Origin of the sequence: Parabacteroides timonensis, assembly GCF_900128505.1 — a bacterium.
Classification (GTDB): Bacteria; Bacteroidota; Bacteroidia; order Bacteroidales; family Tannerellaceae; genus Parabacteroides; species Parabacteroides timonensis.
Map to the genome: position 1 here is coordinate 2,862,889 of NZ_LT669941.1, position 57,671 is coordinate 2,920,559.

General features: G+C 39.8%; 51 protein-coding genes (1 of these 51 running past the window's edge). 15 read left to right on the top strand and 36 right to left on the bottom strand.

Annotated elements, in window-relative coordinates:
* The 4 genes from recQ to tig all read right to left on the bottom strand — a co-directional run.
* Positions 1 to 906, bottom strand: partial view of a DNA helicase RecQ gene (recQ, locus tag BQ7394_RS19165; protein WP_075558858.1) — the 5' end (the start) only. It extends 1,275 nt beyond the left edge of the window; the window shows 906 of its 2,181 coding nt (coding positions 1-906); its start codon is at positions 904 to 906; its stop codon lies off the left edge, out of view.
* A 30-nt stretch (positions 907 to 936) separates the two neighbouring features.
* The gene (gene clpX / locus BQ7394_RS19170; RefSeq protein WP_075558859.1) at positions 937 to 2,166 is read right to left on the bottom strand and encodes an ATP-dependent Clp protease ATP-binding subunit ClpX; all 1,230 of its coding nucleotides are present in this window, start codon (positions 2,164 to 2,166) and stop codon (positions 937 to 939) included.
* A 63-nt stretch (positions 2,167 to 2,229) separates the two neighbouring features.
* A complete protein-coding gene (gene clpP / locus BQ7394_RS19175) occupies positions 2,230 to 2,901 on the bottom strand; it encodes an ATP-dependent Clp endopeptidase proteolytic subunit ClpP (RefSeq protein WP_075558860.1) in 672 nt (223 codons plus the stop codon).
* Positions 2,902 to 3,090: 189 nt separating this feature from the next.
* On the bottom strand, positions 3,091 to 4,443 hold the full coding sequence (gene tig / locus BQ7394_RS19180; RefSeq protein WP_075558861.1) for a trigger factor: 1,353 nt from the start codon (positions 4,441 to 4,443) through the stop codon (positions 3,091 to 3,093).
* A 325-nt stretch (positions 4,444 to 4,768) separates the two neighbouring features.
* On the opposite strand from tig, the gene BQ7394_RS19185 reads away from it, so the two are divergent.
* Both BQ7394_RS19185 and BQ7394_RS19190 read left to right on the top strand, forming a co-directional pair.
* Complete coding sequence (locus BQ7394_RS19185) at positions 4,769 to 5,014, top strand: RNA recognition motif domain-containing protein (protein ID WP_075558862.1); 246 nt, start codon at positions 4,769 to 4,771, stop codon at positions 5,012 to 5,014.
* Between the two features lie 69 nt (positions 5,015 to 5,083).
* Positions 5,084 to 5,971, top strand: a complete 888-nt coding sequence (locus BQ7394_RS19190; protein WP_075558863.1) for a CPBP family intramembrane glutamic endopeptidase — start codon at positions 5,084 to 5,086, stop codon at positions 5,969 to 5,971.
* Here the strand turns inward: BQ7394_RS19190 and lptB are convergent.
* The 17 genes from lptB to BQ7394_RS19270 form a co-directional block, all read right to left on the bottom strand.
* Entirely contained in the window at positions 5,968 to 6,720 is a 753-nt protein-coding gene (gene lptB / locus BQ7394_RS19195) for an LPS export ABC transporter ATP-binding protein (RefSeq protein ID WP_075558864.1), read from the bottom strand. The two genes, BQ7394_RS19190 and lptB, sit on opposite strands and share 4 nt — an antisense overlap.
* Before the next feature lie 96 nt (positions 6,721 to 6,816).
* The gene (locus BQ7394_RS19200) at positions 6,817 to 7,983 is read right to left on the bottom strand and encodes a 6-bladed beta-propeller (protein ID WP_075558865.1); all 1,167 of its coding nucleotides are present in this window, start codon (positions 7,981 to 7,983) and stop codon (positions 6,817 to 6,819) included.
* Between the two features lie 49 nt (positions 7,984 to 8,032).
* On the bottom strand, positions 8,033 to 9,211 hold the full coding sequence (locus tag BQ7394_RS19205; protein WP_075558866.1) for a 6-bladed beta-propeller: 1,179 nt from the start codon (positions 9,209 to 9,211) through the stop codon (positions 8,033 to 8,035).
* A gap of 148 nt (positions 9,212 to 9,359) precedes the next feature.
* Positions 9,360 to 9,809: a hypothetical protein gene (locus BQ7394_RS19210; protein WP_075558867.1), complete on the bottom strand. Its 450-nt coding sequence runs from the start codon at positions 9,807 to 9,809 to the stop codon at positions 9,360 to 9,362.
* Positions 9,806 to 10,285: a D-Ala-D-Ala carboxypeptidase family metallohydrolase gene (locus tag BQ7394_RS19215; protein ID WP_082212031.1), complete on the bottom strand. Its 480-nt coding sequence runs from the start codon at positions 10,283 to 10,285 to the stop codon at positions 9,806 to 9,808. Before BQ7394_RS19215 ends, BQ7394_RS19210 begins: the two co-directional genes overlap by 4 nt.
* Positions 10,275 to 10,481 (bottom strand): hypothetical protein, encoded by a 207-nt coding sequence (locus BQ7394_RS19220; RefSeq protein WP_075558868.1) that lies wholly within the window; start codon positions 10,479 to 10,481, stop codon positions 10,275 to 10,277. The genes BQ7394_RS19215 and BQ7394_RS19220 overlap by 11 nt, the downstream gene beginning before the upstream one ends.
* 12 nt (positions 10,482 to 10,493) lie before the next feature.
* Positions 10,494 to 10,940, bottom strand: a complete 447-nt coding sequence (locus tag BQ7394_RS19225; protein ID WP_075558869.1) for an HU family DNA-binding protein — start codon at positions 10,938 to 10,940, stop codon at positions 10,494 to 10,496.
* A 383-nt stretch (positions 10,941 to 11,323) separates the two neighbouring features.
* Positions 11,324 to 11,782, bottom strand: a complete 459-nt coding sequence (locus BQ7394_RS19230; protein ID WP_235848783.1) for a hypothetical protein — start codon at positions 11,780 to 11,782, stop codon at positions 11,324 to 11,326.
* A gap of 73 nt (positions 11,783 to 11,855) precedes the next feature.
* The gene (locus BQ7394_RS19235) at positions 11,856 to 13,148 is read right to left on the bottom strand and encodes an HlyD family secretion protein (RefSeq protein ID WP_082212033.1); all 1,293 of its coding nucleotides are present in this window, start codon (positions 13,146 to 13,148) and stop codon (positions 11,856 to 11,858) included.
* Positions 13,148 to 15,355, bottom strand: coding sequence for a peptidase domain-containing ABC transporter (locus BQ7394_RS19240; protein WP_075560130.1), 2,208 nt, complete (start codon positions 15,353 to 15,355; stop codon positions 13,148 to 13,150). Before BQ7394_RS19240 ends, BQ7394_RS19235 begins: the two co-directional genes overlap by 1 nt.
* A gap of 86 nt (positions 15,356 to 15,441) precedes the next feature.
* Positions 15,442 to 16,656, bottom strand: a complete 1,215-nt coding sequence (locus tag BQ7394_RS19245; protein ID WP_075558872.1) for a glycosyltransferase — start codon at positions 16,654 to 16,656, stop codon at positions 15,442 to 15,444.
* On the bottom strand, positions 16,653 to 17,327 hold the full coding sequence (locus tag BQ7394_RS19250; RefSeq protein WP_075558873.1) for a hypothetical protein: 675 nt from the start codon (positions 17,325 to 17,327) through the stop codon (positions 16,653 to 16,655). Before BQ7394_RS19250 ends, BQ7394_RS19245 begins: the two co-directional genes overlap by 4 nt.
* Before the next feature lie 65 nt (positions 17,328 to 17,392).
* Positions 17,393 to 18,520 (bottom strand): TlpA disulfide reductase family protein, encoded by a 1,128-nt coding sequence (locus BQ7394_RS19255; protein WP_075558874.1) that lies wholly within the window; start codon positions 18,518 to 18,520, stop codon positions 17,393 to 17,395.
* A gap of 127 nt (positions 18,521 to 18,647) precedes the next feature.
* Entirely contained in the window at positions 18,648 to 18,878 is a 231-nt protein-coding gene (locus BQ7394_RS25725; protein ID WP_139317728.1) for a hypothetical protein, read from the bottom strand.
* 52 nt (positions 18,879 to 18,930) lie between these two features.
* Positions 18,931 to 20,484 (bottom strand): vitamin K epoxide reductase family protein, encoded by a 1,554-nt coding sequence (locus BQ7394_RS19260; RefSeq protein ID WP_075558875.1) that lies wholly within the window; start codon positions 20,482 to 20,484, stop codon positions 18,931 to 18,933.
* A gap of 302 nt (positions 20,485 to 20,786) precedes the next feature.
* Positions 20,787 to 21,146, bottom strand: coding sequence for a DUF3244 domain-containing protein (locus BQ7394_RS19265; RefSeq protein WP_075558876.1), 360 nt, complete (start codon positions 21,144 to 21,146; stop codon positions 20,787 to 20,789).
* Between the two features lie 113 nt (positions 21,147 to 21,259).
* On the bottom strand, positions 21,260 to 22,978 hold the full coding sequence (locus BQ7394_RS19270) for a tetratricopeptide repeat protein (protein ID WP_075558877.1): 1,719 nt from the start codon (positions 22,976 to 22,978) through the stop codon (positions 21,260 to 21,262).
* Positions 22,979 to 23,259: 281 nt separating this feature from the next.
* On the opposite strand from BQ7394_RS19270, the gene BQ7394_RS19275 reads away from it, so the two are divergent.
* The 5 genes from BQ7394_RS19275 (at position 23,260) to BQ7394_RS19295 (ending at position 29,288) form a co-directional block, all read left to right on the top strand.
* Complete coding sequence (locus tag BQ7394_RS19275) at positions 23,260 to 23,853, top strand: HU family DNA-binding protein (RefSeq protein ID WP_075558878.1); 594 nt, start codon at positions 23,260 to 23,262, stop codon at positions 23,851 to 23,853.
* Positions 23,854 to 24,187: 334 nt separating this feature from the next.
* Complete coding sequence (locus BQ7394_RS19280; protein ID WP_075558879.1) at positions 24,188 to 25,498, top strand: ATP-binding protein; 1,311 nt, start codon at positions 24,188 to 24,190, stop codon at positions 25,496 to 25,498.
* Between the two features lie 54 nt (positions 25,499 to 25,552).
* The gene (locus BQ7394_RS19285) at positions 25,553 to 27,622 is read left to right on the top strand and encodes a cation:proton antiporter (RefSeq protein ID WP_075558880.1); all 2,070 of its coding nucleotides are present in this window, start codon (positions 25,553 to 25,555) and stop codon (positions 27,620 to 27,622) included.
* Between the two features lie 146 nt (positions 27,623 to 27,768).
* Positions 27,769 to 28,515: an MlaE family ABC transporter permease gene (locus BQ7394_RS19290; protein ID WP_028730620.1), complete on the top strand. Its 747-nt coding sequence runs from the start codon at positions 27,769 to 27,771 to the stop codon at positions 28,513 to 28,515.
* A 2-nt stretch (positions 28,516 to 28,517) separates the two neighbouring features.
* Positions 28,518 to 29,288 carry an ABC transporter ATP-binding protein gene (locus BQ7394_RS19295; protein ID WP_075558881.1) on the top strand — a complete coding sequence of 257 codons (771 nt, stop codon included), beginning with the start codon at positions 28,518 to 28,520 and terminating at the stop codon, positions 29,286 to 29,288.
* A gap of 110 nt (positions 29,289 to 29,398) precedes the next feature.
* Here the strand turns inward: BQ7394_RS19295 and BQ7394_RS19300 are convergent, their stop codons facing one another.
* The 10 genes from BQ7394_RS19300 to miaB form a co-directional block, all read right to left on the bottom strand.
* Positions 29,399 to 32,311, bottom strand: a complete 2,913-nt coding sequence (locus BQ7394_RS19300; protein ID WP_075558882.1) for a M16 family metallopeptidase — start codon at positions 32,309 to 32,311, stop codon at positions 29,399 to 29,401.
* A gap of 152 nt (positions 32,312 to 32,463) precedes the next feature.
* Positions 32,464 to 33,750, bottom strand: a complete 1,287-nt coding sequence (gene metK, locus BQ7394_RS19305) for a methionine adenosyltransferase (RefSeq protein ID WP_075558883.1) — start codon at positions 33,748 to 33,750, stop codon at positions 32,464 to 32,466.
* Positions 33,751 to 33,998: 248 nt separating this feature from the next.
* Positions 33,999 to 34,190, bottom strand: coding sequence for a hypothetical protein (locus tag BQ7394_RS19310; protein WP_075558884.1), 192 nt, complete (start codon positions 34,188 to 34,190; stop codon positions 33,999 to 34,001).
* 56 nt (positions 34,191 to 34,246) lie between these two features.
* Positions 34,247 to 34,696 carry a 2-amino-4-hydroxy-6-hydroxymethyldihydropteridine diphosphokinase gene (gene folK / locus BQ7394_RS19315; RefSeq protein WP_075558885.1) on the bottom strand — a complete coding sequence of 150 codons (450 nt, stop codon included), beginning with the start codon at positions 34,694 to 34,696 and terminating at the stop codon, positions 34,247 to 34,249.
* A 9-nt stretch (positions 34,697 to 34,705) separates the two neighbouring features.
* Positions 34,706 to 35,755 (bottom strand): tRNA preQ1(34) S-adenosylmethionine ribosyltransferase-isomerase QueA, encoded by a 1,050-nt coding sequence (queA, locus tag BQ7394_RS19320; RefSeq protein WP_028730614.1) that lies wholly within the window; start codon positions 35,753 to 35,755, stop codon positions 34,706 to 34,708.
* 33 nt (positions 35,756 to 35,788) lie between these two features.
* Entirely contained in the window at positions 35,789 to 36,520 is a 732-nt protein-coding gene (gene truB, locus BQ7394_RS19325; RefSeq protein WP_075558886.1) for a tRNA pseudouridine(55) synthase TruB, read from the bottom strand.
* A gap of 6 nt (positions 36,521 to 36,526) precedes the next feature.
* Entirely contained in the window at positions 36,527 to 37,327 is an 801-nt protein-coding gene (locus BQ7394_RS19330; RefSeq protein WP_075558887.1) for an undecaprenyl-diphosphate phosphatase, read from the bottom strand.
* Complete coding sequence (locus tag BQ7394_RS19335) at positions 37,324 to 37,566, bottom strand: DUF3098 domain-containing protein (RefSeq protein WP_075558888.1); 243 nt, start codon at positions 37,564 to 37,566, stop codon at positions 37,324 to 37,326. Before BQ7394_RS19335 ends, BQ7394_RS19330 begins: the two co-directional genes overlap by 4 nt.
* 15 nt (positions 37,567 to 37,581) lie before the next feature.
* The gene (locus BQ7394_RS19340; protein WP_075558889.1) at positions 37,582 to 38,460 is read right to left on the bottom strand and encodes a cell division protein FtsX; all 879 of its coding nucleotides are present in this window, start codon (positions 38,458 to 38,460) and stop codon (positions 37,582 to 37,584) included.
* Between the two features lie 149 nt (positions 38,461 to 38,609).
* Positions 38,610 to 39,980, bottom strand: coding sequence for a tRNA (N6-isopentenyl adenosine(37)-C2)-methylthiotransferase MiaB (gene miaB, locus BQ7394_RS19345; RefSeq protein ID WP_075558890.1), 1,371 nt, complete (start codon positions 39,978 to 39,980; stop codon positions 38,610 to 38,612).
* A gap of 251 nt (positions 39,981 to 40,231) precedes the next feature.
* Here miaB and BQ7394_RS19350 point away from each other — a divergent pair, with 251 nt between their 5' ends.
* The 4 genes from BQ7394_RS19350 to BQ7394_RS19365 all read left to right on the top strand — a co-directional run bounded on the left by BQ7394_RS19350 (position 40,232) and on the right by BQ7394_RS19365 (position 47,797).
* Positions 40,232 to 40,645: a hypothetical protein gene (locus tag BQ7394_RS19350; protein ID WP_075558891.1), complete on the top strand. Its 414-nt coding sequence runs from the start codon at positions 40,232 to 40,234 to the stop codon at positions 40,643 to 40,645.
* A gap of 73 nt (positions 40,646 to 40,718) precedes the next feature.
* Entirely contained in the window at positions 40,719 to 42,215 is a 1,497-nt protein-coding gene (locus BQ7394_RS19355; protein ID WP_075558892.1) for a butyryl-CoA:acetate CoA transferase, read from the top strand.
* Between the two features lie 968 nt (positions 42,216 to 43,183).
* The gene (locus tag BQ7394_RS19360) at positions 43,184 to 46,351 is read left to right on the top strand and encodes a SusC/RagA family TonB-linked outer membrane protein (RefSeq protein WP_075558893.1); all 3,168 of its coding nucleotides are present in this window, start codon (positions 43,184 to 43,186) and stop codon (positions 46,349 to 46,351) included.
* 15 nt (positions 46,352 to 46,366) lie between these two features.
* Entirely contained in the window at positions 46,367 to 47,797 is a 1,431-nt protein-coding gene (locus BQ7394_RS19365) for a RagB/SusD family nutrient uptake outer membrane protein (protein WP_075558894.1), read from the top strand.
* A 118-nt stretch (positions 47,798 to 47,915) separates the two neighbouring features.
* Here the strand turns inward: BQ7394_RS19365 and BQ7394_RS19370 are convergent, their stop codons facing one another.
* The 5 genes from BQ7394_RS19370 to BQ7394_RS19390 form a co-directional block, all read right to left on the bottom strand.
* Complete coding sequence (locus BQ7394_RS19370; protein ID WP_075558895.1) at positions 47,916 to 49,043, bottom strand: AAA family ATPase; 1,128 nt, start codon at positions 49,041 to 49,043, stop codon at positions 47,916 to 47,918.
* A 180-nt stretch (positions 49,044 to 49,223) separates the two neighbouring features.
* Entirely contained in the window at positions 49,224 to 50,015 is a 792-nt protein-coding gene (locus BQ7394_RS19375; RefSeq protein WP_075558896.1) for a gluconate 5-dehydrogenase, read from the bottom strand.
* A 13-nt stretch (positions 50,016 to 50,028) separates the two neighbouring features.
* On the bottom strand, positions 50,029 to 50,871 hold the full coding sequence (gene kduI / locus BQ7394_RS19380) for a 5-dehydro-4-deoxy-D-glucuronate isomerase (protein ID WP_075558897.1): 843 nt from the start codon (positions 50,869 to 50,871) through the stop codon (positions 50,029 to 50,031).
* A 47-nt stretch (positions 50,872 to 50,918) separates the two neighbouring features.
* Complete coding sequence (locus tag BQ7394_RS19385) at positions 50,919 to 52,139, bottom strand: DUF2264 domain-containing protein (RefSeq protein ID WP_075558898.1); 1,221 nt, start codon at positions 52,137 to 52,139, stop codon at positions 50,919 to 50,921.
* Positions 52,140 to 52,145: 6 nt separating this feature from the next.
* Positions 52,146 to 53,348, bottom strand: coding sequence for a glycoside hydrolase family 88 protein (locus BQ7394_RS19390; RefSeq protein WP_075558899.1), 1,203 nt, complete (start codon positions 53,346 to 53,348; stop codon positions 52,146 to 52,148).
* A 695-nt stretch (positions 53,349 to 54,043) separates the two neighbouring features.
* Here BQ7394_RS19390 and BQ7394_RS19395 point away from each other — a divergent pair.
* From BQ7394_RS19395 to BQ7394_RS19410, 4 genes are all read left to right on the top strand, one after another.
* Positions 54,044 to 55,333 carry a leucine-rich repeat protein gene (locus tag BQ7394_RS19395; RefSeq protein WP_082212039.1) on the top strand — a complete coding sequence of 430 codons (1,290 nt, stop codon included), beginning with the start codon at positions 54,044 to 54,046 and terminating at the stop codon, positions 55,331 to 55,333.
* 25 nt (positions 55,334 to 55,358) lie between these two features.
* A complete protein-coding gene (locus BQ7394_RS19400) occupies positions 55,359 to 56,093 on the top strand; it encodes a hypothetical protein (RefSeq protein WP_139317729.1) in 735 nt (244 codons plus the stop codon).
* An 11-nt stretch (positions 56,094 to 56,104) separates the two neighbouring features.
* Positions 56,105 to 56,812, top strand: a complete 708-nt coding sequence (locus BQ7394_RS19405; protein ID WP_075558902.1) for a hypothetical protein — start codon at positions 56,105 to 56,107, stop codon at positions 56,810 to 56,812.
* A 393-nt stretch (positions 56,813 to 57,205) separates the two neighbouring features.
* The gene (locus BQ7394_RS19410) at positions 57,206 to 57,646 is read left to right on the top strand and encodes an HU family DNA-binding protein (RefSeq protein ID WP_075560131.1); all 441 of its coding nucleotides are present in this window, start codon (positions 57,206 to 57,208) and stop codon (positions 57,644 to 57,646) included.
* The last annotated feature ends 25 nt before the right edge of the window (positions 57,647 to 57,671 follow it).

The following is a 57,671-nucleotide window of genomic DNA, read 5'->3' on the forward strand; positions in this document are numbered from 1 at the left end:
ATCCGGCTTATCAATACCCATACCGAATGCAATAGTGGCCACAATAACGTCTGCTTTCTCCATCAGGAACGCATCCTGATTTCCTGACCGTTGCCCTGAATCCATTCCGGCATGATAGGGAAGTGCCTTAATTCCGTTTGCTTTCAGAATATCGGCAAACTCTTCCACCTTCTTGCGACTTAAACAATAGACAATACCCGATTTGCCTTCGTTGGCTTTAATATACTTAATAATCTCGCGGTCAATATTCGGACCTTTCGGACGAATCTCGTAATATAAATTAGAACGGTTAAAGGAGGATTTGAAAACTGAAGCATCTATCATACCCAGGTTCTTCTGGATATCATGTTGTACTTTCGGAGTAGCAGTTGCCGTAAGCGCTATCAACGGACGTTTTCCTATTTCATTAATAATAGGACGTATCCGACGATATTCGGGACGGAAATCGTGTCCCCATTCAGAGATACAATGCGCTTCGTCTACTGCATAGAATGAAATATTCACATTGCGCAGGAAATCGACATTTTCTTCCTTCGTCAACGACTCGGGAGCGACGTACAATAATTTCGTGCGGCCTGCCATTATATCCGCTTTCACCTGGTCGATAGCCGACTTATTCAGTGAAGAGTTAATAAAATGAGCAACTCCATCTTCCTCACTGAAATTACGCATGGCATCCACCTGGTTTTTCATCAGGGCAATCAAAGGAGATATAACGATTGCCGTACCTTCCATCATAACAGAAGGCAACTGGTAACAGAGGGACTTACCTCCACCGGTCGGCATCAATACGAAAGTATCGTTTCCGGCCAGCACATTTTCAATAATAGCTTTCTGATTTCCCTTGAAGGTATCAAAACCAAAATGAGTCTTTAAATGCTCAGTTAAACTATCCTTCTTCGCCATACTTATTTATATTTTACAAACCGCCGGCATTTACGCTATCTGCAAACGGTTTACATCTGATTTTTCAAACTTCTCCTTCGCATACTCCAGTGTTACATGAAGTTTCTTTTTCTTTTCTGAAGGCATGCTGAACATAGCATCCATCATAATAGCTTCAACGATTGAACGCAAGCCACGTGCACCCAGCTTAAATTCCAAAGCCTTATCTACAATATACTCGTAGACATCCTCATCGAACGACAGCTTGATGGAATCCATTTCAAACAATTTTATATATTGTTTGATAATAGAATTCTTCGGTTCTGTCAGAATGCTGCGAAGCGTACTCCGGTCGAGCGGGTTCAGATAAGTCAGAATAGGCAGACGGCCAATAATCTCAGGTATCAGTCCGAACGACTTCAGATCGGTCGGCGTAATATACTTCAGGAAATTATTCCGGTCCACCTGAGCTGTATCTTTGCTGGCCGAATAACCGACAACGCGTGTATTCAGACGCTGTGCGATCTTCTTTTCGATACCGTCGAATGCTCCGCCACAGACAAAGAGGATATTTTTCGTATCTACCGCTATCATTTTCTGTTCAGGATGTTTTCTTCCGCCCTGGGGTGGTACGTTGACGATCGAACCTTCCAGTAATTTCAATAACCCCTGCTGTACTCCTTCTCCACTTACATCACGGGTTATGGACGGATTATCACTTTTCCGTGCAATCTTATCTATCTCATCAATAAAAACGATCCCTCTTTGGGCTGCGTCTACATCATAATCAGCAGCCTGTAACAGGCGGGTCAGGATACTTTCGATATCTTCTCCCACATAACCGGCTTCAGTCAGCACCGTCGCATCCACGATTGCAAACGGGACATGCAATAACTTTGCAATCGTCCGCGCCAGCAAGGTTTTACCTGTACCGGTGGCTCCGACCATAATTATATTAGACTTCTCGATCTCCACATCATCCGAGGTAACTTTCTGAAGCAACCGTTTGTAATGGTTATAAACCGAAACGGAAAGATAACGTTTTGCGTCATCCTGACCAATTACATATTGATCCAGAAAAGCTTTTATGTCCTCAGGTTTCGGTAGTTCTGTCTGCTCAAGTCCTAAAGCACTTTTCTTTGCAGGTTGTTGCTCTTTTACAATTTCGTACGCTTGCTGTGCACACTCATCACAGATAGCACCGGATATTCCATTAATCAGCATGTTAACGTCCCGACTGCTCCGTCCGCAAAACGTACAAAAGTCGCCTGTTTTGGCCATAGAATATTTGTTTTTTTGGATTGTCAAAAAAGACAAGGCATAAAAGCCTTGTCTATGTTTTTGTTATTTCTTCTTTTCACGGACCAGGATTTCATCTACCATACCATAAGCTTTCGCTTCTTCGGCAGTCATCCAGTAGTCGCGATCGCTATCACGCTCTACTTCTTCGTAAGGTTTACCCGAATGGTCAGAAATAATAGTGTACAGCTCCTTCTTCACTTTCAGGATTTCACGAGCTGTGATCTCGATATCCGAAGCCTGTCCCTGTACACCGCCCAGAGGTTGGTGAATCATCACACGTGAATGCGGAAGGGCCATACGTTTGCCTTTTGTACCGGCAACCAGCAATACCGCAGCAAAAGAAGCTGCCATACCTGTACAGATTGTAGACACATCGCATCCGATAAACTGCATGGTATCGTAAATACCATAACCTGCATAAACGGAGCCACCCGGTGAATTAATATATATAGATATATCTTTGCCGGGATCGCTTGAATCCAGATATAATAATTGCGCCTGGATCACATTGGCCGAATAGTCGTCGACCTGTGTTCCCAGGAAGATGATGCGGTCCATCATCAGACGGGAAAATACGTCCATCTGCGCAACATTCAGCTGACGTTCTTCGATAATTGTCGGAGAAATATAACTGCTGGTGATATTCATATAACTATCCAGCGCATTACCGTTCATCCGCAAATGTTTCGTTGCATACTTTCTAAAATCGTCCATAATCTATTATTTTTATATTACCGGAAGTCATAAAAAAAGGGATTCCCCTCTGACTTATCGGAATAACAAAGTTATAAATAAATTTCTGAAAGAAACAACTTATTTGCTATCCGGTAAGAGTTTTTTTAGAGAGAAAACCCTTTTTCTTGTTAAAACCTTAGTGTTTACTATGGTTTCGGAAGGATAATATTATTCAAAGAGTTTGTTGAATTCGTCAGCTGAAACTTCTTTTACATCCAGTTCCACCTGTCCTTTCAACCATGCAGCCAGTTTTTCTTCTACCGCGCGGTCGATGATATTCTGCAAAGTCTGCTTATTTTTCAACATATCTTTTGCATAGTTAGCCAATACGTCTTCAGGAACAGAAAGCATACCGTACTGTGCAAACTGAGCTTGTGCTACACGTTTTGCGAAGTTTTCGATGTCTGCATCTTCCACCTTCAGGTTGTTTGTCTTCACCAGATTTTCTTTGATCAACTGATATTTCAGGTCTTCGATGATCTTTGGGAAATCTTCTTCTACCTTTTCAGCTGTAGTATTTTCGTTTGCAGCTACCAACCAGCGTTTCAGCATATCGTCGGCAAACTTCAATTCGCCAGCTTTCTGAACCAAAACTTCGCGTGCATCCAACAGGAATTTATAGTCACTCTGAGGAGTGAACTGGTCTGCCAATGCTTCTTTGATCTTGTTCTTGAATTCTTCTTCGCTGTTCACAACGCCTTCACCAAATACTTTATCGAACAAATCCTGGTTCAGTTCAGCTTTCTTGTGACGGGTAATTTCTGTAATTTCAAAGCTGAAATCGCTAGTGATACCGGCAACAGCTTCTTTGTCGACTTTCAGGAATGAAGCGATTTCAGCTTCAGCACCTTCATAAGCCTTGTTCGGGTTGAATATGATTACAGAGTTAACTTTAGCACCTACGAATTTAGCTTTTTCAGCTTCATCCTTCATATATGCCGGCATCAGTACAGCGTCTTCAACAACGATACCGCCTTCTTTCGGAGAACCGTTTTCAAGTTCGGCAACAGTACCTTTAACCATATCTTTTTCTTCCACTTCGTCTACTTTGTCATAAGTACCGAAATTAGATGTATAAGCATCGACCTGCTGACCCATCATTTCTTCATCGATATCGACCTGATAGTAGGGAAGCTTGTCATTTTTGCTCAGTTCGATATTGATTTCGGGAGCAATAGCTACATCGAAACAGAATTCGAAATCTTCCTGTGTATCAAAATTAATAGGCTGTTGTTCTGATTCGTTAGGCATCGGTTCACCTAATATATTCAATTTGCTTTCGTGGATATAGTTGTACAGCTTATCAGAAACCAACTTGTTTACTTCTTCAGCCAGTACATGTTTTCCATACATCTTCTTTACCATACCCATCGGCACCATTCCCTTACGGAAACCCGGTACATTTGCTTTCTGACGGAAGTTGCGCAGGCTCTTTTCAACCTGTTCAGCGTAGTCAGCCTTCACTATTTCTAATTTCACAATACCGCTTACGGCATCAATGTTCTTAAGCGAAACGTTCATTCTGAATGATTTATTTAATTAATAGTCGTATCGAATTTTAGGCTGCAAAATTAGAGTTATTCTTTTAATCTCGCAAATTGTTTACCTAAATTGTTATAAGTAAGACTAATTTAGACACATATTATTTTTTTTATCGCAAAATGTTGTTTATCTAAAATTATTGTATTCCTTTGTAAAGTGAAAGGGGATTTACCTTGAACGTAAATAACATTGTTTTTTATTTCTTCATTTACATGTTACTTGTTGATTTATCTCTCACTGTTACGAAATTCCGGTTTACTACTTTCATAAGTAACAATTTTATTTTTTAATTATTTCTATTTTTATGAACATTTACATTGGTAACCTGAACTATCGTGTTCGGGAAGAAGATTTGAAACAAGTAATGGAAGAATACGGTGTTGTAGATTCTGTAAAGATCATCATCGACCGTGAAACCGGAAAATCTAAAGGTTTTGCATTCGTAGAAATGCCGGACGATGCCGCTGCGAAGAAGGCTATCGCCGAATTGAACGAAGCAGAATATGAAGGCCGCCAGATGGTAGTAAAAGAAGCCAGACCAAGAATGTAATCTGCAACTTCCTGGAAGAAATAAAAAACTTCTGCTATCTTTGGCAGAAGTTTTTTTATAACTGTATCTATGAAATTAAAAGGTATATATGCCGGAAAGCCGGCGACGTTTCAATTATTACTCCTGTTACTCTGTCTTTTACTCGGAGGAATCTTTTCATCTTTGATCGGAACGGGAGGTTTTTACCTGTTGTACGGCACGTACAGCAATCCCATGCAACATCCGGAAGCCATGCGGCTGATGCAATTGATCTCTGCCATTGGAACATTTTTATTTCCTCCACTCGCGGTAGCCTGGCTATGTAGCCTGGATCCGAAGGAATATCTGTGGATAAAAAAAAGTCCGTCTAACAAAATTCTGCTCCTGGTATTTGCCAGCATGTTCCTGATATCGCCGGCCATCTCCCTGACCGCTCTTTTGAATAAACAAATGGTTCTCCCCTCTTTTATGGCTCCGGTCGAAAACTGGATGAAAGCGCAGGAAGCACTTGCCGAACAACTGACCAATACACTTTTAGCTGGCGACGGCCTGATGAATATCTTAGCCAACCTGTTGGTTATCGCCGCCGTGGCCGGTATTACGGAAGAATTCCTATTCCGTGGTGCTCTGCAACGGATTATTGGAAAATGGACGTCGAACCATCACATTGTTATATGGACTGCCGCAATTATATTCAGTGCTTTCCATATGCAGTTCTATGGTTTCCTGCCCCGCATGTTGCTGGGGGCTTATTTTGGATACCTGTTATATTGGAGTAGAAATATATGGATTCCGGTTTTCGCACATTTTGTCAATAACGCTTTTGCCGTCATCAGCATGTCGGATGCGCGCCTGAAAGAGAACGAATTTATCACGGGCGAGATTTCAGATACAAACCTGTTGCCGTACTCAACACTGGCAGTCGTAACCTTATTGTTATTCTACCTTTGTATCCAACAAATCAGAAGAATGCTCTAAAGATCCTTCTTTCTTAATACGAAGTCTTTACCCAGGTACTTTTCACGTACGATCTCATTTTCAGCCAACTGTTCCGCTGTGCCCTGGAAAAGCACCTTTCCTTCGAACAAGAGATAAGCACGGTCGCAGATACTGAGGGTTTCGTATACGTTATGGTCGGTAATGAGGATACCGATATTCTTATGTTTCAGCTTGGCCACAATCGTCTGGATGTCCTGTACGGCAATCGGGTCTACACCGGCAAACGGTTCATCGAGCATGATAAACTTTGGGTCGATAGCCAGACAGCGGGCGATCTCAGCACGACGACGCTCACCTCCGGACAGCTGGTCCCCCAGGTTCTTCCTTACCTTATGTAAGCCGAATTCAGCGATCAGGCTCTCCAGCTTCTCCTTCTGGTATTCGGGAGTAGTATCCGTCATTTCCAATACGGAGCGGATATTATCCTCCACGGTCATCTTACGGAAGATGGAAGCTTCCTGAGCCAGATAACCGATACCGTTGCGGGCACGTTTATAGACGGGAAACTTCGTAATTTCCATATCATTCAAGAATATCTTCCCCTCATTAGGAGTTACCAGCCCTACAGTCATATAGAATGTAGTCGTTTTTCCCGCCCCGTTGGGACCGAGCAATCCTACAATCTCACCTTGCTTCACATTAATGGAAACATGGTTTACCACCGTACGTGTTCTATATTTCTTCACCAGGTCCTCCGTGCGGAGCACCATCTGTTGTTCGTCTGCCATATCCTAATTATTTACGGGTACAAAGAAACGCAATTAATTAGTTTTCCACAATACTATTATCATTTCTTAATCTCCACGACAATCATTACAGGGATTTCATTTCTTATGCTTTATCAACATGATTACCGGATTATCCTCCTCGCCCAATTTTGAGGCAATATCTTTTAGCTTACCTTTTAAGCGTCCTCCTTTATAATCCTTAATAAGCTCCCATGCCTCTAAATATTGACAAGATGGTATTTCTCCATTCAAAGGCTCTGATTTCAAGAAAGCTTCTTTATCATAGGTGTAATCACTATTATACACTTTATATCGGAATAGCGTATTTTCTTGTTTATCATATACTATATCAGTAGATGAGAATGGTAATACTTTCTCTACTACTTCCATAAAATAGTACCGATCTGTAAGCAAGCTCAACAATAGAAATTTTTCCGGATTCATAGATTGAACAGATGGAGTCCTTACAATAAAAGGCTTCATCGTATGGTTTGCGGAATACTTGTACAATGTATCTGCAGAAAGCTCTGTCAGTATATAATTATCAAAATAAGGTATTATAGGATAAACAGATGGAGGCATGTAAACAAAAAAGTTCCCATCTTTATCCCTCGGAGTCCTTACCACAATTGTTTTCTTCCCTTTAAATGGAATTTGGAGTTCTTGGGTAATAACACCATCCTGTTTCGAGATGAACATAAATGACTGACCAGTATAAGATTCAGTAAAATTATTCTCATTTAAGACATCATGACAAATGAAATTGTTTTGGTCAAAATTGTATATTTCACCAAACAAAAAATCTCCTTTTAGCGAGATCTTTCGTTTAAAGTTCCCTTTCAGATCATACACTAATATTTTTTTCGCATACATATCGTTAACAAACATTTCAGCCTTATCTTCATCTAAGATTATCTGTACAAAGCTTGTATATTCTTCACCACCCTGTCCTTTATGGTTTATCTTTTTCAATGCTTTTCCTTTCCGATCGAAGATAAAAATATTTCCATCACGTCCTCCTATCCTGTTTGTCGCAACTATAACATCCTTACCTACAGCTTGGATATTCCCTTGACAAAGAAATTCATCATTCGTCTCCAACGGAATATATTCCACATCCATAAAATCCTGAAGAATCAGTTTTTTCTGAGGATAATTTGCTGTGACATCAACCGTGATGCAATCATCTGTTGACTGCTTACTCTCTCCACATCCTGCCATTAACAGCAGGACAAAGAATAATATTGAATCTACACTTCTCATATTTAATTAGATTATAGTTTATACAAAGCCCCTCTTACGAATCAATAATTTACTTGAATTTAAGAATCCTGACCACCGGATTATCGTCCTCGACAAGTGTCTTCGCAATCTTCGGCCCATTTCCTTTCAATCGTTTTCCTTTATAAGCATCTATCACAGATGATGCCTGAATAAATTCGGCATACATATTCTTTGCGATAGCAGGAGATCCTTCCGGAGACCATCTTCCCTGACTCCAGGCTCTTGTATCGTATTCTGTATCCAAAATCGATACTTTATTTATTTCTCCGGTTTTAATATCATACATAAATGCAGGAATTTTTCCTCCTATCGAATTAAAATCTAAAAGAAATGTACCTATCAGCAGAAATTTATCAGTTGTTACAAGGGGGAACCATATATTCCGAGGTTCAGAGGCATGAATTGACGGTGTACGGAGCAATAGAGGGATTAATCCTTCGTTCGGAGATAGTTGGTATAGCGTATCAGACGATATATCCATAATCATTAAATCTGAACCGTAATGCATATTATGGGGATAAGAAATTCGTAAAGGTCTCCACATATTACCTTCTAATTTTTGAGCAATAGCATTTGAATACCTTTTTGGTAAATGGATACCCAATACAGAAATCAAACTCCCATCTTTTTTTGATACAAGACTGTAAGGATCTTTTTTAGTCCTACTTTCACGACCTGGTTCTATATTTACATCATCATATATAAGCAGAGATTCATCATCATAATTTAAAATTTTCATATAATGATCAAATCCATTTATTTTCAGTGTCCGTTTATATTCTCCCTGCAGCGAATAAACTTGAATGAATTGGGAACACACATATATTTCCGCATTCTTTTCATCCAAAATCGTACCATTTTCAATCCAGTTATATTCCATACCACCTTGTCCTTTATGGTTAAAATGAGAATATAACTTTCCTGTTTTACGATCGAAAACAAAGATATCTCCCCGTCGAACCTCATGTACAAGAATATATTTATCCGTAACAGCCGAGAGTTCCGATGATCCGCCTAATAAGACATCATCCGTCGTTTCCAACGGCACATATTCGATATCGGCCATATCCTGAAGACGTAACTTCTTTTGAGGATAGTTCTTAGAAAAATCAAACACCGGTAAATCACCTGCCTTTGATTGTGGGCTGATTACTTGACTACACATTAAAAAGGAAATGAACAACAAGATAAAATTTTTCTTCTTCATGGTATTTTATTATATTCAGTTAATATTATACTAGCGATAAGAACAAAGTCATTTACCTATTGTACAATCACCTCCTTACAAGCTATGACTCTTTTATTTCCGAAAGATACATACTATTCCGAACAATTCGTAAAACAAAGGGTAAAAATTACTTAATCCTCCATTTTTTCCATAACCAGTAAACAAAAGGAAGCAAAAGCAAAAACAAAACCAATATCCACTTAACATCAGACCTCGGTTCATATTTTACAATCGTATCTTCAGCCGATATCCCCATATTCATTACACTCTTCGTATCCGCAGTTATCCCTGCAGAAAGCACTTCTGCAGAATCCCTTACGCCCCATTCTTCCATAGCATACACAACACGTTCCACATGTTGTTTTCCCGAACTATCCGGTGAAGAAAAAGAAATCTCTTTCAACCGGGAACTACCTCGTAACTGTGTTCCCCGGTTATAAAGCAAACAGGATGTATCCAGCCGGGTATACACCATTGAATCCTTATACGCAGAGAACAGCTCTCTACTTCCGGAATTACGTGTTACACAGCCGGATAATCCCGCCATAGCCAAAAACAAATAAAGAACGGTTCTCATTTGATAATCACTTGACGACGGTTCTTTCCCTTTAGCTTCAAAGACAAATGGATGAAATTACGGCGACGATAATAAATCACCTGATCGAAATTCAACCCGCTTCTCTGTAAGGCATTAAACAGATAGCAATTATCCAACGTATAAATATCGACAGCCTCTCCAGTCAAATGTTGTGAATTTTTGATACCACTCACCAAACGGTTCAGTTCCTCGCAACGATACCCGCTATTAATGTGCATACCCTCAGAACAACCGGCATATCTTCGAAGTGGCTCTAATAAATTTTTAACCAGATTCCGGATGGCCTTTCGTGCCTCCGGTGTCGGCGTATTTTCCAATCCCCGTTCTACAGCCACTGCACTATATATAAACTCTCCCATATAAAAATGGTCACTGATCCAATCCGGATGCTTACTCCTCCAAGCCTGTTTCTGCGCACTCAAAGGACATTCAAATACCAACTCTTCATCTTTCATTTTCGTTCTTTTTAATTTTATAAGAATAATCTACTCCAAACAAAGCTCCGGCAAACGTACTGATCTCGCCAAAAGCCACTAATACACTATTATGAATTTCCCCTGCCGGAGCAATCCAGAAACCGGAAAAGACCAGAGTAAGACCGGCTGCACAAAGCAGCACGGCCATTACCAGTTGGATATTCATCCTTTTCATCGTTCGATAATGTTACTCGATTACAGGACGATCATCCTCTCCACCACCGGGATTTTCAGTCTTTTCCTTTTCCGGTGCAATCAATGAATAGCCCATCGTCTTTTTTGTCTCACGTAAATCAAACCCGGGATTGAAAACAATTCTCGGAGCACGGATCATTGAAGCATTGAACTTCTTCGCATCTTCCACCCCTTCACTTCCTACGGTGATATGAAAGTTTCCAAACTCACCCAGTTGAACGATACGCCCATCCTGCAGTTCCAGATCCAGAATATAATTCAGGTTATCCAGTACAGCTTTCACATCAGCACTCGAAACCGTGCTTCGTGCAGCAATCAACTTACACAAACGACGTAAATCCGTATACCCTGTACTCTTCGAAACCGCATAATACAATTTCTTCGAATCTTTGTTTCCCGGTTCCGACGGACGCAAAACCAATTTATACCCTTGTGCCATAATTAAAAATGTTTTAAATGAATAATTAAGTACACCGCAAAGGTATGACAGCAGAAAAAGGGCAAAAAGCACTAAAACATCCCTCTGAAAAGAGGTAAATCAACCGGCAGATAGCCTATAAGCAATAAAAAAAGCAGAGAAAAAGATTCTTACTGCTTTTCCAAAGAAATCACACAAACGAACAACTAAGGCTTTTCAGACAGAAAACTAAAAAATCATCCGACAACAATTTATATTCTTTAAAAGTTACAATGAAAGTATTAACAATGCTACAAAGCTTTTATCTGAATAGTATTTTGTTTTTCAGCAAGAAATACTATTTTTAAATTTACTAAGCAGCCGCTCAGTGAACAGCCGCTCAGTAAATTCCATAATACATAATATTACTCGATAGCTATCTTTTCAAATAGTTCATACAAGTCATCCGTATCAGCTCTTGCATATCGGATTTTATCCGATAGATACTTCACTTTCAGATCAACATTAAATCCGAGCTTAACAGCGAATGCCAAATTCGTATAAGATGTTTTACGTTTTTTATCCGGTCGTTCCAACAAATTCAAGATACGGATAAACAATGCTTCATCCTTCACATCGTAAAGAAACTCTCCTAAAACAGTGTCATTACGCACGAAATCGATAAAACGCTGACGTTCACTTTTAATCAGGCTAACAAAAAAATCACGATACCCCGGACTCAGATTTTTCCAATCTGAAAAAGCCAAAGCAAAGGAATCTTTATAAAAGACATCTTTTTCCTCCGGCAACAAATTATTCACATGTTTTTGATAAGTACAAACGGCTGGTTGGGCACCCAGCAATGCCATTAATAAATTTCTCATAATGTTCTGAGAAGGCTGATTACTCCTTCCAGCCCAAAGCCACTAAACAAGATAGCAAGGTCTATTAATAGAATTAGAACCCTTCTTTCAGAATCTTCTTCAGTGGTTGGAAGAAGCGTTCTATCAAACGTAAATCATCGGTTACAATTTCAGCAGTGGCTTTCATCTCATGAGAGACAGGCAAATTCTTTCCATAATTGGTGGTCAGTCCGTCCGGGAAGGCAATCTCCACCATATAATTGTCTTCCGTCGGCACCATCGAGATTGCCGAAACAATCCCGTTCACGATCCCGAATTCCTGATCCGGAAAATTGGCAAAACGTACGATCACCCGCTGGGTAAGTTCCACTTTTCCCGACCGCTGAACAGGCAGCGAAGCCCGTCCGATCAATCGTTCCTCCTCTTCAGGCACAACAGAGAAAACATCTTCCCCGGAAATAACAAACTGGTTTTCATTCCAATATTTTGTAAAAGTCACCCGTCCCTCTATAGGCGAACGCAAACAATAGTTCAACTCCCAACTTCCAATCACATTCAGCAATTCCTCCATAGCCGTCCGGTAATTATGCAGAAGCAAACTTTCTTTCTCCGCCTGTTGCAATTGCAGATCCAACACACTCTCCTCCAATTGCCCGATCTGAATCTTCATATTTTCCAGCGCAGCATTCGCCCCCACCAGGGAATACCGATTCTGCAACAATACATTCTTTGCCGTTTCATATTCAAAAGGAGAAATCACTTGCCGGGAAAAAAGCGAAGAATCCCGCTCATACTGTTTACAAGCTATTTCGTATTGCTCCTTTACGACCTGCCGTTGCCGCAGCTGATTCCTGTAATAGACACTGTACTTATCGATCTGATCCCGGACAGCAGCTATCTTTTTCGGATAATAATCCAATTCTCTATAATTCTTACACTCATGCAAACTAGTCAACAACCCAACATAAACCGACTGCATCTCCCCCAACACAAACTCTGCCTTTCCTGATAAAAGTTCGGATAGCCTATCCGGTTCCGCCTGATGTTCAAGTAATATATCCTTCAGGCGATACGTATCTTCCGTCGAAGCCGGATTCTGTACAATAGCCAGTAGTGCACCGGGTTTTACCTTTTCACCATCCGTCACATACAATTTACTGATCTTACCCGAAGTCCGTGCTACGATCTGTGCCACCGGATGCCGGCTTGTCAATGTCATTTCCGTTGTAATCACATCCGGATATTTAAAGAAATAGCTACCCACCAAAAGAGCCAATACCACGATAAACAATAACGTGATTCCCCACCGTACAATCCAGGCCGGGATCTGTCCCATCACCTCCTGCACTTCCTCACTGCGTAATTCTATTTCTTTCCCTTCTTTCATCAGGCTCCCAACTCCAACTGATTCTTCACTAGTTTATAATATATCCCTCGCTTCGCTGTCAATTCTTCATGAGTACCTTCCTCCACTACCTGTCCTTTATCCAATACCACTATATTGTCCGCATCTTTCACCGTACTCAATCGATGAGCCACGACAACCACCGTACGCCCCTGATAGAACTGGTGCAAATGCTCCATGATTTCCTTCTCATTATTCGCATCCAATGCATTCGTCGCTTCATCCAGAAAAATAAATTCCGGATTCTTGTATACAGCCCTAGCAATCAGTATCCGTTGTCGTTGTCCCTGGCTTACCCCGCTTCCTTCCATGCCGATCTTCGTATTGTAGCCCAGTGGCAACGAATCGATAAAATCTCTTATATTAGCCACCGTCACCGCGTGTAATAACCGTTCCTTGTCGATTACCTCCGCACCTACAGCTATATTCTTCGCTATTGAATCTGAAAAGATAAACCCATCCTGCATTACACAGCCAGTATGCGCTCGCCACACATGCGGATTAATATTTTTCAGCAACTGATCCCCGACTTTGATACTCCCCTTATTCGGATCATAAAACCCAAGCAGTAGCTTTATGAGAGTAGTCTTTCCGCTACCACTTGCCCCTACGATAGCCGTCACTTTATGATGGGGAATAGTCAAATTTATCTTATCCAGCACATAATCACGATCCGCCCCATCATAACTAAAGCTCAAATCCTCTATCTGCAACGTCCTGTTATTCGGCAACGTAGTAGCTTTCAATGCCAACGTCTGTTCCTCGTCTTCCCGTTGATGAATTTCACCTAAACGTTCCAGGCTAATCTTGGCATCCTGAAAAGAGCGGGCAAAACCAATGAACTGCTCGATAGGAGCAGTCAGTTGCCCTACGATATATGTAAGCGATACCATCATACCTAACGTCATATCACCGGAAACAACAGCTCGGGCGGCGAGAAAGGAGATAAGGATATTGGTAGTTTGGTTAAAAAACACCGACCCGAGCTGTTGATATTGTTCCAATGCAAGCCCTTTTATACTAATCTTAAAAAGCTTCACTTGTATACGCTCCCACTGCCAACGTTTTTCCGTTTCACAGTTATTCAATTTTATTTCCTGCATGCCGGTGATCAACTGAAACAGATTACTTTGTTCACCGGCCGCCTGTGCAAACCGTTTGATATCCAGTTCACGCCGATACTTCATAAACACCAGAATCCAAGCAACATACAATCCGTTCCCCAGCAGAAACAAGCCCAATATAGTCAGGTCATAATAAGCCAGAACAAAACCGAAAACGACAAAGTTTACAAATGAGAATAATGTACTGATAGAAGAACCAGTCATGAATGTCTCGATCCGTTTATGATCTCCAATACGCTGCATGATATCCCCTACCACCTTCGTATCAAAGAAATGGAGCGGTAAACGCATTAACTTTGCAAGAAAATCTGATATCAATAATATATTTATTCTAGTATTTACATGTAGCAGAATCCAACTGCGAATAAAATCAACAGATAATCTCGCAACAAAAATAACTAATTGAGCAACTAATATTAAAACAATGAAATTTTGATTACCATCACGAATACCTGTATCAACCAAACTTTGAGTAAGAAATGGCAATATCAATTGTAGAATACTTCCAGACAACATACTTAATAGTAGCTGGAACAAATTTTTCCTAAAGGCACTTAAATAACGAAAAAAAAACAAAAAACCTTGATTTGTACTTTTTTCTTTTTCTTTTTCAAAAAAATCGGACCTAGGCTCTAACAATAAAACAGCACCTACATCTTTTCCTTCTACGACGGTACTAAACCAGCAACGTTCCAATTCATCTTCATTATATATTAATCGTTTTCCTGCAGGATCTGCAATATAATATTTTCTATTATTTATCCCATAACAAACCACAAAATGCCGTTGATTCCAATAAAGTATACAAGGCAAAGCCACATCCTCTCGAAGTTGTTCAATCGTAATACGAGCGCCTAATGTACGAAAACCTATATTCTCTGCAGCATCACTAATTCCTAACATTGAAACTCCTCCATTAGTAATATAAGTAAGATCACGTAAATATTGCATCGAATAATTACGACCATAATATTTTGCTATCATTCGGAGACAAGTAGGCCCACAATCAGCATAATCCAATTGACTATAAAGTGGGAATTGTTTTATTAATGAATTACATTTCATGAAAACTTCAAATTCATTACAAAAATTCAAGACAAATTAGTTATATAGATATTCATGATACTTTTTAAATCAGAAGATAAAAATATTTATAGTGAATCATATAATTCCAGTATCCTATCTTTAAATAGCCGAAGGTTATAACATGTTTCAAATTTATTACGAGCCTTATCTCCAAGTTCTTTTCTCAAATCTGGATTCTCTATCAAAAAACATATTTTCTCAATCAAATTCCCCCAGGTCTTCTTCTGTGAATTAACAGAGACTTTAAATCCATTAATCCTATCATCCACTATTTCAGACAATCCTGTAGTATCATTAACAATTATTGGAATTTTAAAACTCATCATCTCAACTGCTACATATCCAAATTCTTCATGCAATGATGGTACTATTCCTATATCTGAAATAGTATACAAATCAAAAAGATTTTTTTTAGAAAGAAAACCCGTAAATGAAACTTTTGTCCAAATATCAAAAGAATTAAGCAAACATTTATTAAAATCCCCTTCTCCTACAATCAATAAATGCAAATTCGAATATCTATCTAAAATAATTTTAAATATTTTTATCATAATATCGATACCCTTAATAGGATCTAATCTACCTACAAAAAGAAGTAAAATATCATCCTTATTTATATGCATCCTTTTTTTTATAATAGTTTTTTTAATTTCGTCCTCACAATAAAAATCATTTAATGCATTATTTATAATTGATATTTTATTTTTGTTAATCTTGTAAATTTTAATCAAATCATTATAAGAGTGTTTTGAAACTGCAATAATCTTATCACATATATTCAACATGTCCTTTTCTTTTATTATTTTTTCATAAATTGATCTTGATTTATCATCAAGCTCCCCCTTATCACTCTTCAAAATATGAAATAATTTGCGACGATTCCCTAATAAAGAAAAACTCCATTCTGTATAATGAACTGTTAGTACTATTGAACCGCCTATAATTGAACGAATATATTCTACCATAGTTCTTGCTCCCATATAATTCAGATGAAAAATATTATTCTCATTTTTATCTACATAGGGGTACAATATAAAAGGAATACTCTTTTCAAACTCTTCAAAATTTAAATTATTCTTATTTATCACTGGAGCAGGAATTAGTATATACCTTATTGGCCCTTTATTTAGAATCTCAAACTCTACATCTTTATGGATAATATTTACAATTGTTATATTATACCTTGTATACTTCAAAGCATCAACCAATTGTTTTATGTATGTTCCTATACCATAATTAGTGGCTCTTGCCGAAGAATCAAATATATATACATGCCTCATTTTAATATTTTTTTCAACATAACACCCGTTAATCCATTGTGTATACCTAATGGATAATTTGAAACTTTATCTGTTATAATTGGCAACTCTCCAAATATAAAATTCGGAAATTCCAAATGAGAATTATAATCTATATTTCCAGAAATTATCCTCTCAAATTCATCTATATATCCTTTTAAAGAGTTATTTTCAGGAACAATAGATTTAATCTTTTCTCTCATTGCAGTTAAATATTCTAGATCAAACGGCATTTCTCTTTCAAAAGACTTAATTCTTGCATTTACATATATAAGAATACCCCCTAAACCAGTACTCATACTATAGTCATCAATTCTTGTAGGATCTACACACATTACTTTTTGATCAATTTCAAAAAGAATCTCATCAGTATTTCCATTTACAAGCTTATTATGAATCAAATATTCAACACACCACCCAATACCGCACAAACCTATTTCAAAATTTATAGATATATCATCACATATTTTACTATATATATCTTTCATTAACATTTCTGCGTATTCTTCATATATACCACATTTAGTATAATGAGAATATAAAATAAAAAACAATACACCTCCCATTTTTCCATGTAGTAAACCTAAACCTAATATATAGCTATAATTCACTAATAAAAATGACAATATTTTTTCATCAAGAGTAACTTTCATCACAATATATATATATCATTACCAATTAATAGAAAATACAATTATTACAAAAAACACTAGAAACATTATTCATTTTTCATTAATAGATCTAAAACAGTAGTCGTTCCTATTTTAGCAATAATAACCCCATGTTTATCCAGCAATAACCCAAAAGGTATAGCTTTAATTCCAAATGTTTTCGCTATATCAGAATCAAATCCATCAATGTTCACAAATTGCAACCAAGGCATATTTTGCATGGCTAATGCTTTATTCCATGATGCAATCTCTGTATCCAGAGATATACCTATTATTTCAAGTTTGTCTGAGTACTCTGCGTATATTTCTTTTAGCTTTGGTATAGAGACCAAGCACGGTTCACACCACGAAGCCCAAAATTCAAGAAATACAAAATCTTTCTTTCCAATATATTCTAATAAATACTTCATTTCACCATTAGAGGAGAGAAGAGTAAAATCCTTCATCTTTACACCAATAAAGGAAGATGTTGATCTCGCGGTCCTCAATGTCTGCATATATGATTGAAAATTTGGACTATTTTTAGTTTTATCATCAATAAAATCAAATATATCCTCCAATTCTTTCTCACTCTCACAGATATACAAATCAACAGGAAGAACACCGATTCTCAAATTATGCATAAGCAAAATCTGTCCTAACTGATTCATAAAATTCCTCTCTATAAAATTTATCATAAATTGTCCTTGATTATAATATAATTGTTCTAATTTAGAACCTGGTAAAATCACAATATCATCGCCCCATTTAGGTTCTATTTTTATAATCTCAGATTTGTAAAATTTCATCGAGTCCTGATATTGTAAAAAAATATTGTTTAATGGAGAGCCTTTTATATAAACTTCATTTTCATAAAAAGACACATAAATTGTTCTCGGTTCTAATAATAATTCAATTATGATATCAGCTTTATCTTCTTTCTTGTTTTGAACTACAATTAAAGATAAATTATTTAAATATTCATTATTCTCAAATAAAAACTTTCCTTGATTAATCTCCGAAGTATCAGAATCAATAATGACACCATAATCATCTTTTATAAAAAGTATAGCAAATTGACCATTAAAAGATTGGCTAATCGTTCCTTCAATACGAGATTTTTCACTCTGAACAGAAGAGAATATATCAGTAGAAAACAAAAGTGACAAACAAATAATTAAAATACTAATTTTCATACATTCATATATTAATATAATTCAATCATTATGTATTAATTTATTAGAACTCCACTCGAAATGCATTAACTGCCAACCTTCGAGTGGAGAACATCTTATCAATTCCATCTAAGGATATTGTAATCAACTATTCGCATGCACAACTATATTGAAATGGACCTGATGTTATAGTTATTGTACAAGATCCCATACTACCATTCTCTTTCATACAACTTGAAGCTGCAGATTGACAATTATATCCATTTCCCATTATATTCATACCACAAGCATATCCGCCATAATACCCAGCTTTAATACTTTTCATTTCCTCATGATTCAATTTAGAGGAGTTAAACTCAATTTTCCCAAATGTTTTCATAAAAAATTACATTTTAATTAGTTAATTACATTAATTATATATGTATTTCTATTTATAATAGAATACGTAGATCATCGATACTATAAATATCAGGTAATATATATCCATTATATAAAACTGTAGGAGTTAGAGAAATTTTATTTTGCTTACTCCACTCTTCATGCTTTTGTTGTTCCTCTAAAACCTCTTTTGTATTAAAATTAAAATTATATTTAGCATAGGTATTTTTTATCTCATACTTCTCACTTGTAAACCATCTATTAAATAAATCCTTTGCAAAAATAGGTCCCTTATTTAAATAAGCAGCAATAAGAAATTTCCCACTATTCCTAACCATTTCTTTATCAAAATTAATAAATATAAACTGAATATAAAGATCATCTTCTCCTAAATAATTCAACAAATTATTAATTTTTTCATGAGCAATTCCACAAGGTTCACAGTGAGGATTCGAAACCATTGTAATCTTATTTTTAGCATTTGAATTTCCAAAACAAATTTGTGAGACTCCTTCAACAGTATATCTGTCTTTTGAATATAATAATCCTTCAAAAACATCATTAGTCATTTTCAAATTATTAAATGCATGCTTCAAATAAGTAACTTGATGACTTTTAGCTATAACAGGAAGTAAAATACTAATGAAACAGAATGGTAAAATATAAACAAAGACAACAATACCCCAATTAAACAAACAAAACTCATAAACACGTATATATCTAAATATCAAATCATTAATAAATATACAATAAAATAGAATTTGAACAATAATACACAATGCGCACCATTGTTTTACTTTAACTTTTTGATACCAAATACTCCAGAAACTATAAGGAAGTACACAGACATTTATCAAAGCTAAATATGACAAAAGTTCTGGATAAAAAAAAATCATGATCAAATTGGATAAAAAATAACTCAATCCAGCTTCACTCCATCCAATTATTCCCCACAATTTAGCGGCTTTAGATTCCAATACATTATTACAATCACTTTTTTTAAATATCGAACAAATTTTATCAGCAGAAGCACTATTAATCCTTACCTGTTTAAGGATTAACAGATAACCTATATAGGTCCCTAAAGAATTTAAAACAAATAAATTCATCATTCCAATATCATTATACCAACGATTCGAGATTATAAGCAATATAGGAATAATAATAATTGATAAAATTATTATTAACTTTAGAAGACGAAAATAGTATTCTTTTATTACATTACTCTCATATTCAGGTTCAATTGCTTTTTGGTAATCACTAATTAAAAGGATAACACCACTCCATTTTTCTTTGAACTCAAAAATACTAGTCGAAACCTCTTCACCATCTATAGAATAATAAATATCTGCTTCTGTTAACTTTAAAACAATAACTAACTGATGATTGTATTGAGCGACAAAAGGAGTTTTTAAATCACCTAATATATCTTTATCTTCGATCCTATAACCATCATTATTAATACCATAATCTTTTAATATACGTGACAAACCAAATAAATTATACTTATGTGGATGTTCCTCATACAATTTATTGAAATAAAAGTCTGTATGTCTAACTTTCAAGCGTTTCAAAAGTTCATGCAATAGAGAAGTATCTTTTCGCATATTTTATCATTATATTAACATTGTATTCAGTTAAAAAATAAATATTATAGATACTGATGTATCTTCACAAAAATACAATATTCCACATCTTCTATATTCAATATTAACAAAACAAAATCACTGCATATAGATCAATTACGAATTTTATAATCACAGTTCAATCTTACAACAAGAATAATGTTTTTATAAATTCAGAAAAATATTCAATGATTTTTTCTAGCAATATACTTAATAATCATAATTTACAAGACTATAAATATGATTAATTAATGTGGATAAAGATCACTCAAGAATATAGTACACTAATACAGAATAAAATCTCCCTGCAAATAACCGTATTCATGATTCAAATAAACATTGTATACTCCAACAGCCTCATCCAACATAAAGTGAATCGTTTCTCCAGAAGAAATCACAACACACTCTTCCATAATTATATGACTTTCGGCATCAATCACTACAATCGTTAAGTTAGATAAAGCATCTGCACAATATACAGATAAAACATTTCCATCTAAGGACACTCGCGGTTCTTGAGGAACAATTGTTCGGATAATATTCCCTCCCCATCTACCTTTTACATGAATACTGTCGCTTAATGCAATTTTGGGAAACATTCCCGTTACAAGAATAGTCAAAATTAAAATCCAATTGTTTTTCATGGTAATAACTTTCAAATTATTTACGCAAAGGTAAAAGTCACAAAAGCGACTGCCAAGATTTCTTAGTAACAAAAATGTAACAATTTAAAAGCCACACAATCAAACATATAACATCATAAAGACAAAATCCATTTATCAAAATCCTGAGCAGTTCCCTGTTTTTGAGTCAATTTTATGTAGAGGCGTTTTCTTCTGAGGGATACAGCCTGACTTGTCAGAGATAACAAAATGGCAATACGGCTTACCGGGATATCTAATCTTGTTAAACAACAAATTTGCAGATCCGTATCTGAAATTCCAGGATACATCATTTTTACCTTATAAGTGAAATTCAAATACAACACATGATCGATCCACTTAACTATATCCGGCCATCGTTTATAATCTAGCTTTCTCCATTTTTCACGTAACCCCTCGTACAAATCGGAAGTAAAAAATATTTTAGTAGAAGCTATTCCTACAATAGAGCAAGAAGAATGTTCCACCATTTTCTCATTGAAAACTCCCTGTATCATATCCAACTGTATTTTCAAGTCATTCGCGATTTCTATTTTTTGGCCTAATTCAACTATCGCAGCATTTCGTTCAGCCAAATACTGTTGGCTTTCTCTATATTTCTGCTCTTGAAGGCGTAAGGATTGATTCAACTGTTCTTCTTTTTTTTTCTTTTCCCTAAACAAATAAAAAACAATACAAACCGTTACCAATAGGAATAAAGAACCTCCTCCCAAAAACCTGTACAAATAGTTCGTTTTACGATCTGCTTCTTGCCTATAATACTCTTTTTCTTTTTCTACAATTTGATAATCATACAAACTTTGCAACCGGGTTAAAGTTTCCTTATAAGTCTGTTGCTCCATTGAATCACGAAGAACCTCGTATTGTTCCTGAAAAAACATATAAGCATTCAAATTTTTTCTTGATTTTTCCAACAGTGATAGTGAATGGTATGTATCTTTCAATGTATATATATCTGTACTTTTCCGACAAAAAGACAAATAATGGTAAGCTGAATCTGTTTTTCCCAATTTCAGATACAAATCACCTAGAGTCAAACTAATTAAATAAGAATCATCTACTATTTCTATTTGAGTATATGCCTCTTTTGCATAAGACAAACCTTTTTCATAATCACCTATTCTACCATAGGTGTCAGCTAATTCATTAAGCAGATAAAATTTGTAATAATCAGAAGTATATAACAAAGCTTTCGAATAATAATAGACTGCACTATCAAGCTGATTATAACATACATAAACACGAGCTACATTCCGAAGAGCCATAGACAGGCTTGCCGTATCTTTGTTATAAATAAAACAATCAACAGCTTCCTTCTGCAAATTCAAAGCTGGCTGATATAGTTCCTGATAAGTATATAACGTACCTAAATTAGCACACAAACGTCCTAACAAAGAATAGTTATTCAAATTTTTCCCGACTTCATAGGCTTTTAAATAATACCCCTGCGCCTGTGGTGCATCATTCAAATCCTGAAAAACCCTGCCGCAAAAATAGTACGCCTGCATCTTCCGATCTTCTAAATCGCTCTTCTCATAATACTTGACTGCTATTTGTATCAATGAATCAGATCTATGTTCTATTTGGTTCTTATCTTGTGCTTGCATATACAATAAACACCAAAGTGCATATTGCCCACGTGGCAAATCCTCAGGCTGCATTATACTATTTAAAACACATAACGCACTATCAGGTCTTTCGTTCATATAGCTTTCTGCTTTACTCAACAAGAAAGCCACATCATTTTTTCCGCTACATGCTATCAGACAGAATAGTAGCAGAAAATATAGTATTAGCTTTAGTTCTTTAAACATATATACTCAATATTAACGAGTACAATATAGGAATTTATTTTCATAGGATCACATCAAATAATTTTATTTACAAAAAACATCATATCTCCAGTACAAATCCTTCTATTTCGTATTATATTTGTATTCGAACGCTTTTGCGTTTGATATATATCAAACGAATAGAACACATATATGCTTCTTTCATTTGGTAATTGTTCTCCTTTCATTCGATATTCATAGAACGATTCATTGTTCGGGATGAAAATTGGGTTTGGCTGGTATTAATTTAAAACACGATAATAATGAGTTTAAAATTCGGATGGTACAAAACTCCGGTTCCAGGAGACAGGGAGGATAAACAAGTTCCCCATGCGCGAATCATTTCACAAGGGACACTCGACACAAAGTATATGTGTAAAATGATCTCGATGTCGAGTACCATTTCTTCGGCCGATGTAAAAGGAGTATTGGAAGCTCTGAACTTCTGGATGGGGTTCTGCCTGTCAGAAGGGAACAGTATCGAACTGGACGGATTGGGTTACTTTACCCCTACACTGAAAAGTAAAATAACCACCGATGAAAGCGGTAAAAACAAGGTACAGGCAGAAATAGATTCCGTCAGTTTCCGTTGTGCAACCTCCCTGAAAGAACAAGTGCGGGAAGCCGGACTCGAACTGGTAAAAAAAACGAATACGGAAAAGCTCCCGCAAGAACAACGCCTGAAGAATATCATGACTGAAGTGGAAGAAAACAAATGCATTAATCGTAGTACCTGCATGAAGCTGAACCGTTGTAGTCAGTTCATAGCGCTAAACGACTTGAAACAACTGATAAACAGCAACAAACTGATACAGATCGGCGGAGGCAAACAGACAATGTATATACGTTCAGTATAAATCTGAAATTTCGCGGCGGCGAAAATAACCGCCGCGAAATTTCAGATTCAAGCCAAAATAGCTTTATTCCCATACATTTGATTTATCCACATAAAACATTCCACACTATGATAAAAAGGACGGGCAGCAGACAGAAACATCTCTTGCATCATATGCCGTTATAATTATTTCATTCGAATTATTCAAATCGAATAATTCAGGTTTAATCGTTTCACAAGGATATGCAGCCATTTATGTCGCTGTAAAATTTGTTATTCTACATCCTTTCTTTTACCTTTGTAACAGCCGTTAATGTAATAGCCATTAAATTAACAGGGATTAAATTAAAGCACGTATGAAATTTTACGATCGAAAAAAAGAGTTAAAGCTACTACAGGATATCAATGAGCAATCACGTAACAGTGCTTGTTTTACAGTGATGGTTGGCCGTCGTCGTATAGGCAAAACTGCTTTACTGCTCGAAAGCGTGAGGGGAGAGAAGTTTCTGTACCTCTTTGTTTCCCGCAAAAGTGAAGTACTTTTATGCGAGCAGTTTCAACAGGACATCAAAGAAAGCCTGGGGCTGGATATATTCGGTCGGGTGGACAACTTCCGTACCTTATTCGAACAATTGATGATTTACGCTACAAAAACTCATTTCACACTGATTATCGATGAATTCCAGGAGTTTGACAATATAAACAGTTCCATTTTCAGCGATATCCAGAATATATGGGATAGATATAAGGAAGAAGCTAAGGTAAACCTCATAGCTTGCGGATCTATTTATTCCATGATGAAAAAGATTTTTGAAAACAATAAAGAGCCGTTGTTCGGACGCCTGACATCTAAAATTATACTAAAACCATTCAATGTTTCTACGATAAAAGAGATACTAAAAGATTACAATCCGGGATATACACCCGAAGATCTGCTGGCTTTTTATCTTATAACAGGAGGAGTGGCTAAGTATGTTGCCTTACTGATGGAAGCAGGTGCTACCACATTCAACAAAATGATTCACTATACGGTGCGGCCTGATTCTCCGTTCCTGTCAGAAGGACGCGATCTGCTTATTTCTGAATTTGGACGTGAATATGCAACCTATTTTTCCATCTTACAGTTAATAGCTTCAGGTAAGACAGCGCAAAACGAAGTTGATTCGATTATCGGAAAAAACACAGGGGCTTATTTGGCTAATCTTGAAAAGGAATATTCCCTGATAAACAGAAATAAACCGATGTTTTCAAAACCGGAAAGCAGAAACAGCCGCTGGTGCCTGAATGATAATTATCTGATGTTTTGGTTCCGTTTTATATTCCCCAACCTGTCTATGATTGAACTGGGAAAAAATGATATGCTTGAAAAATTCATCTTAAAGAACTATGAACAGTACAGCGGACATATACTGGAACGCTATTTCAGAGACAGGATTGCTGAAAGCGAAGATATTACGGACATCGGTAATTATTGGGACAACAAAGGAGAAAATGAAATCGATCTTATCGCCCTCAACCGTTTTGAAGAGAAGGCATTGATAGCTGAAGTTAAGCGAAATCCAAATAAGATCAATATAGCTCGCCTATATGAGAAAGTAGCCTCCATAAAAAAACAATTATCGCATTACACATTGGAAATAAAAGGATTGTCAATGCAGGACATGTAACAGGACATGTAAATAGTCAAACAAAAACATTGAATAAACTAAACCTCCGTCAATATGATTCTACTCTCGAACATAGACTTTACCCTGCCACTGGCAGATCCGGTATTAAAATTCCTGCTGATCCTGCTTATTATACTGGCAGCTCCGCTTCTTTTGAATAAACTTCGGGTGCCTCATCTGCTTGGCTTGATCATTGCAGGAGCCATTATCGGTCCGAATGGGTTTAATCTCGTTTTACGCGATAGCAGCATTATTTTATCAGGAACAGCCGGATTACTTTATATCATGTTTCTGGCAGGGCTGGAAATCGACATGGGAGATTTCAAGAAGAATAGCGGAAAAAGCCTCGTTTTCGGAATGTACACGTTCCTTATTCCTATGATATTGGGAACAGTAGTAGGGTTATGGGTACTTAAATTCAGTATGGAGACATCCGTATTGCTTGCCAGTATGTTCGCTTCACATACCCTGATCGCCTATCCGATCATCAGTAAACTGGGGATCAGCAAAAATAATGCGGTAAGCATCACTGTCGGCGGAACGATGATTACCGATACCCTGGCACTGTTAGTATTGACTATTATCGTCGGCATGGCTACGGGAAATGCGGATGATGCGTTCTGGATACGCCTCGGTATATCGGTCGTTGTTTTCGCGTTGTTCGTATTGCTTGTATTTCCTTTTATCGGACGTTGGTTCTTTAAACGGGTACATGATAATATCTCACAATATATATTCGTCCTCTCGATGGTGTTCTTCGGTGCTTTCCTCGCACAATTGGCAGGGATGGAAGCTATTATCGGCTCTTTCCTGGCCGGATTGGCGCTGAACAGGCTAATCCCTCAAAGTTCGCCTTTGATGAACCGGGTGGAATTTGTCGGTAACGCCATTTTTATTCCTTTCTTCCTGTTGAGCGTCGGCATGCTTATCGATTACAGAGCTTTCTTTACCAGCTTCGAAACCATAAAAGTCGGTATTGTCATGATCGTTGTCGCTACCGCTGCAAAATATGCCGCTGCATGGCTGACGCAAAAAACATTCCGGCTATCGGTCGACCAGCGAAGAGTCATCTTCGGATTAAGCAATGCACAGGCAGCCGCGACCCTGGCAGCAGTTATGGTCGGCTATAATGTCATACTGGGAACAACACCGGAAGGCGAACCGATCCGCCTCCTGAATGAAAGTGTCCTGAACGGAACGATCCTGATGATCCTGGTGACCTGTGCCATCGCCTCTTTCTCCGCTCAAAAGGGAGCACACAATATAGCCATGAAAGAGTCTGAAGAGGCACACGACGATAATGATACGAAAGACGAACATATCCTGATCCCCGTCAGCAATGAAGAGACGGTTGAAGAATTGGTCCATCTAAGCCTGGCGGTTAAATCGAAAACCAATACCAGCGGGTTATACGCACTCAAGGTAATAGACAACCACAATTCGGACGAAAAGGCCCTGAAATCATCCAAACGGGTGTTACAAACAGCCGTCGACACAGCCGCTGCCACAGACGTACGCCTGAAAGGGTTACTCCGCTACGACCTGAGTATCTCCAACGCTATCACCAGTGTTGTCAAGGAACGGGTAATAACCGACCTTGTTCTGGGGTTACACAAAGAAAAAGACATCCCGGCAGCTTTTCTCGGAAATATCGTTGAAAACGTATTACAACATAGCAGTGTAACGACCTTCATCTACAAACCAGTACAACCGCTTTCGACCATCAAACGCCATTTGATCATCATTCCTGACCAGGCGGAAAAGGAAATCGGCTTCATTCAGATCATGGACAGGATATGGAATGTGTTGCAGAATACCGGAGCCAAAGTGGTATTTTACGGTTCGGACGATACACTAAAAGCCATAAAAAAAGTGTTTGCCAAAAGGGCCGGAGAAATCTCTTATACAACTTTCAGCGATTGGGATGATTTTCTGATTGTCTTCCGGGACGTGAAAGCTGACGACAGCATGTGGATCATTTTCAGCCGGAAAGAAGGTCTGTCGTATAATTCGGTCATGCCCCGTATTCCGGGATATCTGAATAAATATTTCCAATCCAACAGCTTCATTCTCTCTTATCCGATACAGGCTAGTATGGATGAAGGTACGAGGTATCTGACTTAAGGAAATTAAAAATTGAGAATTGAAAATTGAAAATTACGGGTGGATGGTCGACAGTTTAGTAAGCTATAAAATCATAAAGCGTGAACAGTTGTTGACATATTTCAGTTATATTTGCAGACTGGAACAGATAAGTACTTCAAAAAATGATGAATAAAGCATTACATAGAATGGGAGAATATGTCATGTTGATGGGGAAATCCATATCAATACCTGACAGATGGAGCATGTTCTTCAAACAATTGATAAAAGAGATCTACAAACTGGGAGTAGACTCCCTTTGGATCGTAATTATCATTTCAGTCTTTATCGGTACGGTAATCGCAATTCAGATATCACTGAATATCAGTTCTCCGCTGATTCCTAAGTTTACGATCGGATATACGACTCGTGAAATTATCCTTCTTGAGTTTTCTTCCTCTATCATGTGTTTGATCCTGGCGGGTAAAGTCGGTAGTAATATTGCCTCCGAGATCGGGACTATGCGTGTAACGGAGCAGATCGATGCGATGGAGATCATGGGAGTGAATTCGGCTAATTTCCTGATCATGCCTAAAATTGCCGGACTGATGATCTTTATCCCGGTATTGGTTGTATTCAGTATGTTTACCGGTATGCTGGGAGGTATTGCTGCCAGCCATTCAACGGGAACGGGAATGACCCCCGCCTCTTTCGAATACGGGTTACAGTTCTATTTCAATGAGTTCTATATTTGGTATTCTATTATAAAATCCGTGGTCTACGCCTTTATTATTTCATCGATAGCCGCTTATTTCGGCTATTATGTAAAAGGAGGTGCGCTTGAAGTCGGTAAGGCTAGTACGAATGCTGTCGTAATGAGCAGCATCATGATCTTGCTGGCAGACGTAATAATGACCCATTTAATGCTTACATAACAATGATAGAAGTAAAAAATATAACGAAATCGTTTGAAGGACGTACGGTACTGAATAACATCAGTGCTGTTTTTGAAACCGGCAAGACCAATCTCATCATTGGGCGAAGCGGTTCCGGAAAAACGGTTTTGATCAAAAATATTATTGGCCTGATGAAACCGGATTCAGGAGAGATCCTGTATGATGGACGCGACTTGACTTCAATGGGAAAATTAGAGTTGAACATGCTCCGCCGGGAAATGGGTATGTTGTTTCAGGGTTCGGCCCTGTTCGACAGTATGACGGTTCTTGAAAACGTGATGTTCCCTCTAAATATGTTCTCAAAAGACTCTTTTAAAGAAAGGGAAAGGAGGGCGATGTTCTGCCTGGAACGCGTTAACCTTTCAGAGGCGGAACGCTTGTATCCGTCGGAGATCAGTGGAGGTATGATGAAACGTGCGGCTATTGCCCGCGCCATCGCTCTGAATCCGAAGTATCTTTTCTGCGATGAACCGAACTCCGGCCTCGACCCTAAAACATCCTTGTTGATAGACGACCTGATCCACGATATTACGACCGAATATAAGATGACCACCGTCATAAACACTCACGATATGAACTCGGTTATGAATATCGGAGAAAATATCATCTTCATCAAAGAAGGGGTAAAAGAATGGCAAGGAACGAAAGACCAGGTTATCACTTCCAACAATAAAGCACTGAATGACTTTATCTTTGCCTCCGACCTCTTCCGGAAAGTCAAGGAGGTGGAGATGCACCAGGAGGAAGGGTGAAGCAGTTACAGTTGACAGTTTTAAGAAACAAGAAAAGGCCCTGCTATTGGATCAAAAATCAATAGCAGGGCCTTTTATCTGTCAACTGTCACTTATCAACCGTCAACTCTTTAGTAGCCGAACAGTTCTTCTTTACTCAGTTTCGTGATCGGCCCATATACGGAGAGTGATTTCAGATCCAGGTCTTTTTCATCGCCAAGCACACAATAGGTATATTTACGACCTTTCACCCATTTTTCCTGGAATGCTTTAATTTCATCCAATGTCATGGAAGGTGCTTTTTCATACAGTTCCTTGCGACTATCCACATTCAATCCCAGATCCTGTGCACTCATATAAGACCATAAGACATCCGATTTTGTGATACGTTCGGTGCGTAAGCGGGTAATCAATGCATCCTTTGCCAGTTCGAACGCTTTTTCCGATTCCGGCATATTATTGATAATATCGTCGAATGCCTTCATTGCATCGATCATCTTATCATTTTGAGTCGCGATAAACGTACGATATACGTACGGATATTTCAACTTGTAAGGCGTGATCAGGAATGCACCGGCCGAATAAGCCAAACCGCGTGACTCGCGCATTTCCTGGAATACAATTGCATTCATTCCTCCACCGAAATATTCATTATACATATTCAATGTAGGCTGGATAGCGGGATCAAACTTTTCCCCCCGGTTGGAAACAGCAGAGAAATAGATCTGCTTAGCATCGTACTGCGCCAGTAAAACCTTATTTTCAATCGTTTCCTGTTGCTTGAAGTCGGCAGCAGCCGGAAGCGGGTTCAACGTGGCAGGTACGTTATGGTATTGCTCGATAATATCCAACAAAGCTTGTGCTTTTTCCGGTCCGTAATACAGGATAGAATGTTCGTACGAATTTATCTTATGAATACGGTCTACCAGCACCTGCGGGTCCATCTGCTGCAATTCGGCAGTAGTCAATACATGAGTTGCCGGAGAATTCGGCCCCCAGATCGCATACTGGATCAGCTTATTGAAATTCTCACCCTGGTTCAGTTTGGCATCCGCTCTCTTCTTTAATATATCATCCGCCAAGTTGGCATAAGTATCTTTATTGACCTGTGCATCAGCCAACAGTTCTTCAAACAGGGCCATTGCCTGCGGCATCTTTTCACGCAGTCCCTGCAGCATCACATAGGTACGGTCGGAACCCGGGAAGACACTGAAGTAACAAGCCAGGCGATAGAATTCTTCATTGATCTCTTTCAGGCTTTTGGTAGATGTACCCAGATATTTCATATATTCAAAAGCGGTACCCATCGCTTTATCATTATTATTACCCATATCGAATACATACATCAATGAGAATATATCGTTCGTCTCATTTTGTTTGTAGAGGACAGGGATATCGGACTTAGCCGTCAACTTCTGCAAATCCTTGTCGTAATCGAGGAATACCGGTTCGATCGGTGTCACCTTTGCTGCCTGTATTTCCTTCAGGAAAGCACTTGTGCTATCACGATTCATTACGATCGGAGTGATCTTCGGTTTATCGATTTTCTTTTCATTCGGGTCCTTACCTTCCCTTTTATAAACAACGGCATAGTTATCACCGAAATATTTATTGGCAAATTCTACGATCTGAGGTTTAGTGATCTTACTCATCCTATCCAATTGAGCGACCTCGTCTTTCCAGTCTACTCCATTAATAAAGGAAGAGACAAACATATCGGCACGGCTGTAATTATTATCCAGGCGATACATCTGCATCAATTTATAGTTGTTGATAGCAGCCTCTAAAAGTCCCTCGTCGAACTCTCCTTTTTTCAATTTATCTATCTCTGCCAGGAAAAGATCCTTCACTTCGTCAAGCGTTTGTCCCTGTTTCGGGCGACCGCCTATAACGAATGCATTATAATCAGCCATATCATAAGTACCGGCATAACAGCTAAGAACTTTCTGCTGCTGTACCAGGTCGATATCCAACAGGCCGGCTTTTCCGTTATTAATGATTTCACTCGTCAGGTTCAGTAAGTCCTGTTCAGGGGAAGCAGCACCGGGGAAACGCCATCCTAATGTCACATTTTCAGCATCCACTCCCAATACTTCCTTTACAACCGGAGCTTTGATAGGAGATTCGTGTGTCACCGGTAATGCCGGCAAATTCGGATTCGGCTGCAAATGGCTAAAGTATTTATTGATTATGGCAATAGTCTGGTCGGGATCAAAATCACCGGACATACAAATCGCCATATTATTCGGCACATACCAGGTATTATGGTAATTTTTGATATTGGTGATCGACGGATTTTTCAGGTTCTCCTGCGTTCCTAAAACAGTCTGTGTTCCGTAAGGATGATCCGGGAAAAGAGCATTTAAAACGGCTTCATAGACTTTACGTCCGTCACTGGTCAAAGACATGTTCTTTTCTTCGTAAACTGTCTCCAACTCGGTATGAAAACCACGAATCACATTATTTTCAAAACGGTCTGCCTGGATTTTTGCCCAGTTATCGATCTGGTTGGAAGGGATATCTTCGGTATAAACAGTCATATCGAAGCCCGTATAGGCATTTGTACCGTTCGCTCCGATAGCAGACATCAGCTTATCGTATTCGTTCGGAATAGCATATTTCGACGCTTCATAAGAAATGCTGTCTATCTGATGATAAATAGCTTTCCGTTCAGCTTCATCGGTCGTCTTCCGGTATACTTCAAACAGTTGTTCGATTTCATCCAGCATCGGTTTTTCCTGTTCGTAATTCTGAGTACCGAACTTCTGAGTACCTTTGAACATCAGATGTTCAAAATAATGTGCCAACCCGGTCGTTTCAGCCGGGTCATTCTTCCCGCCAACCCTAACAGCGATATAAGTCTGGATACGCGGTGTCTCTTTGTTTACGGTCAAATACACTTTCAAGCCGTTATCCAGCGTATAGATACGTGCTTTCATGGGGTCATTCGGGACTGACTCGTACTTAAACGGGGAAGTCTCTTTACAGGCTGCGGTCAGTAAAATAATTACGGCCAGCGAAAGAAGCTGAATAATTCTACGCATACGATTTAGATTTAGAGATTACTTAGGAGCCAAATATATGAAAATATAATTCAATTAACCTCCATAAACCATTTAATTATTGGTTATTACACGAAAAAAGGCGATTATTGCAACAATATGCAATAACCGCCTTCCTATACTTATTCCGGAGATCAAATTCCGAATGCTTCTTTTACTTTATCCACATAATCCAGTTTTTCCCATGTAAACAACTCTACTTCGCAAACAGTCGGCTTCGGGTTGTAACGGGAGGTGAATGTTTTTGTCACTGTTTCCGGTTTACGTCCCATATGACCGTAAGAGGCTGTTTCCAGATAGATCGGGTTACGTAGTTTCAGACGTTCTTCGATTGCTTTCGGACGCATATCGAAAATGTTCCAGATCTTTTCTGCAATCTCACCGTCGGTAAACTTGACATTGGAGCGACCGAAGGTATTTACAAAAATATTCATCGGTTTGGCTACACCAATTGCATAAGATACCTGTACCAGCATTTCGTCGGCTACACCGGCTGCAACCAGGTTCTTAGCGATATGACGAGCTGCATAAGCGGCCGAGCGGTCTACCTTTGAGGGGTCTTTACCGGAGAATGCACCACCACCGTGAGCACCTTTGCCACCATACGTATCCACAATGATCTTACGGCCGGTCAGGCCTGTATCACCGTGAGGGCCACCGATCACGAACTTGCCGGTCGGATTCACATGATAAATGATATCATCGTTGAACAAAGCCTGTACGTGGGCCGGATACTGCGCCTTTACACGAGGTACCAGGATGTTCTTTACATCTGCTGCAATCTTCTTTTGCATGGCGATATCGGCTTCTTCCTGGCTGATGCCTTTCGGGCCGATAAATTCGTCATGTTGGGTAGATACAACGATCGTATCGATGCGTAACGGCTTACCGTTGTCATCGTATTCAATAGTTACCTGGCTCTTTGCATCCGGACGGAGGTAAGGCATCAGGTCGTTTTCATTCTTACGTATCTTTGCCAGTTCCCACAACAAGCTGTGTGAAAGATCCAGCGCCAGAGGCATGTAATTCTCAGTTTCATTCGTAGCATAGCCAAACATCATACCCTGGTCGCCTGCTCCCTGGTTATAAGGGTCTTCGCGTTCAACACCACGGTTAATATCTCCACTCTGTTCGTGGATAGACGAAAACACACCGCATGATTTTGCTTCGAACTGGTATTCACTCTTGGTGTAACCAATCTTTTCGATCACGTTGCGTGCTACATCCTGCACATCTACATAAGCACTTGATTTAACTTCTCCAGCCAAGACAACCTGTCCGGTTGTAACAAGGGTTTCGCAAGCAACTTTCGAGTTCTTGTCATAAGCAAGAAACTCATCCAGCAAAGCATCCGATATCTGATCGGCTACTTTATCGGGGTGCCCTTCGGACACCGATTCGGAGGTGAATAAATAACTCATTACTTTGAAATTAGTTGACAGATGACAAGTGACAGTTGACAGTTATAAAAACCATAGACTGAACCTGGCACTGACAAGTGATTATTAATAATGAATTGATAACGGAAGGATCATATATGCCGAACGGCTAAGAAAAGTATCTTGTTTTTAGCATTTTTTCCTGTGGTTGCAAGCAATACAAATCTATCCACATCAATTCGGTTGCAAAGATACAAAATAATTGAAAAATAAAAATTGAAAATTGAAAATTATTTTTTCTTCTTTGTGTTACGAAGTGCTTTTTTATACTTGTATTCAGCTTTCATCTTGGCCGAACCCGATTTATGAGTACCTTTCAGAAAATCAGAATATTTGATTTTCCTTTCTCCGGTATTTTCTTCAGTGGCTTTTTTCTTGAAGACCATACCGCCACCTGTCAGGATTTTTTCTATATCGTTCATTGTTTTATTTTTATTCGTTCATTTGAAAAACAGAAAGAAAGCACAAAATGTTGCACTTACATAAGAGAGATTACCGACTTCTTAAATACCGGATGGATCACGTTAGGGGCAATCTCCGCCAACGGCTCCATTACAAACAGACGCTCATGCATTAGGGGATGCGGCAAGGTCAATTCCGGAGTCTGTAGAATAAGATCGTCATACAGCAATATATCGACATCGATAATACGGTCGTGATATGCTCCGTTACTCTTCTGCGTTCGTCCCATTTCCAGTTCGATCTGCTGGGTTGCTTTCAGCAGCTCCAACGGCGACAATGAAGTCTCCAGCTGTAAGGCTGCATTCAGGAATGTATTGTCGGACTGAAAGCCCCAAGGCTCCGTTTCGTAAAAACCGGAAAGGGCGAGAACGTCTCCCACCCTTTCAGCTAACAGCGCGGCGGCCGTTATCATATTCCGTCTTTTATTTCCTATATTCGTACCTAAAGCAAGGTATGCAATAGCCATAATCAACGTTTATAAGATCAGCATGGCATCACCGTAAGCACCGAAACGATACTTTTCTTTCAATGCCACTTCATAGGCATCCATAATCAAATCGTAACCACCGAATGAAGCAGTCATCATCAGAAGAGTAGACAACGGCATGTGGAAATTTGTGATCATGCTGGTTGCCACACTGAAATCATACGGAGGGAAAATGAACTTATTGGTCCATCCTTCGAATTCTTTCAGGTGTCCGTCTGTGCTAACTGCTGTTTCAATAGCACGCATCACAGAGGTTCCTACGGCACAGATCTGTCGTCCGTCGTCTTTACCTTTGTTTACGATATCGACAACATCCCCGTTTACGATCATCTGTTCGGAGTCCATCTTATGCTTTGTCAGGTCTTCCACGTCGATCTCACGGAAATTGCCCAGTCCGGAATGAACTGTCAGGAAAGCAAAACGGCAGTCTTTAATTTCCAGACGTTTCATCAGTTCACGGCTGAAGTGAAGACCGGCAGCTGGAGCAACAACAGCACCTTCTTCCGTAGCGAAGATGTTCTGGTAACGATCTTCGTCATCCGGTTCGACCGGACGGTCGATATATTTTGGCAGCGGGGTTTCACCCAATGCATATAATGCTTTTTTAAATTCGTCGTGGTTACCGTCATACAGGAAACGCAGTGTACGGCCACGTGAAGTAGTATTGTCAATGACTTCAGCCACCATCGAATCGTCTTCTCCGAAATACAGTTTGTTACCGATACGTATCTTACGTGCCGGATCAACCAATACATCCCAAAGACGCAGGTCTTCGTTCAGTTCACGCAGCAAAAAGACTTCAATACGTGCACCGGTTTTTTCTTTATTCCCGTACAAACGGGCAGGGAAAACCTTCGTGTTATTGAAGATGAATACATCTTTCTCTCCAAAATAGTCCAACAGGTCTTTAAATACCTTATGCTCTATTTCGCCGGTGTTACGATTAACAACCATCATACGGGATTCATCCCTGTTCTTTGCAGGATGAAGAGCGATCAAATCCTCCGGTAAATTAAATTTGAATTTAGACAGCTTCATAATGTTACTTTATTTATTTTCTTTTTATTCTTATCATTTGTCAGAGGACACAGACCCAACTTCACCAGCCGGACAATCTCCTACCGCCTCATCCAGAAAGGCATCTATCTCTTCCGGATTCATGCATTTATCCAATGTTATATCTCCGATCCGGGTACGTTCCAACCCGATCAGATGAGCTCCCGAATGTAAGGCCGTACCGATATCACGGGCCAAAGCACGGATATAAGTACCTTTGCTACACACCACACGGATCTTAATGACCGGCAGGTTACATTCCAGTAACTCCATTTCGTCGATCACCAATGTCTTCGACTTCAACTCCACTTCTTCACCTTTGCGCGCCAATTCATAAGCACGCTTCCCATCCACTTTACAAGCAGAAAAAACCGGGGGGATCTGTTGGATGGTACCTACAAACGAATTCAGTACCTCTTCTACCATCTCCCGGGTTATATGTTCTGTCGGATATACAGCATCTATCTCTTTTTCCAGGTCGAAAGAAGGCGTTGTCTCACCCAGTTTCAGCGTTGCAACGTATTCTTTGGTCTGATACTGGAATTCATCGATCCTTTTGGTCGCTTTCCCGGTACAAACGATCATTACCCCGGTAGCCAACGGATCAAGCGTTCCGGCATGTCCGACCTTTATCTTTTTTACTTTCAGCTTCCGCGACAACTTATACCGGAACTTGTTCACCAGATCGAACGACGTCCATGTCAGCGGTTTGTTAAAATATAAAACCTCTCCTGCTATAAAATCCATTCTATATTATTTCATCAATGTACATGCAATAGTAATCAAACCCGCTATTGCACAATAAATAGCAAAGTAGATCAACTTCCCTTTTTTCACGATATTGATCATCCACTTACAAGCCAGACAACCGGAAAGGAAAGCCGCTACAAAACCTACGACCAGTGAAAGTGTCGGAATATCTCCGGCCACGTCTTCACCCTTAACCATCTTCAATACATCCAATAAGGCTTCACCCAAAATCGGAGGGATCACCATCAGGAAAGAAAACTGGGCCAGTTTCGCCTTATTATTACCCAACAATAAACCCGTAGCAATCGTTGTACCCGAACGTGATAGTCCCGGCAAGACTGCACAAGCCTGTGACAGACCGATAATAAAAGCGTCTTTCATCGAAATATTTTCTTTCTGCCGCGGCTTTGCATAATAAGAGAATGCCAGTAAAGCAGCTGTTACCAGCAGCATACAACCGACGATAAGCAAACCCGAGCCGAAGATTGCTTCGACTTTATCTTTGAAAAATACTCCCACGATACCGACCGGTATCATCGAGATCAGGATATTGATCGCATAACGTGTTTCGCTATTCATCTCAAATTTGAATAACCCGCGGAATATCCATTCGATCTCTTTCCAGAGTATCACTAATGTACTAAGTACCGTAGCCACATGGACTACGATCGTAAATGTCAAATTATCTTCTCCTTCAATTCCAAACAGGGCCGATCCGATTGCCAGATGACCGCTGCTGCTTACAGGAAGATACTCCGTCAGTCCCTGTACGATTCCCAGCACTAAGGCCTCTAACCAACTCATTCGGCTACTTCTTTACCTTTACTGTTCTTCAGGATTCCTACAATCATCAGACCGAAACCGATCACAGTTACCACCGGCGCAACAACAATACGTCGTGTACTGAATATTTCCGGATTAAAACTGGTTGCATCACCTGATCCACCACCACTCATCAACATAAAACCAATAATGATTACTGCTACAGCAACTGCAATCAGAATAAAATTTTCTTTACCGAATGCAAAATCTCTTTTAGCCATCTCTCTTTGTTTATTTTAAATGTAATACAACTTATCAACACCCATACGGAGGTACTTGTTTACAGCAAAAATGGTAGCCGTAATGGATAACAGTATACCCAGTAGGAATACTGCGGCATAAACCACCAGTAAAGCCTTCATATCCAATAATTGAATAAAGCCGTCCAACTCGTGTTGTAAATAATATAACGAACCTGTCAGCATCAATATTGCAAGGATAGAAGCAAAAATACCACTTACCACATTATAACGGACAAAAGGCCGGCGTATAAAGCCGGAAGTAGCACCTACCAATTTCATTGTATGGATCAAAAAACGCTTTGAATAGATCAATAACCGGATTGTGTTACTGATCAGTACAAATGATATGGCCATCAGCATAACGGCCAGTGTGAGCAGGATAATGCTCAGGCGTTTCATATTATCGTTTACCATCTGCATCATGTCTTTACGGTAAAGCAGGTCGGATACAGATGTATATGTTTTTATTTTCTTTTCTATATGCTGCAGGCTGTCCGGATTGGCATATTCGGAATGCAGTTTTACCTCGATCGAAGCCTGAAGGGGATTAAAGCCAAGAAATGTTTCAGGATTTTCGCCTAACTCTTCTTCGAGTTCCTTCGCGGCTTGTTCTTTAGATATGTATTCGGTAGACTTGATAAAAGGAAGTGCGTCCAGGCTTTTCTGCATTTTTTTAATGTCGGCCTCTTTCTGATTATCTTTCAAAACTATGGAAAATGAAATATTTTCCTTCACATAAACCGATAACTGATTCCCCAGTAGCCCCATCAGCAAAATCAACCCTAGCAGAAACAGCACCAGCGCTATACTGATAATGGAAGTGAGACGAGAATTAAAAAAAGAAACCGAGCTAACCTTATTATTTTCAGCCATCAGACGTACCCTTATTATTATTCAACAAATTAAGGAGATACGCACAGAGCGCATACCTCCCAATTTTTCTGCAAAAGAACGAATAAATTGCGAGACAGCCGGCAGATTATAATTATTTAACCATTTCTAAACCTGCCGGTTCGCACTCATCATTCTACCGGTTCGCCGAATAATGTTGCCGAAGAGGCTCTGTTGATCCTTACCTTCACAAATTGTCCGACTTTATAGTTTTTCTTATCGAAAATAACCACTTTATTCTGACTGGTACGCCCGAACAACTGTTCGCGCGAGCGTTTGGAGAAACCTTCGATCAGAACCTCAAACTCTTTTCCTATATCACGCAGGTTACTTTCTTCCGACAGCTGGTTCTGTAAATCGATCATCCCCTGCAAGCGACGTACTTTTTCTTCTTCCGATACCGTATCGGGAAGATGTTTGGCCGCATAGGTTCCGGGACGTTCAGAATATTTGAACAGGAAAGCAGCGTCATATCTGACTTCGCGCATCAAGGAAAGTGTTTCTTCATAATCTTCTTCCGTTTCCGAATGAAAACCACAGAACAGATCGGTTGCAATCGAAGCTTCCGGAACGATACGGCGAATAGCAGCGATACGATCGAGATACCATTCACGGGTATATTTACGGTTCATCACTTTCAGGATCTTCGAGCTACCCGACTGGGCCGGCAGATGTATGTACTTACATATATTATTATGGGCGGCTATCACACGAAGTGTATCGTCACTCATATCTTTTGGATGAGAGGTCACAAAGCGGATACGCATATCCGGGGCCTCCTCGGCCACACGTTCCAGCAGCATAGGGAAAGTAACCGTTTCACCGTCTTTTTCGAAAGCATACGAATTCACATTCTGTCCGAGCAATGTCACCTCTTTAAAACCTTTGTCACGCATATCCCTTATTTCATTCAGGATACTTTCCACATCGCGGCTACGTTCACGTCCACGGGTATAAGGCACGATACAATACGTACAAAAATTATTGCAACCGCGCATGATCGACACAAAACCGGAGATATGCACACCACCCAACTTCAGGGGCATCACATCTTTATAGGTTTCCTGGGTAGAAAGTTCGACATTGATCGCTTTTTCCCCATGTTCGACAGCACCTACCAGGTTAGGCAGATCCATATAAGAATCCGGACCTACTACCAGATCGGCATGATGCACATTGATCAGTTCCTCTTTCACCCGTTCGGCCATACATCCCAGCACGCCTACGATCAGTGATTTCTTTTTCCGTTTCAGAGACTGAAAATACTGAAGCCGTCCGTAAATTTTCTGTTCTGCATTATCGCGTACCGAACAGGTATTTACAAAAACCGCATCCGCTTCTTCAATCTTGTCGGTCATAACATATCCGTCCATTTTCATGATGGAAGCTACCACCTCACTGTCTGCTACATTCATCTGGCACCCGTAGGTCTCGATGAACAACTTTTTCTCCTCATTTCCGGCTGCAGATTTTAAGTCTGCGCCATTTTCCTGATTCGTCATTTTGTTTCCGTTAATAAAATTTAAATACATGTATTCTATAAAAATAAACCGCCAAAGGCTTGCACAGTTCAAATTCGCCAATTATATTTGCATACGAAAAACGTAAATTTTTTCATAGTTAAGGTTTTGGTTAAATCGAATAAGGGTGGCTGTGAAGTTACCCTTATTTACTTTTATACCCTTTATAATTCTCTCCTCTTTCACTATTCAATAAATCTTCGTACATTTGGAGTGCAAAAATAATCAAAGTTATGGATAACCTGGGCGATTGGATATATATTGTTTTCCTGATAGTTGCAGCAGTGAGCGGTTTATTCAGTTCAAAGAACAAGAAAAAACGCCCGACTCAGGTGCTGGGACAACCTGAATACGAGCCGGCTAAAGAGGTGCATACTCCTTCTGGCAAAGGTTTTTGGGAAATACTGGAAGAGGTAACCACTCCTCCTGAAAAGAAAGAAAATAAGAAAAAGAAAAAAGAGATACGGCAACCTAATCCTTTCCTGGCTGCGGAACAGGAAATCCACAAACCTAAAGTCAGTTCATCCCCGATCATGAATTTTCCGACCGAAGAGGAACATGCCCTTTTAGAGGATATTGAGTTCAATAACGCTGAAGAGTTAAGAAAAGCTGTTATTTACTCAGAAATACTTAACCGCAAGTATTGATCTATTTTCTTTTTTAATACCTTTGCAGCCGTTTAGCTGACTTATAAGTATTTATCTAATAAAAAATAATATCATGGCTTTAAAATTCATCACAGCTGAAGAAGCTGCTTCGTTCGTACATCACGACGATAACGTAGGATTCAGTGGTTTCACCCCTGCCGGATGTCCGAAAGTCGTTCCGGGAGCCATTGCCAAAAAAGCGATGGAAGAACACGAAAAAGGTAATCCTTTCCAGATCGGTATGTTTACCGGCGCTTCTACAGGCGATAAACTAGACGGCGAACTGGCACGTGCAAATGCAATCAAGTTCCGTACTCCATATCAGTCAAATAAAGACCTCCGCGCACTGTTGAATTCACACGGAGCGCAATATTACGATATGCACCTTTCTGAACTGGCACAGGACCTGCGTTACGGTTTCCTTGGAAAAATCGATGTAGCGATCGTCGAAGCTGCCGATGTAACGGAAGACGGTGAAATTGTTCCTACCAGCGGTGTTGGTATCCTGCCGACTATATGCCGGATGGCTGACCGTATCATTATCGAATTGAACAGTCGCCACCCGAAAGAGATTCGCGGCATGCATGATATTTATGAACCGGCAGATCCTCCTTATCGCCGTGAAATTCCTGTTTATACTCCGTCAGACCGTATCGGGACTCCTTACGTAAAGGTTGATCCTGCCAAGATCGTCGGTATCGTTAAAACAGAAGAACCGAACGAAGGCGGTAAGTTCTCTCCGCTAGATGACGTCACAATGGCTATCGGTAAGAATGTTGCCGACTTCCTGGTGAGCGAAATCAAAGCCGGCCGTCTGCCGAAAGAATTCGTTCCTCTGCAGAGCGGTGTAGGCAACGTTGCCAATGCTGTTTTAGGCTGTATGGGAGCTAACGAAGAAATTCCGGCATTCAATGTATATACTGAGGTTATCCAAGATGCTGTTATCAGCCTGATGAAAGAAGGTCGCGTTAAATTTGCCAGCGGTTGCTCTTTGTCTGTAAGTAATGAAGTAATCCGTGAAATTTACGGTAACCTCGATTTCTTCAAAGACAAGATTCTTCTTCGTCCGCAAGAAATCTCTAACAATCCGGAAGTGGCTCGTCGTCTTGGATTGATCGCAATCAATACGGCTCTGGAAGCCGATATCTTCGGTAATATCAACTCTACTCATGTATCAGGAACAAGAATGATGAATGGTATCGGTGGATCTGGTGACTTTACTCGTTCAGCGATGTTGTCTATCTTCACCACTCCTTCTACAGCCAAAGACGGTAAGATCAGTGCGTTCGTTCCGATGGTGTCTCACCTGGATCACAGCGAACATTCGGTAAAGATTATCATCTCTGAATATGGCGTAGCCGACCTGCGTGGAAAATCTCCGATCGAACGCGCTAACTGCATTATCGACAATTGTGTTCACCCGGATTACCAACCGTTATTGAAAGAATATCTGGCAATGGGTGTGAAAGGTCATACTCCGCAGAACCTGAAATGTTGCTTCGCTTTCCACGAAGAACTGGCAGCCAGCGGCGACATGCACAATGTAGACTGGAGCAAGTACAACAAGTAATTGCTACCTTATATAATACAAGAAATCCCGAAGTGAAAACATTTCGGGATTTTTTTGCCCCATTTTCAACTGCAGCCGGCCTAAATCTCGTTTTAAACGAGATTATGCTTCGTTTAAAACGAGTTTTCATTAGCAAATTTAGCTATTGCATATTCAAAGTAAAAAGATGATATACCGACTTTATACCGTAACAAATTCGTATGTATTAAAAATTATAACGGAGAGTTGTATAAATTTATCAACATAAATAATTCACTAACAGACAACAATAATCCAACCCATTTAAACCACAAACCAGGATTTTCATCATCCGCAGGTACTTGCGAGCAAATAATTTATCTACTGCTAATCTCCCGCCTCTACGAAAACGCTTGTATCCGATGTTTTTGTTGATGTGAAGTCATTAATACTAAAAGATAAAGAAGAGTATACACAAAACCAGTGACAAAGTCTTTGAAGAACTCTGTATGTTTACAATCGTGCTAACAGTTATTTTTAAGTAATATTCAGCTTATATCGACTAAATCTTGAATTTAATATGAACTGAATCATTCTTTGCTCAAACTAGTAAGAATTTAAGGTTGTAACTGCTATTTTTCCATAGTCATTTTTAAATTCACTATGAAAAGCTGTGCAATTTAAACAAATATATCATAATTACAATTTATTTTTATGCAAAAAGAAATATTATCATGAAAAAAAATCCTCATACCGGCTAATAGCTCTTTTTTCGATATGGATATTTTTATTGTACAATGAGAAAAACGAATTGTAAAAAGTCAAATTGTAAACCGTACTATCGTCAGACGATGGTAGATATTCTCTCCTATGATGTCTTACTGATCAAAAACAAACATTTTGGGTAACATTTTGCTCATCTCGCAAATTGGTATTATAACATTGATTTATAGACATAGTTCTTCAAAGACTCTGGTAAAATATATTTTTATTAACCTAATAAAATGTCTATGATGAAAAAGTTAACTTTAGCAATGCTATTCCTATTTATAGGAATCAGTATGGTGATTGCTCAGACGAGGCAAGTAACAGGTACCATTATTTCCGCAGAAGACAATGAACCCATTATTGGTGCTTCTGTAATAGTGAAAGGTACAACTATCGGCACAGTATCGGATCATAACGGTGCCTTTTCATTGGAAGTTCCCAACACCACAAAGACTCTCATGTTTTCTTATGTTGGAATGGTTGGAAAAGAAGTTCCGGTTCAAAACATTATGCATGTCGTGTTGAACACAGCTTCAACCGAGTTAGACGAAGTTATGATCGTTGCTTACGGAACAGCCAAAAAATCTTCATTTACAGGTTCCGCTGCAAATATCAAAACTGAAAAACTGGAAAATCTTCAGGCTGCTTCATTGACAAAAGCTTTAGAAGGTGCAGCTCCGGGTATTCAGGTTACGGGAAGTACCGGTATGCCGGGAGATAATGCTAAAATCCAAATCCGTGGCGTTGGCTCAGTAAATGCATCGAACGATCCGTTATATGTTGTAGACGGTGCACCGTTCGATGGTGATATCAGTACGATCAATACAGAAGATATTTCCAGTATCACAGTATTGAAAGACGCCACTTCAGCTGCTTTGTATGGAGCCCGCGGCGCAAATGGCGTAGTTATGATCACGACCAAGAAAGGAACCTCCGGAAAAGTACAGTTGAATGCAAAAGTTAATTTAGGTGTCGTTTCACGTGCAATTCCAGAATACAACCGTGTAAGCACAGGAGAATACTATGAATTAATGTGGGAAGGCTGGCGTAATGCATTGGTAAACAACAATGGATATACACCCGAACAAGCTGCTGCAACGGCTAGCGGAGGCGATAAAAATGGTATCGTTGGTAAATTAGGAGGATATAATAGCTATAACGTAGCAAACGACCAGTTGATTGGGGCAGATGGAAAGCTGAATCCTAACGCCCGTCTGTTATATAATGACGACTGGAATAAAGAGTTATCACGTACGGCTTTACGTCAGGAATATAATGTCTCCGTAAATGGAGGTGGACAGAATTCTACATTTTTTGCTTCTGCGTCCTATACAAATGAAGAAGGAATGGTCAAATGGTCTGATTTCGAACGCTTCACCGGACGCGTCGGATTAACGAGCCAAATTAATTCGTGGTTGAAAGTCGATGCAGGTTTATCCGGTGCGACTTCCAAGCAAAACGGTTTCCTGGCAGAAGGTTCTTACACAACCAATCCGTTCTATTATGGACGTATGATGGCTCCGATTTATCCGATCTATCAATATGACGGCAATGGACAAATCGTCAGAAATGCGAACGGTGATATTATGTATGATATGGGTGGAGGTAATTCTCCTTATGCCTGGGACGGCCATACACGCCAATATGCACCCAATTCAAACCTGATGGTTACCTTACCGCTCGATGACCGCTCTACGGAACGTAACATGATTTCCGCTCGTGTATCTGCAGAAATTAAATTCCTGAAAGATTTCACTTTGAAAATTTCCGGTAATACAGATATCAGTAATGACTACAAAACGACTTACCAGAATAATATGTATGGTGATGCAGAAGGTGTATCCGGACGTTCTACCAAGAACTATATCAAAAAGAATTCATATACATTCAACCAGATCCTGACCTGGAACAAATCATTCGGGAACCATAATTTGGCTTTGCTGGGAGGACATGAAAACTATATGTATACATACCGTTATCTGGAAGCTACCCGTACAGGTTTTACAGTTCCGACAACAGAAATCGTTGCCGGTTCCGTAGCGGAAGGTTCTACTTCTTACACGAACGAATACAGTTTGGAAGGTTATCTGTTCCAGGCAAATTATGATTATGCCAATAAGTACTATTTGTCCGGTTCATTCCGTTACGACGGAACCTCACGTTTTTACAAAGATGCCCGTTGGGGTACATTCTGGTCATTGGGAGCTTCCTGGCGCTTGAGTGAAGAAGATTTCATCAAAGATATCCATTGGATCGACAACCTAAAACTGAAAGCTTCTTACGGACAGCAAGGTAACGACAATATCCTGGACGAATGGGGAGATCCGATCTATTTCGGATGGCAGAGCCTATATTCGTTTGATGATAAAAACAACGGAACTCTGAACGGAGCCGTTCATAACCAGCTTTTGAATAAGGAACTGGAATGGGAAAAGAACTCCAATTTGAATGTTGGTGCTGAGTTTGCCATGTTCGACTTCCTTCGCGGTGAAATAGACGTATTCAACCGTGTATCCAGCAACTTGTTATTTAAAGCTCCGAGACCACAGTCTACCGGTATCGAATATATGTGGCAGAACATCGGAACCATGCGAAATACCGGATTGGAAGTTTCATTGGGATTCGATATCTTCAAAAAGACTGATTTCCACTGGAGTCTTGACCTGAATGCCACATTCTTCAAAAACAAGATCACAAAGATGCCGAAAGACTCTGACGGCAAAGCACAGGAGATCATTAACGGGACAAAGAAACTTTCTGAAGGACATTCAATTTATGATTTCTGGTTGCGTGAATATGCAGGTGTGGATCCGACGGACGGTAGCGCATTGTATTATATGGACATTACAGACGACAAAGGTAACGTAACCGGTCGTGAAACAACTAAAGACCAGAATGCAGCCAGCTATTATTATATGGGTGATGCTATACCCGACCTATATGGTGGCTTCACAAACAGCTTTAGTTATAAAGGCTTCGATTTATCCATTTTCTTCAGCTATCAAATCGGAGGTCAGATGTACGACTCCAATTACCTGGGCTTGATGCATCCGGGATCATTTGGTACACACTGGTCTACGGATATTCTGGACCGCTGGCAAAAACCGGGTGACATAACAGATGTTCCCCGCTTGCAGAATAACTATACGGCTGCCAATGCAGCATCTTCACGTTGGTTGACAAATGCCAGTTATCTGGCTCTGAAGAACGTAACGCTTTCTTATACGTTACCGAAAACTATCCAGAAAAAACTGGATATGAAGAACTGTAAGATTTTCCTGACCGGCGATAACCTGTTCTTGTTGAGTAAACGCAAAGGTATGGATCCGCAACAGAGCTTCAACGGAACAGCCGATTATACATACGTGCCGAATCGCGTAGTAAGTTTAGGTATTAATGTCACATTCTAAAACATGTATCAAGCAATGAAAAAAATATTTTCCTATATTATAATCTGTTCATCCCTGCTGATGGCTTCGGGATGCGGCGAGGACTATCTGGAAAGAGTTCCGACTAACAGTGTTACAGACGAAGACCTGTTCTCTACGGTAAATGGTGCGGAAACAGCACTGAATGGCATTCACCGTTCCACATATGCTTATTATGACAATCACGGACGGTTCGGTCAAAAATCTATCGATATCATTATTGATTTCATGGCGGATGATTATCTGCAATTGGAACGTGGATATGGCTGGTTCGTTTCCTGGTATCAATATCTGAATAACCGGAATATCAACTCTGCTGATTTGGAATTTGCCTGGTCCTACTATTACGATATTATCGATAATGTCAATTTGCTCCTGGCAAACGTAGACAATGCTTCCGATGCGGCATTAAACGAAAGTCTTGTCAAAAATATTAAAGGACAGGCATATGCTTACAGGGCTTACTCCTATTGGCAATTAGTGCAAATGTTCGCTTATCGCTATGATTATAATGGAAATAATACCCAACTGGGAGTTCCATTGGTATTGGATAACAGCGGAGAATCCAAGCCCCGTTCCACAGTTCAGGAGGTTTATGAACAAATCTTCAGTGACATCGATCAGGCAATAACATTACTGACCGAATCAGACGAATCCCGTCCGAACAAATCACATATCAACCTGAATGTGGCACAAGGTTTCAAAGCCCGTTTTGCTTTGACTACCGGTGATTGGGCTACTGCCGCCGATATGGCAAACAAGGCACGTCAAGGCTACGAGTTGACCAGCAACTATAAAAATGGATGGAATGATTCGAATGACAGCGAATGGATTTGGGGAGCCCTTTTGATCGATGAGCAACAGACTAGTTATGCATCTTTCTTCTCACATGTAGACCCTAATTTCGGAGGATATGCCTCGATGGGCAGTTTCAAATTAGGAAGCACGGAGATCATTGATTATATGGCGGATACCGATCAGCGTAAACAATTGTTTGATGAGGACCGTGTAGGCTACAAATTCACTGGTTTCGGAGACTGGACTAACGATTACATCTACATGAAATCCGGAGAAATGTATCTGATCGAGGCAGAAGCTCTCGCGCGTCAGAATAAAGATACAGAGGCACAGGATGTTATTTTTGAACTGACTAAAAATCGTGATCCGGAAGCTCAGAAACCGACTGTAACAGGTGAAGCTTTAATCCAGCACATTTTGATGGAACGCCGTTGCGATCTGTGGGGAGACGGTTTCCGCCTGTTCGATATCAAACGTTTGAATATCGCTATGGACAGACGCAACAAAGGACATAACGAAACATTCTGGGACAAAGCCGGTTACTTTGAAGCAGGAGCAAAAGAACTTCTGTTCCTGATCCCGAAACAAGAAATGGACGCCAATCCGTTGATGGAACAGAATCCATTATAACGAAAAGGATATTCCGTTTTTCAATAAATCAATAAAGCCTTAATTAAAAACCTATTATTTACAAGACACACATTAATTTTGACAGTCGGGATTTGTAGTGATATAAGTCCCGGCTTTTTTAATTCCGTTTTAGCCACAAAGAGAAAAAGCGATCATAAACCATATAAAAGGCTCCCTCTTTAGTAACAAAATCTTTTTCAAGCAATCCTTTTAGTGCCGATTGAACCGAACTACTCGACGGCAAACTATATTTATGGATAAACTTTCCGGAAGTCAGCGCCGTTGCCTTTCCTTCTTTGCAAATGGCAATCATCAATTCTTTTTGTTTTTCCGGTAATTGATAAAGCAATTCGGAATAAGTAAAGGAATATGAATCCAGAATAAAGTCCACGGCCTGTTCAATCATTTCGCTATTGCAAACCTCTCCTTTCGGAGTCATTGCAAAAAGAATATTCAATATTTTTTGCAGATACCAGGTGATTCCTTCAAAACGATCGTACAAAGAATCAATGACTGCAACATCAATATTCTTTTGAGCCATTCTGAAATGATGTTGTGCAAACTCTATGTATTTCTGTTTATCGATTGCCGACAAATGTAGAATAGATACACTTTGATAAAAAGGACGGGCAGGACTAATGAACATTTCTCCCATTAGATGACGTTGTGAGCCGGCAAATATAAAATGAGCATTGTTACAATGCTGGACATAAGTACGTAGCAATGCCTCCGTATTCTTTTCCGGATATTGAGCGACCTGTTGAAATTCGTCGATTGCAACAACACAAGGCTTATCGGATACAGCCAGATAATGAAAGATTTCATCCAAAGTCGTTTCCGGTGATTTGATATCTCCCAGTTCCAAATTCCATTGTGGCATTCCCGACATATCCAATGAGAAGCCAGCCTTTAAAGAAACCAAACTATTAACAAACACTTCCCATGCCTTCCGCCCTTTCGGTTTTAAAGTAGTCAGAATCGCTTTTCCTAACTGGAAAACGAACTCACGGAGCGTTTTAGTCGCATAAATATCAATCAGGAAGGTATAATAATTCTCCTTTATTTCATTCAATTGAAAACAATGTCGAATCAATCCGGTCTTTCCCATACGCCGGGTAGAGATGATAGCCACATTATTTTCGTTGATCAGCCAACGAGACAACTCTTCCGTTTCCCTTTCGCGATCACAAAAATATTCGGGAGCGATGTAACCACTGGTTACGAATGGATTATTTATCAGTGTCATACAATTTCCTTTTTATGCAAAGATAATTATTATCTTATAATAATCATCATAGTGTAATCGGAATCCGATTTTAGTTCCATCCGGTAGAAAATAAAATTCCTTCCGAAAGAAATCTGAATTTCTCCCGGAAGGAATCTTTTTTATCTATAAAGACAACTGTCTTTACTGTATACTAAATTATCAGGGTTGTTTTCCGATATAAGCCAGGATACCGCCGTCAACATACAATACATGTCCGTTTACGAAGTCGGATGCATCGGAAGCGAGGAATACAGCCGGTCCCATCAAATCTTCCGGAGTTCCCCAACGGGCAGCCGGTGTCTTTGCGATAATGAAAGAATCGAACGGATGGCGTGAGCCGTCCGGTTGAGTTTCGCGAAGCGGAGCCGTCTGCGGAGTAGCAATATAACCCGGGCCGATACCGTTACACTGGATGTTATATTGACCGTATTCGGAAGCGATATTACGAGTCAGCATCTTCAAACCGCCCTTAGCTGCTGCATAGGCAGAAACGGTTTCACGTCCCAGTTCACTCATCATGGAGCAGATATTGATGATCTTTCCGTGACCTTTTTTGATCATGGAAGGAATAACTGCTTTTGAAACGATGAACGGAGCATTCAAATCCACATCGATCACCTGACGGAATTCGGCAGCCGACATTTCATGCATCGGAATACGTTTGATAATACCGGCATTGTTTACCAAAATATCGATCACACCTACTTCTTTCTCGATCTGGGCAACCATTGCATTTACCTGCTCTTCGCTGGTTACATCACAAACATATCCTTTTGCATCGATGCCTTCCGCTTTATAAGCTGCCAGACCTTTATCTACCAATTCCTGTTTGATATCGTTGAAAACGATCTTTGCACCTGCCTGGGCAAAGGCAGTAGCCAGTGCGAAACCAATTCCGTAAGAAGCACCTGTTACAAGTGCCACTTTTCCTTCTAATGAGAAATTTACCATTTTAGTATTCGATTTATTTTAAGTCTGTAATTTTAGAAAAATCCTGATCGCCATAATCGAGGTTCTCACCACCCATACCCCAGATAAAAGTATAGTTGTGAGTAGCAGCCGCACTGTGGATAGACCATTCGGGAGATAAAACAGCCTGGTCGCCTTTCATCCAGATATGACGGGTTTCGTCTACCTCACCCATAAAGTGGCAGATAGCCTGATCTTCAGGGATATCGAAATAGAAATAAGCTTCCATACGACGGCTGTGAACGTGTGCCGGCATCGTGTTCCAGACACTGCCCGGTTTCAGTTCGGTCATACCCATCTGCAACTGGCAGGTCGGCAATACCTGATTCACGATCATCTTGTTGATATTACGGTCGTTCGACATTTCCAGCGACCCCATAGCAGCCACAACGGCATCCGCCTTCGTCACTTTCTTATCCGGATAGTTACGATGAGCCGTGGTAGAATTGAAGTAGAACTTAGCCGGATTCTTCGGATCCTTGCTTTCGAAAGTTACTTCACGGTCGCCCGAACCCAGGTAAAGCGCTTCTTTAAAATCCAGTTCGAATGTAGCATCACCGGCTTTCACAATACCGGGACCGCCTACACTGAAAATACCCATTTCACGACGGGTCAGGAAATAAGGAGCTTTCAACGGATCGATCGCTTCCAGTTTCAATACTTCGCCGACAGGCATAGCACCACCTACGATCATTCGGTCGTACATGGAATAAACCATATTCACTTCATTCGGTGCGAAAACCGTTTCGATCAGGAAATCCCGACGAATACGTTTCGTATCATATTGCTTTGCATCTTCCGGATGCGCAGCATAACGCAATTCATAATTTGTTTTCATCTTCTTATTCTATCTTTAATTTTCAATTTTCAATTCTCCATTTTCAATTACTTAAGCGCATGATCGGCTTTTACATCACTCTCACCTTTCCAGGCACGCAGGTTCGTCCACTCCGTATAAGGAGCCGACCAAAATTCGTTGGAAGCAGGCAATCCCAGCGCCAACAAACCTACAGAACATAAATAGACACTCCCCGTATTTATATAAGACTCTGACATATCGATTTGTTCTCCGGTAAAACCGACACGCAACCAACCGTTTGAATCAAAGTTCTTCGGCGACTTCATCTGGTTGCGGATCACAGCAGTCATCGCACAACGCACCTGCGCCGGTTTCACCCGTTCCGGCAATACCTGCATCAAACTAGCCTGTGCCAATGCGTGGAATGCTCCAAAGCGGTAAACGATGGAACGGCCCACTACCGGGAAAGTTCCTTCCGGAGAGATAAAACGTTCCAGCTGTTCAGCATAACGGGTCAGGCGAGGTAACTGTTTTTCAGCAAAATCCGCACCTTCCAGATTATGTTTTTTCATGATCAGCAATACATCTGTCAGCATCGGGTGGATCACAAAACTATTGTAGTAGTCCATGTGGAAAGCCGGTCCGTCACCATACAGTGCATCTCCTTTATACCAATCATCACGGAATTTTTTAACACCATATGTCAGACGATCCATATCACATTCACCTGTAAACTCCAACAGGGCAGCCTCAACCATAGACGCGAACAACAGCCAGTTATTCTCCCAAGGCTTAATAGAACGACTGCGTTTAAACTCTGTGATCATCCATTCTTTTGCCTGTGGATCCAAATTATCCCACAATTGCGTTCTTGCACGCAAGAGACCCTGTGCCAAAAAAGCGGCATCCACCAAAGGCTGATAAGGTTTTCCAAACACCAGATAGTCGGGAGATTCCGGATTCACAGCATTCTTCAGACCTTTTACAGCCAGTTTGATATATTTATCACGCAACTGACCTTCGGGTGTATTATCCGGCCCCAATTCCAACCATGGGGAAATACCGCAGATCAGACGGCCTACAGCTTCCAAGTGAGCAAAATCACTCCTGTCTTTCGACAGAGATTCGTAAGGCATATTCTTTTTAAGCGTATTGTTGCTCAGGTTCGTCAATACCGGATCCGCAATACGGGTCAATGTTTCTACCCAAAAAGCACGGTCTCCCACTCCGCTCTGCTGTGCTTTACCATGGAAAGATAGGCACAGGAAACATACTAAAAAAGCGGTTGTTTTTATCAGATTAGTCATAGGGTCTTATTTATCTGTTAGTTTTTTTAAACGCATCAATGCTTCCACATAATAATAGTCGGCATAACTCAAAGGCACGTCTACTTCGCTGTTACCGGGAAAATTACCGGTAGAATGCATCAAAGCGAAATTACAATTGGTACCTTTTGCAGCCAGGTATTCCGGACTTGTCAGCGAGCGGACCTGCTGTTCTGCAAAATCAAGATAGCTCTTAGCTTCCGCACTCTTATCCAGCCGGCTCAGTTCGATCAAAGCCGATGCCATAATAGCTGCGGCAGAGGCATCTCTCGGTACATTCGGAATCCCCGGAGCATCGAAGTCCCAATACGGCACTTTATCAGCCGGCATATTCGGATGGTTCATAATGAATGCAGCGACATGTTTTGCCTGCTCCAGATATTCAGGCTTTCCTGTTTCACGGTACATCATGGTAAAGCCATACAAAGCCCACGCCTGTCCGCGAGCCCATGCAGACTCGTCGGCAGCTCCCTGATGCGTCTGTTTTTTATGAGGAACACCGGTTATCGTATCATAAGACACCACATGATAACAGCTATAATCATCACGGAAATGATTGTTCATTGTTTTATCGGCATGGGAAATGGCCATCTTACGGAAACGGTCGTCACCGGATGCTTTCGATGCCCAGCTGAAAAATTCCAGGTTCATCATATTATCGATAATCACCGGAAATTGCCATATCTTTTTATTGAAGTCCCAGGAACGGATGGCTCCTACGCGTTCGTCATAGCGAGTTGCCAGCGAATTCGCTCCGGTCAGCATCACATCTTTATATTCCGGCTTTCCGGTCAGTCGGTATCCGTTACCATAGCTGCAATACAACATAAAACCGACATCATGGCTGTAAGTGATATTTTTCACTTCCTCTACACGATCGGTATACATTTCCGCATACTTTTTCAGTTCCGGTGTCGGATTGTTCTCGTACAGATACCACAACTCACCCGGGAAGAAACCGCTGCACCACCAGCTATAGTCGCTGGTTTCAAGCGTTCCCTCTTTGTTGATCGCTTTCGGCAGACGGCCTTCCTGGTACTCCAGGTCTTTTGCCATTAAAAGAGCTTGTTCAGTCGAGGCCTTCAGACCACGGTCGATTACATCCGCGATAGGTTCCTGTTTGGGTTGCGAATCACAAGAAGCCAACAAGGCTGTGAACGCAAACACTCCGTACGAAAGAAATTTATTCATGATAAAAATAGGTTATTAAGTTTTTAAGTTTGTGGCAAATATACAGGTTTATATTCTAAAAACAGGCAACACATGACGAAAAAGTCTTTTAACAACATAATAAGTACGTCAAAAGTTACTTACTAAGTAGAGAGTCGTCTACTTAATAAGTAGAGGGTATGCTTACTTATCGAGTAGACGATGGTCTACTCAGTAAGTAGTTTTCGCACTACCAGTAAGTAACCGCAAGACTCCTTTCAAACAACTTCCCTATACATAATAAGAACTTCATCAAAATATATATATCACAATAGGATAGAAATCCAAAAAGATGTATCTTTGCCCCTGTCACCCACGCCGATTTGAAAGGGTGGGCGACAGACATATATGAAAAAGGCGTTTACTTGACGTCTTGTCTTCTATGACTCCAAACTTCGCAACTTTGAGATCAAAAAGAGGAGACAGGGCAGCGGTAGATGTCTACGGGATGTGTACACATATACTTCATATGTTCCGAATGGACAGATGAGGCTATATACATATCGGCGTGGGCTTCTGCGTTGCTTATCCTCTTTTTGATAGGCAATGCGAAGGCCTGGAGTTGTGGGATAAGTAACAGGTACAGTTCCCACGCTCTTTTTTTATATGTACTATTATGAAATTTATTTTTAGAACGGTCCGGTTGGGGAGCTGGAGGGCGAAAACTGTATAGCGATATGAAAATACGTTATTTGATGGCAAGCATGTTGGCTTGCTTAGTAGGCTTTAGTTCTTGTGGTAGTGATGGAGATGAACCGACACCCGATAAACCGGGTGGTGGTAATGAAGGGGTGAAATCAAAAACTATGATTGTTAACGTTGAAAATCCCGGAACATTTGGGCAATTGTTTGAGGAACAACTTCCTAATTTCGAAATGAAAGAAGAGACTGTAAATGTCATATCGATAGATACCCTGATAGTAAAAGGCAAGTTGAGCATGGAGGATATCGAATATCTGAAGAATGCTAAAGCTGATTTTGGATATAATTGGAGAGTGAAAGATGTGGAATCTATAGCTGGTGGTGACCTTTACCCCATTCTGGATCTTTCTGAAACTCAATTTGTAGAATCTACTTTCAAAGGAGAAATTTATTTAGCAAATCATTTGTATCCAATAGCTGGGGATTTATGTAGTTGTTTTTATGTAAAATACCCTAAAAACATAGAAGTTATAGAGGCTGAAGCTTTTGGGGGAGGTCGTTTAATATACGATATATCAAATTTACTAAGCGAAGGCTTACAAGAAATCAGAGAAAGTGCTTTTGAGAGTGCAAGATTTGCAGAAAAAGGCGAAAGTTGGGTTGAGCTTAATTTCCCTTCAAGTCTAAATAAGATTGAAAAACAAGCTTTTAGCTCTTTACAAGCAACATTGAAGAAAGTAAAAACATCGGGTAATGTGATCCTTTTAACAAATGCTTTTTCAGGAACAAGTATAGAATATCTTGAATTAAATGGGGTTGAAGAAATAAATTCCTTGATAACAAATGGTTCTCTAAAAAAAGTATCTATGCCTGATGCTAAATATATAAGAGATTATGCTTTTACATGGCAACATGACTTGGAAATAAAAGCGGAAGATTTAAAGAATGTTGTAGAAATAGGGAAAAGTGCTTTTAAGGAAATAAAAACACGGCCGGATCTTTCATTGGCTACAAATTTAACGAAGATAGGGGAAGAGGCTTTGCTTGCTCCTGGTGATAAGATAGTTATTTTGGAAAATGTAAAAGAGATAGGTTATAGAGCTTTTGGAAGTGCTAAATCTGTTCACATGCGTTCAAAAACTCCCCCCGTTTTCAAATATCCTTTAGATATAAATAATCCTCAATATGTAACCTGTGATACTTTATATGTACCTAAAGGCAGTAAAGGTATTTATGAAAAAGGGGGACAAAGTGGTTCTGCAGTTGAATACCCCAAATATCTACCCTGTGGAATGTGGGTTCATAAAGCTACTATAGAAGAATAATATACCGTTTTAATAATTTATAATTATGGACATTTCCTGCTTTATACAAGAACAAGACAATATATTTGTTCATAAAGACTTATATACAGATCGCCCCTTGTCAGAAATAAAAATCTGGCGATACATGGATTTGTGCAAATTCTTTTCTTTGTGGCGTGGTTCTTTGTACTTTCCTAACAGGAATAAAATGGGTGATAAAAGGGAAATGGGAATTAGAGTCTATCAAAAAGGAGATAAACGACATGTAAATCCATTCTTGGCTTTTCAAGTTGTAGGAGAAAACGAAAATATTCCTGAGACAACAACAAAGCCAAATGCTTTTGTCAGTTGCTGGAGTGTATCTGACCACGAAAATTATCTTTTGTGGAAAAGCTACTTAGATGGGCCTTGTGGAATTGCCATTCAAACAACTCTTCAATCTTTGATCGATTCGATTCAGGAAGTTCCGGAAGAACCTGTTTATATTTCTAAGGTACAGTATGAAGAGAAGCTGCTTTTATCGAATGACCATAGGCACACCTTGTTTACGAAGTATATTTCTTATAAAGAAGAAAAAGAACTTCGCTTAGGGATATTGTCGTCCAACGCTGCGGCTAAAACATTAAAGGTTGATTCGAACGTATTGATTGAATCAGTTTTTATATCTCCGTTGTTGGAAACAAGTATGCAAGAAGAACTGTATCACTTTCTTAAAACTTTTTTATTCAAAGACGGAATTGTAAAGTATTCGGATGTTGTCGAAAAAAAACATAACTCTTAAAAAATAACGACATGAAACGTTTTATTCTATTATTCTTCCTTGTTTTGTTTGCAGGGGGAAACGCAGCTCACTCTCAAAACCCTCTCCAGGAAGTCGTCTACCTGAAAAACGGCAGCATGATACGGGGCACGATTATCGAGCAAGTCGTCGGCCGGTCCTTGAAAATTCAGACAGCAGACGGGAGCATCTTTGTTTATCGAATGGACGAAGTGGAGAAGATCACGAAGGAGAGCCGGATACAAACGAAACGGACAACAAGCGCATTGGCTCCGGCAGGCGACATCACCGGTTACCGGGGGTTCGTGGATTTCGGCTTTACAAAAGGGTTAGGCGATTCCGGTGCGGACAGGCTGGAGCTGACCACTTCGCACGGACGTCAGTTTACCCCCTACTTCTTTACCGGCATAGGAGTTGGAATCCATTATTATATGGATATGTGGTGGAATGGAGAAAACATTCCCTTTATCCCCTTGTTCCTAGACCTAAGGGGTAATCTCATGCAAGGATCCATCGTTCCTTTCATCGGTCTGAAAGGAGGATACACGTTCGTGGCAGATGGTGAGTTTCGGGGTGGAGGATTATATGCTGCTCCTTCCGTCGGTGTGAAATATATGCTTTCGGAAACATTTGCCTTGAATCTCTCTTTAGGGTATTCATTCCAGCAAGACGAAGGAGATAACATCAATGGTATCTCCATAAAAATTGGAGCCGAGTTTTAAAGGGAGATCCGATTTACAAAACAAGCGGGTGCGTCGAAAGTCGTACCCGCTTGTTTTTTGCCCACAATCTACATAAAGATACTCTTCATAGTGAAAACAAGGTTGCTTTTACTACTGTAACAAAGACTAAAGCTATTACTATTGATCCTATGTAAGGTCATGTTTTAAGTACAGGTGATATTGTTGTTTATCTTCATAATAAAACTATTACTACAACTACTATCACAACTAAAGGAAGAGAAAATCAAAATCATCAATATGTTATATATCAACGCATTAAATTCAATGAAAAATATCTCACCTTTTACACAAAACAAATTTGTTATTGTAATAAACTTGTAGTATGTTTGCATTGTGGAGATCATGTTGGTTCCACATAAAATATATCAAATTATGGCGTTAAAATTTAGACGCATTAAAAAAGCCTTCGGTTTTGATAAGACGAAGACTGAGAAGTACGTAGTCACTCCCGATCGGGGTGCAGTCGTACCGTTTAAAGATCTGTGCGAGCAAATCGCATTAGTATCTGGTGTTAATAAAGGCAATGTAGTCGCCACCCTGGATGCTTTGGCTGTATCCATGCGAACGTATATCCTTCAGGGGCATGCGGTTCGAGTAGAAGGTATTGGCACCTATGTTCCTACCTTTAATGCTAAAAGCAGCCTCGTGGAAAGTGAGGCTAATGCAGATTCTATCTATCGGATGAAGTTACGTTTCATTCCTTGTACTGATTTAAAGAAGATGCTGGATGAAATTGAAGTAATCTTCAATGAAAAAGACAGCACTTCTGATAATGATGATTCTACTGATGACGACAGACCTGTAATAGAATAATATGATCTGTCAAGAAGCCGGGCTT

Bases quoted from the DNA above. Each gene is read 5' to 3' on its own strand.
- clpX (WP_075558859.1), bottom strand. From the start codon at position 2,166: ATGGCCAAAACAGGCGACTTTTGTACGTTTTGCGGACGGAGCAGTCGG.
- clpP (WP_075558860.1), bottom strand. From the start codon at position 2,901: ATGGACGATTTTAGAAAGTATGCAACGAAACATTTGCGGATGAACGGT.
- tig (WP_075558861.1), bottom strand. From the start codon at position 4,443: ATGAACGTTTCGCTTAAGAACATTGATGCCGTAAGCGGTATTGTGAAA.
- BQ7394_RS19185 (WP_075558862.1), top strand. From the start codon at position 4,769: ATGAACATTTACATTGGTAACCTGAACTATCGTGTTCGGGAAGAAGAT.
- BQ7394_RS19190 (WP_075558863.1), top strand. From the start codon at position 5,084: ATGAAATTAAAAGGTATATATGCCGGAAAGCCGGCGACGTTTCAATTA.
- lptB (WP_075558864.1), bottom strand. From the start codon at position 6,720: ATGGCAGACGAACAACAGATGGTGCTCCGCACGGAGGACCTGGTGAAG.
- BQ7394_RS19200 (WP_075558865.1), bottom strand. From the start codon at position 7,983: ATGAGAAGTGTAGATTCAATATTATTCTTTGTCCTGCTGTTAATGGCA.
- BQ7394_RS19205 (WP_075558866.1), bottom strand. From the start codon at position 9,211: ATGAAGAAGAAAAATTTTATCTTGTTGTTCATTTCCTTTTTAATGTGT.
- BQ7394_RS19210 (WP_075558867.1), bottom strand. From the start codon at position 9,809: ATGAGAACCGTTCTTTATTTGTTTTTGGCTATGGCGGGATTATCCGGC.
- BQ7394_RS19215 (WP_082212031.1), bottom strand. From the start codon at position 10,285: ATGAAAGATGAAGAGTTGGTATTTGAATGTCCTTTGAGTGCGCAGAAA.
- BQ7394_RS19220 (WP_075558868.1), bottom strand. From the start codon at position 10,481: ATGAAAAGGATGAATATCCAACTGGTAATGGCCGTGCTGCTTTGTGCA.
- BQ7394_RS19225 (WP_075558869.1), bottom strand. From the start codon at position 10,940: ATGGCACAAGGGTATAAATTGGTTTTGCGTCCGTCGGAACCGGGAAAC.
- BQ7394_RS19230 (WP_235848783.1), bottom strand. From the start codon at position 11,782: ATGAGAAATTTATTAATGGCATTGCTGGGTGCCCAACCAGCCGTTTGT.
- BQ7394_RS19235 (WP_082212033.1), bottom strand. From the start codon at position 13,148: ATGAAAGAAGGGAAAGAAATAGAATTACGCAGTGAGGAAGTGCAGGAG.
- BQ7394_RS19240 (WP_075560130.1), bottom strand. From the start codon at position 15,355: ATGAAATGTAATTCATTAATAAAACAATTCCCACTTTATAGTCAATTG.
- BQ7394_RS19245 (WP_075558872.1), bottom strand. From the start codon at position 16,656: ATGAGGCATGTATATATATTTGATTCTTCGGCAAGAGCCACTAATTAT.
- BQ7394_RS19250 (WP_075558873.1), bottom strand. From the start codon at position 17,327: ATGAAAGTTACTCTTGATGAAAAAATATTGTCATTTTTATTAGTGAAT.
- BQ7394_RS19255 (WP_075558874.1), bottom strand. From the start codon at position 18,520: ATGAAAATTAGTATTTTAATTATTTGTTTGTCACTTTTGTTTTCTACT.
- BQ7394_RS25725 (WP_139317728.1), bottom strand. From the start codon at position 18,878: ATGAAAACATTTGGGAAAATTGAGTTTAACTCCTCTAAATTGAATCAT.
- BQ7394_RS19260 (WP_075558875.1), bottom strand. From the start codon at position 20,484: ATGCGAAAAGATACTTCTCTATTGCATGAACTTTTGAAACGCTTGAAA.
- BQ7394_RS19265 (WP_075558876.1), bottom strand. From the start codon at position 21,146: ATGAAAAACAATTGGATTTTAATTTTGACTATTCTTGTAACGGGAATG.
- BQ7394_RS19270 (WP_075558877.1), bottom strand. From the start codon at position 22,978: ATGTTTAAAGAACTAAAGCTAATACTATATTTTCTGCTACTATTCTGT.
- BQ7394_RS19275 (WP_075558878.1), top strand. From the start codon at position 23,260: ATGAGTTTAAAATTCGGATGGTACAAAACTCCGGTTCCAGGAGACAGG.
- BQ7394_RS19280 (WP_075558879.1), top strand. From the start codon at position 24,188: ATGAAATTTTACGATCGAAAAAAAGAGTTAAAGCTACTACAGGATATC.
- BQ7394_RS19285 (WP_075558880.1), top strand. From the start codon at position 25,553: ATGATTCTACTCTCGAACATAGACTTTACCCTGCCACTGGCAGATCCG.
- BQ7394_RS19290 (WP_028730620.1), top strand. From the start codon at position 27,769: ATGAATAAAGCATTACATAGAATGGGAGAATATGTCATGTTGATGGGG.
- BQ7394_RS19295 (WP_075558881.1), top strand. From the start codon at position 28,518: ATGATAGAAGTAAAAAATATAACGAAATCGTTTGAAGGACGTACGGTA.
- BQ7394_RS19300 (WP_075558882.1), bottom strand. From the start codon at position 32,311: ATGCGTAGAATTATTCAGCTTCTTTCGCTGGCCGTAATTATTTTACTG.
- metK (WP_075558883.1), bottom strand. From the start codon at position 33,750: ATGAGTTATTTATTCACCTCCGAATCGGTGTCCGAAGGGCACCCCGAT.
- BQ7394_RS19310 (WP_075558884.1), bottom strand. From the start codon at position 34,190: ATGAACGATATAGAAAAAATCCTGACAGGTGGCGGTATGGTCTTCAAG.
- folK (WP_075558885.1), bottom strand. From the start codon at position 34,696: ATGGCTATTGCATACCTTGCTTTAGGTACGAATATAGGAAATAAAAGA.
- queA (WP_028730614.1), bottom strand. From the start codon at position 35,755: ATGAAGCTGTCTAAATTCAAATTTAATTTACCGGAGGATTTGATCGCT.
- truB (WP_075558886.1), bottom strand. From the start codon at position 36,520: ATGGATTTTATAGCAGGAGAGGTTTTATATTTTAACAAACCGCTGACA.
- BQ7394_RS19330 (WP_075558887.1), bottom strand. From the start codon at position 37,327: ATGAGTTGGTTAGAGGCCTTAGTGCTGGGAATCGTACAGGGACTGACG.
- BQ7394_RS19335 (WP_075558888.1), bottom strand. From the start codon at position 37,566: ATGGCTAAAAGAGATTTTGCATTCGGTAAAGAAAATTTTATTCTGATT.
- BQ7394_RS19340 (WP_075558889.1), bottom strand. From the start codon at position 38,460: ATGGCTGAAAATAATAAGGTTAGCTCGGTTTCTTTTTTTAATTCTCGT.
- miaB (WP_075558890.1), bottom strand. From the start codon at position 39,980: ATGACGAATCAGGAAAATGGCGCAGACTTAAAATCTGCAGCCGGAAAT.
- BQ7394_RS19350 (WP_075558891.1), top strand. From the start codon at position 40,232: ATGGATAACCTGGGCGATTGGATATATATTGTTTTCCTGATAGTTGCA.
- BQ7394_RS19355 (WP_075558892.1), top strand. From the start codon at position 40,719: ATGGCTTTAAAATTCATCACAGCTGAAGAAGCTGCTTCGTTCGTACAT.
- BQ7394_RS19360 (WP_075558893.1), top strand. From the start codon at position 43,184: ATGATGAAAAAGTTAACTTTAGCAATGCTATTCCTATTTATAGGAATC.
- BQ7394_RS19365 (WP_075558894.1), top strand. From the start codon at position 46,367: ATGAAAAAAATATTTTCCTATATTATAATCTGTTCATCCCTGCTGATG.
- BQ7394_RS19370 (WP_075558895.1), bottom strand. From the start codon at position 49,043: ATGACACTGATAAATAATCCATTCGTAACCAGTGGTTACATCGCTCCC.
- BQ7394_RS19375 (WP_075558896.1), bottom strand. From the start codon at position 50,015: ATGGTAAATTTCTCATTAGAAGGAAAAGTGGCACTTGTAACAGGTGCT.
- kduI (WP_075558897.1), bottom strand. From the start codon at position 50,871: ATGAAAACAAATTATGAATTGCGTTATGCTGCGCATCCGGAAGATGCA.
- BQ7394_RS19385 (WP_075558898.1), bottom strand. From the start codon at position 52,139: ATGACTAATCTGATAAAAACAACCGCTTTTTTAGTATGTTTCCTGTGC.
- BQ7394_RS19390 (WP_075558899.1), bottom strand. From the start codon at position 53,348: ATGAATAAATTTCTTTCGTACGGAGTGTTTGCGTTCACAGCCTTGTTG.
- BQ7394_RS19395 (WP_082212039.1), top strand. From the start codon at position 54,044: ATGAAAATACGTTATTTGATGGCAAGCATGTTGGCTTGCTTAGTAGGC.
- BQ7394_RS19400 (WP_139317729.1), top strand. From the start codon at position 55,359: ATGGACATTTCCTGCTTTATACAAGAACAAGACAATATATTTGTTCAT.
- BQ7394_RS19405 (WP_075558902.1), top strand. From the start codon at position 56,105: ATGAAACGTTTTATTCTATTATTCTTCCTTGTTTTGTTTGCAGGGGGA.
- BQ7394_RS19410 (WP_075560131.1), top strand. From the start codon at position 57,206: ATGGCGTTAAAATTTAGACGCATTAAAAAAGCCTTCGGTTTTGATAAG.